The sequence below is a fragment of the Campylobacter sp. RM9331 genome (assembly GCF_020137685.1).
Lineage (GTDB): Bacteria > Campylobacterota > Campylobacteria > Campylobacterales > Campylobacteraceae > Campylobacter_E.
Genome location: NZ_JACGBA010000015.1, coordinates 1 through 51,456, shown reverse-complemented (window position 1 = coordinate 51,456; position 51,456 = coordinate 1). Strand labels below are relative to the sequence as shown.

At 26.9% G+C, this 51,456-nt stretch carries 50 protein-coding genes and 1 tRNA gene; 24 read left to right on the top strand and 27 right to left on the bottom strand.

Features of this window, described 5'->3' with window-relative positions; genetic code table 11:
- The 3 genes from exbB to AVBRAN9331_RS06800 all read left to right on the top strand — a co-directional run.
- The coding region (exbB, locus tag AVBRAN9331_RS06810) for a TonB-system energizer ExbB (protein ID WP_336612668.1) at positions 1-291 on the top strand (291 nt) is incomplete at its 5' end.
- Positions 278-652, top strand: a complete 375-nt coding sequence (gene exbD, locus AVBRAN9331_RS06805; protein WP_442862271.1) for a TonB system transport protein ExbD — start codon at positions 278-280, stop codon at positions 650-652. The genes exbB and exbD, both read left to right, overlap by 14 nt.
- Positions 621-1,316 carry a TonB family protein gene (locus tag AVBRAN9331_RS06800; RefSeq protein ID WP_214120197.1) on the top strand — a complete coding sequence of 232 codons (696 nt, stop codon included), beginning with the start codon at positions 621-623 and terminating at the stop codon, positions 1,314-1,316. Before exbD ends, AVBRAN9331_RS06800 begins: the two co-directional genes overlap by 32 nt.
- Before the next feature lie 24 nt (positions 1,317-1,340).
- Here the strand turns inward: AVBRAN9331_RS06800 and AVBRAN9331_RS06795 are convergent, their stop codons facing one another.
- The 3 genes from AVBRAN9331_RS06795 to AVBRAN9331_RS06785 are packed head-to-tail and all read right to left on the bottom strand — an operon-like array spanning position 1,341 to position 4,166.
- Positions 1,341-3,695, bottom strand: coding sequence for a TonB-dependent receptor plug domain-containing protein (locus AVBRAN9331_RS06795; protein WP_336612667.1), 2,355 nt, complete (start codon positions 3,693-3,695; stop codon positions 1,341-1,343).
- The gene (locus AVBRAN9331_RS06790; protein ID WP_214117355.1) at positions 3,673-3,912 is read right to left on the bottom strand and encodes a hypothetical protein; all 240 of its coding nucleotides are present in this window, start codon (positions 3,910-3,912) and stop codon (positions 3,673-3,675) included. The genes AVBRAN9331_RS06795 and AVBRAN9331_RS06790 overlap by 23 nt, the downstream gene beginning before the upstream one ends.
- Positions 3,909-4,166 carry a heavy-metal-associated domain-containing protein gene (locus tag AVBRAN9331_RS06785; protein WP_214117354.1) on the bottom strand — a complete coding sequence of 86 codons (258 nt, stop codon included), beginning with the start codon at positions 4,164-4,166 and terminating at the stop codon, positions 3,909-3,911. The genes AVBRAN9331_RS06790 and AVBRAN9331_RS06785 overlap by 4 nt, the downstream gene beginning before the upstream one ends.
- 170 nt (positions 4,167-4,336) lie before the next feature.
- Between AVBRAN9331_RS06785 and AVBRAN9331_RS06780 the strand changes: the two genes are divergently transcribed.
- Complete coding sequence (locus AVBRAN9331_RS06780; RefSeq protein ID WP_336607941.1) at positions 4,337-6,760, top strand: hypothetical protein; 2,424 nt, start codon at positions 4,337-4,339, stop codon at positions 6,758-6,760.
- A gap of 23 nt (positions 6,761-6,783) precedes the next feature.
- Here AVBRAN9331_RS06780 and thiD read toward each other — a convergent pair whose 3' ends face one another.
- Positions 6,784-7,566, bottom strand: coding sequence for a bifunctional hydroxymethylpyrimidine kinase/phosphomethylpyrimidine kinase (gene thiD, locus AVBRAN9331_RS06775; protein ID WP_336612666.1), 783 nt, complete (start codon positions 7,564-7,566; stop codon positions 6,784-6,786).
- Positions 7,567-7,663: 97 nt separating this feature from the next.
- Here thiD and mraY point away from each other — a divergent pair, with 97 nt between their 5' ends.
- The 11 genes from mraY (at position 7,664) to AVBRAN9331_RS06720 (ending at position 18,867) form a co-directional block, all read left to right on the top strand.
- Entirely contained in the window at positions 7,664-8,710 is a 1,047-nt protein-coding gene (gene mraY / locus AVBRAN9331_RS06770) for a phospho-N-acetylmuramoyl-pentapeptide-transferase (protein WP_214117351.1), read from the top strand.
- Between the two features lie 5 nt (positions 8,711-8,715).
- Positions 8,716-9,903, top strand: a complete 1,188-nt coding sequence (gene murD, locus AVBRAN9331_RS06765; protein WP_336607097.1) for a UDP-N-acetylmuramoyl-L-alanine--D-glutamate ligase — start codon at positions 8,716-8,718, stop codon at positions 9,901-9,903.
- Entirely contained in the window at positions 9,896-10,282 is a 387-nt protein-coding gene (locus AVBRAN9331_RS06760) for a hypothetical protein (protein WP_214120202.1), read from the top strand. Before murD ends, AVBRAN9331_RS06760 begins: the two co-directional genes overlap by 8 nt.
- A 46-nt stretch (positions 10,283-10,328) precedes the next feature.
- Positions 10,329-10,404 (top strand) — tRNA-Phe (locus AVBRAN9331_RS06755).
- Between the two features lie 102 nt (positions 10,405-10,506).
- Complete coding sequence (gene rsmA, locus AVBRAN9331_RS06750; protein ID WP_214117348.1) at positions 10,507-11,274, top strand: 16S rRNA (adenine(1518)-N(6)/adenine(1519)-N(6))-dimethyltransferase RsmA; 768 nt, start codon at positions 10,507-10,509, stop codon at positions 11,272-11,274.
- On the top strand, positions 11,264-13,168 hold the full coding sequence (locus AVBRAN9331_RS06745; protein WP_250325130.1) for a ribonuclease J: 1,905 nt from the start codon (positions 11,264-11,266) through the stop codon (positions 13,166-13,168). Before rsmA ends, AVBRAN9331_RS06745 begins: the two co-directional genes overlap by 11 nt.
- Positions 13,169-13,177: 9 nt before the next feature.
- A complete protein-coding gene (locus tag AVBRAN9331_RS06740; RefSeq protein WP_214117346.1) occupies positions 13,178-14,101 on the top strand; it encodes a KpsF/GutQ family sugar-phosphate isomerase in 924 nt (307 codons plus the stop codon).
- Positions 14,101-14,865 carry a pseudouridine synthase gene (locus AVBRAN9331_RS06735; protein ID WP_336612665.1) on the top strand — a complete coding sequence of 255 codons (765 nt, stop codon included), beginning with the start codon at positions 14,101-14,103 and terminating at the stop codon, positions 14,863-14,865. The genes AVBRAN9331_RS06740 and AVBRAN9331_RS06735 overlap by 1 nt, the downstream gene beginning before the upstream one ends.
- Positions 14,865-16,031: an amidohydrolase gene (locus tag AVBRAN9331_RS06730; RefSeq protein ID WP_336612664.1), complete on the top strand. Its 1,167-nt coding sequence runs from the start codon at positions 14,865-14,867 to the stop codon at positions 16,029-16,031. Before AVBRAN9331_RS06735 ends, AVBRAN9331_RS06730 begins: the two co-directional genes overlap by 1 nt.
- Before the next feature lie 77 nt (positions 16,032-16,108).
- Positions 16,109-16,711 carry a hydrogenase-4 component G gene (locus AVBRAN9331_RS06725; RefSeq protein ID WP_214117343.1) on the top strand — a complete coding sequence of 201 codons (603 nt, stop codon included), beginning with the start codon at positions 16,109-16,111 and terminating at the stop codon, positions 16,709-16,711.
- A 788-nt stretch (positions 16,712-17,499) separates the two neighbouring features.
- Positions 17,500-18,867: an MFS transporter gene (locus tag AVBRAN9331_RS06720; RefSeq protein ID WP_214117342.1), complete on the top strand. Its 1,368-nt coding sequence runs from the start codon at positions 17,500-17,502 to the stop codon at positions 18,865-18,867.
- Here AVBRAN9331_RS06720 and AVBRAN9331_RS06715 read toward each other — a convergent pair.
- From AVBRAN9331_RS06715 to glmU, 7 genes are read right to left on the bottom strand one after another with little or no spacing between them, the layout of a single operon-like run.
- Positions 18,864-19,694 carry a 1-aminocyclopropane-1-carboxylate deaminase gene (locus AVBRAN9331_RS06715; protein ID WP_336612663.1) on the bottom strand — a complete coding sequence of 277 codons (831 nt, stop codon included), beginning with the start codon at positions 19,692-19,694 and terminating at the stop codon, positions 18,864-18,866. The genes AVBRAN9331_RS06720 and AVBRAN9331_RS06715 overlap by 4 nt on opposite strands.
- Positions 19,695-20,702 carry an LptF/LptG family permease gene (locus tag AVBRAN9331_RS06710; RefSeq protein ID WP_336612662.1) on the bottom strand — a complete coding sequence of 336 codons (1,008 nt, stop codon included), beginning with the start codon at positions 20,700-20,702 and terminating at the stop codon, positions 19,695-19,697.
- Entirely contained in the window at positions 20,699-21,469 is a 771-nt protein-coding gene (locus AVBRAN9331_RS06705; protein WP_214149818.1) for a prepilin peptidase, read from the bottom strand. Before AVBRAN9331_RS06705 ends, AVBRAN9331_RS06710 begins: the two co-directional genes overlap by 4 nt.
- Entirely contained in the window at positions 21,459-22,130 is a 672-nt protein-coding gene (uppS, locus tag AVBRAN9331_RS06700) for a polyprenyl diphosphate synthase (RefSeq protein WP_239802983.1), read from the bottom strand. Before uppS ends, AVBRAN9331_RS06705 begins: the two co-directional genes overlap by 11 nt.
- A complete protein-coding gene (locus AVBRAN9331_RS06695) occupies positions 22,127-22,702 on the bottom strand; it encodes a hypothetical protein (RefSeq protein ID WP_214117337.1) in 576 nt (191 codons plus the stop codon). Before AVBRAN9331_RS06695 ends, uppS begins: the two co-directional genes overlap by 4 nt.
- Positions 22,695-23,858: a bifunctional phosphopantothenoylcysteine decarboxylase/phosphopantothenate--cysteine ligase CoaBC gene (coaBC, locus tag AVBRAN9331_RS06690; protein WP_214120377.1), complete on the bottom strand. Its 1,164-nt coding sequence runs from the start codon at positions 23,856-23,858 to the stop codon at positions 22,695-22,697. Before coaBC ends, AVBRAN9331_RS06695 begins: the two co-directional genes overlap by 8 nt.
- The gene (glmU, locus tag AVBRAN9331_RS06685; RefSeq protein WP_214120376.1) at positions 23,858-25,144 is read right to left on the bottom strand and encodes a bifunctional UDP-N-acetylglucosamine diphosphorylase/glucosamine-1-phosphate N-acetyltransferase GlmU; all 1,287 of its coding nucleotides are present in this window, start codon (positions 25,142-25,144) and stop codon (positions 23,858-23,860) included. The genes coaBC and glmU overlap by 1 nt, the downstream gene beginning before the upstream one ends.
- 73 nt (positions 25,145-25,217) lie before the next feature.
- Here glmU and fliP point away from each other — a divergent pair, with 73 nt between their 5' ends.
- Genes fliP through AVBRAN9331_RS06665 form a run of 4 tightly spaced genes read left to right on the top strand, consistent with a single transcriptional unit; the run spans position 25,218 to position 30,975 of the window.
- Positions 25,218-25,952 (top strand): flagellar type III secretion system pore protein FliP, encoded by a 735-nt coding sequence (gene fliP / locus AVBRAN9331_RS06680; protein ID WP_214117334.1) that lies wholly within the window; start codon positions 25,218-25,220, stop codon positions 25,950-25,952.
- A gap of 8 nt (positions 25,953-25,960) precedes the next feature.
- Positions 25,961-27,217 carry a TolC family protein gene (locus AVBRAN9331_RS06675; RefSeq protein ID WP_336612661.1) on the top strand — a complete coding sequence of 419 codons (1,257 nt, stop codon included), beginning with the start codon at positions 25,961-25,963 and terminating at the stop codon, positions 27,215-27,217.
- Positions 27,218-27,225: 8 nt separating this feature from the next.
- Positions 27,226-27,957 (top strand): efflux RND transporter periplasmic adaptor subunit, encoded by a 732-nt coding sequence (locus AVBRAN9331_RS06670; protein ID WP_336612660.1) that lies wholly within the window; start codon positions 27,226-27,228, stop codon positions 27,955-27,957.
- Complete coding sequence (locus AVBRAN9331_RS06665; protein WP_336612659.1) at positions 27,958-30,975, top strand: efflux RND transporter permease subunit; 3,018 nt, start codon at positions 27,958-27,960, stop codon at positions 30,973-30,975.
- Between the two features lie 33 nt (positions 30,976-31,008).
- Here AVBRAN9331_RS06665 and AVBRAN9331_RS06660 read toward each other — a convergent pair whose 3' ends face one another.
- The 7 genes from AVBRAN9331_RS06660 to AVBRAN9331_RS06630 form a co-directional block, all read right to left on the bottom strand.
- Positions 31,009-31,680: a hypothetical protein gene (locus tag AVBRAN9331_RS06660; RefSeq protein ID WP_239802977.1), complete on the bottom strand. Its 672-nt coding sequence runs from the start codon at positions 31,678-31,680 to the stop codon at positions 31,009-31,011.
- 296 nt (positions 31,681-31,976) lie between these two features.
- Positions 31,977-33,065, bottom strand: a complete 1,089-nt coding sequence (locus AVBRAN9331_RS06655; RefSeq protein WP_214149812.1) for a DNA adenine methylase — start codon at positions 33,063-33,065, stop codon at positions 31,977-31,979.
- Positions 33,065-34,882 carry a molecular chaperone HtpG gene (gene htpG / locus AVBRAN9331_RS06650; protein WP_336612658.1) on the bottom strand — a complete coding sequence of 606 codons (1,818 nt, stop codon included), beginning with the start codon at positions 34,880-34,882 and terminating at the stop codon, positions 33,065-33,067. The genes AVBRAN9331_RS06655 and htpG overlap by 1 nt, the downstream gene beginning before the upstream one ends.
- Positions 34,883-34,890: 8 nt before the next feature.
- On the bottom strand, positions 34,891-35,256 hold the full coding sequence (gene crcB / locus AVBRAN9331_RS06645) for a fluoride efflux transporter CrcB (protein WP_214117327.1): 366 nt from the start codon (positions 35,254-35,256) through the stop codon (positions 34,891-34,893).
- Positions 35,253-35,936 carry a lysophospholipid acyltransferase family protein gene (locus AVBRAN9331_RS06640; RefSeq protein WP_214117326.1) on the bottom strand — a complete coding sequence of 228 codons (684 nt, stop codon included), beginning with the start codon at positions 35,934-35,936 and terminating at the stop codon, positions 35,253-35,255. Before AVBRAN9331_RS06640 ends, crcB begins: the two co-directional genes overlap by 4 nt.
- Positions 35,920-37,071: a hypothetical protein gene (locus AVBRAN9331_RS06635; protein WP_214117324.1), complete on the bottom strand. Its 1,152-nt coding sequence runs from the start codon at positions 37,069-37,071 to the stop codon at positions 35,920-35,922. Before AVBRAN9331_RS06635 ends, AVBRAN9331_RS06640 begins: the two co-directional genes overlap by 17 nt.
- Positions 37,071-38,366: a S41 family peptidase gene (locus AVBRAN9331_RS06630; protein ID WP_442862234.1), complete on the bottom strand. Its 1,296-nt coding sequence runs from the start codon at positions 38,364-38,366 to the stop codon at positions 37,071-37,073. Before AVBRAN9331_RS06630 ends, AVBRAN9331_RS06635 begins: the two co-directional genes overlap by 1 nt.
- Before the next feature lie 155 nt (positions 38,367-38,521).
- On the opposite strand from AVBRAN9331_RS06630, the gene AVBRAN9331_RS06625 reads away from it, so the two are divergent.
- The gene (locus tag AVBRAN9331_RS06625) at positions 38,522-41,089 is read left to right on the top strand and encodes an ATP-dependent Clp protease ATP-binding subunit (RefSeq protein ID WP_214120513.1); all 2,568 of its coding nucleotides are present in this window, start codon (positions 38,522-38,524) and stop codon (positions 41,087-41,089) included.
- Between the two features lie 11 nt (positions 41,090-41,100).
- On the opposite strand, the gene AVBRAN9331_RS06620 is transcribed toward AVBRAN9331_RS06625, so the two are convergent.
- From AVBRAN9331_RS06620 to AVBRAN9331_RS06600, 5 genes are read right to left on the bottom strand one after another with little or no spacing between them, the layout of a single operon-like run.
- The gene (locus AVBRAN9331_RS06620) at positions 41,101-42,174 is read right to left on the bottom strand and encodes an SLC13 family permease (protein WP_336612657.1); all 1,074 of its coding nucleotides are present in this window, start codon (positions 42,172-42,174) and stop codon (positions 41,101-41,103) included.
- Positions 42,175-42,207: 33 nt separating this feature from the next.
- The gene (locus AVBRAN9331_RS06615; protein ID WP_214120428.1) at positions 42,208-42,612 is read right to left on the bottom strand and encodes a hypothetical protein; all 405 of its coding nucleotides are present in this window, start codon (positions 42,610-42,612) and stop codon (positions 42,208-42,210) included.
- A gap of 46 nt (positions 42,613-42,658) precedes the next feature.
- Complete coding sequence (locus AVBRAN9331_RS06610; RefSeq protein WP_214117317.1) at positions 42,659-43,189, bottom strand: SCO family protein; 531 nt, start codon at positions 43,187-43,189, stop codon at positions 42,659-42,661.
- Position 43,190: 1 nt separating this feature from the next.
- Complete coding sequence (locus AVBRAN9331_RS06605; protein ID WP_214117315.1) at positions 43,191-43,625, bottom strand: hypothetical protein; 435 nt, start codon at positions 43,623-43,625, stop codon at positions 43,191-43,193.
- Entirely contained in the window at positions 43,625-44,050 is a 426-nt protein-coding gene (locus tag AVBRAN9331_RS06600) for a copper chaperone PCu(A)C (protein ID WP_214120431.1), read from the bottom strand. The genes AVBRAN9331_RS06605 and AVBRAN9331_RS06600 overlap by 1 nt, the downstream gene beginning before the upstream one ends.
- Before the next feature lie 144 nt (positions 44,051-44,194).
- Between AVBRAN9331_RS06600 and AVBRAN9331_RS06595 the strand changes: the two genes are divergently transcribed.
- Together AVBRAN9331_RS06595 and AVBRAN9331_RS06590 are read left to right on the top strand one after the other, a co-directional pair.
- Positions 44,195-45,157, top strand: a complete 963-nt coding sequence (locus AVBRAN9331_RS06595) for a L,D-transpeptidase family protein (RefSeq protein ID WP_214117312.1) — start codon at positions 44,195-44,197, stop codon at positions 45,155-45,157.
- Positions 45,157-46,146 (top strand): alanine racemase, encoded by a 990-nt coding sequence (locus AVBRAN9331_RS06590; protein ID WP_336612656.1) that lies wholly within the window; start codon positions 45,157-45,159, stop codon positions 46,144-46,146. The genes AVBRAN9331_RS06595 and AVBRAN9331_RS06590 overlap by 1 nt, the downstream gene beginning before the upstream one ends.
- Here the strand turns inward: AVBRAN9331_RS06590 and AVBRAN9331_RS06585 are convergent.
- Positions 46,143-47,174 carry an AI-2E family transporter gene (locus tag AVBRAN9331_RS06585; RefSeq protein WP_214149804.1) on the bottom strand — a complete coding sequence of 344 codons (1,032 nt, stop codon included), beginning with the start codon at positions 47,172-47,174 and terminating at the stop codon, positions 46,143-46,145. The two genes, AVBRAN9331_RS06590 and AVBRAN9331_RS06585, sit on opposite strands and share 4 nt — an antisense overlap.
- Entirely contained in the window at positions 47,171-47,590 is a 420-nt protein-coding gene (locus AVBRAN9331_RS06580) for an Hpt domain-containing protein (RefSeq protein ID WP_214117301.1), read from the bottom strand. Before AVBRAN9331_RS06580 ends, AVBRAN9331_RS06585 begins: the two co-directional genes overlap by 4 nt.
- A 68-nt stretch (positions 47,591-47,658) precedes the next feature.
- On the opposite strand from AVBRAN9331_RS06580, the gene ruvB reads away from it, so the two are divergent.
- Positions 47,659-48,669, top strand: coding sequence for a Holliday junction branch migration DNA helicase RuvB (gene ruvB, locus AVBRAN9331_RS06575; RefSeq protein WP_214117299.1), 1,011 nt, complete (start codon positions 47,659-47,661; stop codon positions 48,667-48,669).
- 22 nt (positions 48,670-48,691) lie between these two features.
- On the opposite strand, the gene AVBRAN9331_RS06570 is transcribed toward ruvB, so the two are convergent.
- Both AVBRAN9331_RS06570 and AVBRAN9331_RS06565 read right to left on the bottom strand, forming a co-directional pair.
- A complete protein-coding gene (locus AVBRAN9331_RS06570; RefSeq protein ID WP_336612655.1) occupies positions 48,692-49,684 on the bottom strand; it encodes a pyridoxal phosphate-dependent aminotransferase in 993 nt (330 codons plus the stop codon).
- Positions 49,677-50,777: an aminoacetone oxidase family FAD-binding enzyme gene (locus AVBRAN9331_RS06565; RefSeq protein WP_336612669.1), complete on the bottom strand. Its 1,101-nt coding sequence runs from the start codon at positions 50,775-50,777 to the stop codon at positions 49,677-49,679. Before AVBRAN9331_RS06565 ends, AVBRAN9331_RS06570 begins: the two co-directional genes overlap by 8 nt.
- Before the next feature lie 76 nt (positions 50,778-50,853).
- On the opposite strand from AVBRAN9331_RS06565, the gene rdgB reads away from it, so the two are divergent.
- Complete coding sequence (gene rdgB, locus AVBRAN9331_RS06560) at positions 50,854-51,447, top strand: RdgB/HAM1 family non-canonical purine NTP pyrophosphatase (RefSeq protein ID WP_336612654.1); 594 nt, start codon at positions 50,854-50,856, stop codon at positions 51,445-51,447.
- Positions 51,448-51,456 lie beyond the last annotated feature (9 nt).

The window sequence follows — 51,456 nt, the reverse complement described above, 5'->3', positions numbered from 1 at the left end:
GAATTAGAAATAGCACTTAGCAAAAATCTCACCTGTCTTTACATCGTTTATCAAAACGCTCCTTATATAGGTTTGCTTGGCACGGTAATAGGCATAATGATTACATTTTATGATATGGCAAATGCAGCTACTATGGACGCAAAAAGTATTATGCTAGGGCTTTCACTAGCACTAAAAGCAACAGCACTTGGACTTGTTGTAGCAATCCCAACTCTTATGATATACAACGCATTTATTAGAAAAGTTGATGTTGTATTATCAAGGTTTAAGGAAAATAATGAGAGTAAATAAAGAAGGCTTAAATCTAGTTCCATTTATTGATATTATGCTAGTTTTACTTTGCATTGTTTTAAGTGTTAGCACCTTTATAGCAGAAGAAAAAATCGCTATAAACTTACCAAAATCAGAAAATAGCGTAAGCATTGATGATAAGCAAAAAGTATTTATAAGTATTAATGAAACTGGCGAGATATTTTATAATGAGAGTTTGCTTAGCGTAGATGAATTAAAGGCAAAATTATCAAGTATTAGTAAAGATGAAATTGTAATTTTACGCTCTGATGAGAACGCTAGTTATAAACATTTTGTAAAAATAGTGGATATTTTAAAAGAGTTAAAGCATGAAAATTTTGCTATTGCAACAGAAAAATAAAATCGCATTTTTCATCTCCTTTTTAGTTCATGCGGTTTTGTTGGCGTGTTTTTTTAGAATTGATGTAAAGACAAGTGAGATTAAAAATGACAAAGCTTTAGCAGTGCTTTTTTATGCTCCTAGCATACCTCAAAATGCTGTTAAAGAAGAAATAATTGAAGAAGTAAAAGAAATAAAAGAAGAAATAATCAAAGAAGAGATAAAAGAAGAAAAATTTGCTTTAAAACCTAAAAAAAAGCACCATAAAAAACCAAAACCAAAGCAAGAAGTAAAAGAAATCAAAAAAACTCAAGATGAGCCAATCACACCTAAAAACGAACCTTTAGCAAGCAAGATAAATGAAGCTAAACCAACTACTACAATTAGTAATAATACTCCTGCAGGTGGGAATAATCAAGATGAATTAATCTCTCATATTCAATCAGTTTTAAATAAAACTGCTAAGAGCAATTATCCTATGAGTTCAAGAAAAAGGCGTGAGCAAGGAGTAGTGGTTGTAGGATTTACCTATGATTATGGTAAGGCAAAAAATATAAAAATACTTAAGCCATCAAAATATGAAAATCTAAATAAAGCAGGGATTAAAAGCGTTGAGATAGCGAAATTTAAGCGTTATGAAAGAGTTTTAGATATTAGTGTGCCGCTTAAGTTTAGCTTACATTAAAAATTAGTGCTTAATTGCACTAATTTAAAAATTATAATTTAGATTAAAAGTATATAGCCTTGAATTAGCGTATTTATAACATAATTCGTTATTGCAATTAAATACGCTGATTTTATTTTTGCTATTTAAAATATTTAAGATATTAAAACCTATTTTTAATTTAGTATTTTTAATATTTTTAGTATAACCAAATCCTAAATTCCAATTCAAATATGACTTAAGTTTAGTATCGCTAAATATTTGCATATTTAAATTCTTATCGTATTGTGAGTATAAATCATTTTTCGCTGAATGATAAGTGATTTCATTAATCAAGTTAAAATTATCATAAAATAAATTATGAGTAAAATTAGCTATAAAAGGCTCATAAACAAATGGCAATTCGCTTGATTTTATAGTTTTACCATTATAGATTATGTTTTTACCAGTTGTGCTTAAATAATTAGTCGCACTACCTTTTTTATGTAAATAGCTAAGATTTAAATCAAAATAATTTTTAGTATTAAATATACTAATTTCATTGCTAGATAAATTAAGACTTATAATATCATTAGCTGTTTTTTTGCCATTATAATAAACTTTATAATTATTATCAGTATCTTTTATATTTTCTAAGCCTAATTCTTCTTGATTTGCTGAATAAATTTCATTATAAGTTTTGCGTTTAATGTATTTTAATAGCATTTTAAAATATTTAAATTCTGCGTTGTAATATAGGCTAAACTCATTAGCATAAGGGCTTTTTAATCCCATAAAAACTCTATCTTTTTGCCATTTTGTATCTTGTATCCAAGGGCTATTATAATCAACTCTTGAATACTCTTCATATCCACTAAAATAATCATCATATAAAATATAAGCTAAAAGCCCTTTATCATAATATTTATTAAATCCAAATCCTAAAAATTGATTATCATTTAAATAATACTCAAGTCCTGTTCTAGGGGCTATATTAAATCTTTTGCTAAGGCTATCATAATCATTTCTAAGACCTAATCTAAATCTAAAATTATGATATTTAATATCGCTTTGTATAAATTGAGCGTAGTTATTTATTGATTTTTTAGCTTTTGCAAAATGTGTTTCATAATATGAAAAATATTGATTATTTATGCAACTAATATCATTTTCTTTACAAGCTAGAATATCAATTGGTTTTTCATATCTTGTATAAGGATTAATTCTATTTATTTTGCCTTGATTTTTACTAAGTTCAAAACCAAAATTAAAGCTATATTCTAAATCATTATTTTTAAATTCATTAGTTTTAGCGTCTAATTTATATTGATATGATTTTTCAGTTTGTAAGGTATCTCCTAGCCCACCATAACTTTGCTTTATACCTGAAGGTAAGATGAATTGATACTGAACTTTTTTATCATAAATTCTTGAAGAATTTGATTTTAAAAATGATAAATGCTGATTAAGATTTATATTTTTTAATTCACTTTCAAGATTAAAAGCTAGGCTAAATCCACCATAATTTACTTTCATATTAGAATCAATTACGCCTTCTTGAAATTGATTTATTAAATAAGGATTATAAATAAAAGTTGAGCTAAGAATATGGTTATCATAATCTTTTTGAGTTTTTAGCAAAATTAAGTTATTTGTATCGCTAATTTTATTTATTGTATATATATCTTTTTGCTTTATTTTTGTATTTGAATAATTACTACTTGCAAAAAATAAAATTCCAAAAGTATCATTTAAATATGAGCTAAAATTAGCACTGAAATATCTTTTATAATAATTACTAAAATCTTGATAACCATATCCACTAGAATATTTTTGCCTTATTTTATCATCTATAAAAATATTATCTTGAAAGCTATATCCAAGACTAAATCCACCACTTGGGTTTTTTGATGGGCTTTTGATTTTTGCATCAATTACTCCACCTAAAAATCCACCATAACTAGCACTTACAAAACTATCATAAATGCTTAAATTATCTATAATTTCGCTATCTATATTAAGCGAATATGAACCAAGAGATGGGTTATACCAGACATTTTTATATAGCGTTTTTGACATAGCTGGTTGAATGGTGCTTGTTATGTTTATTCCATCTATAAACATTTGATTTTGATAGGTTTTAGCACCATTGATTGAAAAATCATCTGGCTTTAAAGAATTTGAATTATCGCTATCTTTAGTAGTAATTCTTATATTTGTATGATTTTTAATAAGTTCATCTAAAGTGTGATTTTGTTTTATTTGAGTATTAAGATAGGCTTTATTGTAAATAGTGTTAGAAAATTCTAAATAATCAATATTTTGCACTGCATTAATATTGATTTCATCTAAGGTATTTGCATAAATATATGTAGCTAAAAATATGCTTAGCCTAATTTTATTTTTGCAAAATTGCTTCATAGCCATCTTTTGCTAAACATTTTAAAAGTGATTTTTCATCATAAGTTTTATCACTTATTTTTAGAGTTTTAGAATTTAAATCTACTTTATAATTTTTGCTAACTTTACTAGCACAAAAACTAATAAAATCAACACAAACTTCACAAGCCATATCTTTTATAAAATAAACATTTGCATTAAGATTAAGTGCTAAAAGCATTATAAAAAATGCCTTCATTGTTGCACTGCTTTATAGCCGATTTCGTTGATTTTTTCTACTATTGCTTTAATATCTACATCTTTAGCAAAAGTAATAACTAAATCTTTAGAATTAAAATCAGCCTTGTAATCTTTAACTTCAGCAATACTTTTAGACGCTTCTATTATTTTTTTAGCACAACCATTGCAACCCATATTTTTTACATTTAATAAATAACTTACATCAGCAAAAGCTAAACTTGATAAAATTGACACAAATAATAATTTTTTCATACATTCTCCTTAAAAAATATTAATTATAAAAATCATTTCTTAAGAATAATTGAAAATAATTATAAATATTATATAAAAAATTAAATTAGAATTTAAAATATTATTTTGATATTTTAATATTAGCTAATTTTTAAATATAATTAAAAATTATTTTTATATAAAGGTTTATATTGTTTAAAAAATATTTGTTATTTTTATTTAGTTTAACTTTTTTAAATGCTTTAATTATCAATGAAAATGAAGTGATTTCAAATCAGATAATTACAAATGAAGATATAGATAATGAAGGCGTCATAAATAGTGATAAAAATCAATTTTCTGGTGTTTTTAATAATAATTTTGGTGCTACTTTAAGTGGTAATTTTTCTACTTTTAATGAGGTGTATAATGGTGGATTTTTTGAAGGCTCATTTCATAATATTCAAATGTTTGTTAATAATGGATATTTCTTAAGCACCAATACTACTACAAATCAAGAGTTTTTTAATCTATATGATGGAATGATAGAAGCTAATCATAATAATTTTTTTAATATGCAAAATTATGGCTTAATTTATGGAGATGATAATATTTTTTATGATTTTATTAACTTTCAAGAAGGCTGGATTTTTGGAGATAACAATACTTTTAATGGAGATGTTTTAAATGATACTGATGGGCTTATATCTGGAAATAATTTATCATTTAAATCAATTTTAGAAAATAATTCATATATTTTTATAGATAATAAAGCTAGCTTTAATGAAGTGATTAATAATGCTGTTATGGATGTAAATAATGCAGAATTTATTGGCGAAGTAATCAATAATGATACTATCAATGGGGATTTTTTAGAATTTAAAAATAATCTAAAAAATAATCAAAATAGCACTATTTCTGGAGAGAATTTAACTTTTGCAAATACTTATAATGATGGTATGATTTTAGGTGATATTACTACTTTTAATAAAGAATTAGATAATGATATTAATGGCTGGGTTATAGGAAATGATATTACCTTTAATGATAGGGTTATTAATAATGGCGATTTAGTAGGAAGCAATTTTAAGTTTAAAAATCAATTAGAAAATACTTTAAATGTAGATAGTATTTATTCTAGTTTTGAAAAGATAAATAATAGTGGATTTTTTACAAGTTATAAATCTACTTTTAATAATACCATTACTCAAAGCGATAATGCGTATTTTTATGCTAACGCATCTGCTATTAATGCTGATATTTTAGGTGGGGATATTGAGATTGCTTATAGTAATTTAGCTAATGAAGAATTAAAAGTAAAAAATGCGAAAATCAATAATTCTACAATTAATTCAAAAAATATGATTTTTGATAATTTGATTTTAAATTCTTCATCAATTTATGGTGGTTTTAGAGCTAAAACACTAGAAGCTAATAATAATAATTTTGTTCTTTATTTTAATGATGGTTTTAGTGGGGCTATTGTCGTTGATGAAGAGATAAAAGGCGTAAATAATGATATAAAAATTGTAAATTATCAAAATAATTTAGGATTTTTTCCTTTACTTTTAGCAAGGAGTAGTAAGGATTTAAGTAAAGATTTTGCTGTATATACTATAAAAGGCTTTAGTGTTTTTGGTTTTGATAAAGAAGTAATAGTAAAAAAAGAGCAAAATGGAGCTTTTTTGCTTGGGATAGGGGATTTTAACTCTTTAAATATTAGCGATATTAATGAATTATTTGATGATAAATATAAAAAGAATTTAGAAAATAATGCAATAAATAAAATTACAGCAAAAAATCCCGATATTGCAAAAATTGGTGTGGATAAAAAGCTAATTAATAATATAAAAAATAAATTCTATAAAGAAGACTTATTAAATTATTCTATTTCAAGATTAAATTTTGATAGCAAAAGGTTTGATTATTTAGATTATGAGTATTTAAGTGGGGATATAAATGATATAAATTATTGGCTAAATCTAATAAAAATAAATAAATCTAATGAATATAATTATTTTTATAATAATTTAGGATTGTTTTTATATAGCTTAAATAATGAAAGCAAAAATCATAAAATCTATGGCGGCGGATTTTATGCTAATTTTAATTTTGATAATTTTTATATAAATACTGATTTTAAATACAATGAGCACGAAGTTGCGATAAATCTTGATGATTTAGGGATTATAAATAAAGATTATTTTAGCGTTAATTCAAAAGTAGAATTTGGATTAAGTTATGAAAATTATTTTGTATATAAGCCAAATATTGCTTTTGTTTTTGAATACTTACCAAAGACAAAATATAAAAATGAATATATAAAAGCTTTATTTAAAAGGCAAAATAATTGCTTTTTAAAATTAGGTTTTGCTTTAGAATACCTTAACAATGATTTTGCATTTTCGCTAAATAGTAATTATTTTAAAAGCTTAAGCAAGGATAAATTGCTTATTATAAGTGATGGATATTCTAAAGAAAATCTATATTTTAAAAATCTTAATAGTTTTGAGCTTGGAATACAAACTAAGTATTTATTAAATGATAGTTTAAGTTTGGATATTGATTTAAGTAAGCAGTTTTTTAAAGAATTTAATTCTTATTTTTTTAAGATTGGTTTTGGATATAAGTTTTAGGCAAAATTATATATTTTGCCTTTTTATAAATTAAACATATGATTTAATGGGCCTCTGCCACTTCCTAGATTTGGAGCAAATTCCATTGCATTTTGTGTATATAATTTAGCATCTTTTACAGCTTGTAGTTTAGAAAGTCCATTAGCTAAATTAGCAGCTATAGAAGCACTTAAAGTACATCCTGCGCCGTGATCGTTTGTGGTGTTTAAAGCTTTTCCGTAAAGCTCGTAAAAGTCTTTTCCATCATAAAAATAATCTATCGCTAAATCAAAATATTTTCCACCTTTAGCAATTACGCTTTTAGCACCTAAGTCTATTAATTTTTTAGCAGCATCTTTTAGTTTTTCTTTAGAATTAATCTCAAATCCACATAAAAGTTCAGCTTCTAATTTATTAGGCGTTAAAATATCAGCGAATTTGATAAACTCATTTACATAAAGCTTAAAATCTTCATCTCCTATTAATCTAAAACCACTTTTAGCAAACATAACAGGGTCAATTACTATATTTTTAGGTTGATATTCTTTAAATTTTTCAATAGTTAATCTTATTAAATTAGCATCCCCCATTAATCCTGTTTTTAGTGCTTTTGGTGGAATATCTTTAAATACTGCATCAAATTGAGCCGATACAATATCTTCATTCATAACACAAGCACCATAAACTCCTTGAGTATTTACAGCATATACTCCTAAAACTACTGCCATTCCAAAAGTTTTATGCATAGTAAAGGTTTTTAAATCAGCTTCAAGTCCGCTACCACCACTGCAATCACTTCCTGCAATTGTTAGAACTGGATTTAACATATAAACTCCTTATATTGGTTAAAAGAGAAATAATACTCTAAAAATTTATAATTTTATTATAATATTTGCCTTTTTTATAAATTTATTAGGAACAAAAATGTTTAACCTTGATATAAACTTATTTTCTTACATTAGCGTTAGGGCTTTTTTAGCGTTTTTATTATCGTTTATTATTACATTAATTATTATGCCACTTTTTATTTCTTGGGCAAAGAGTGTAGGGGCTAATCAGCCAATTTTAAGTGATGCACCACTAAATCATCAAAAAAAATCTAATACTCCTACAATGGGTGGGGTTGTTTTTATTTGTGCTGCTTTATTATCTAGTCTTGTTTTTACTACATTTAATGTTTATAGTTTTAGTGCGATTTTGTGTATTGTTTGTTTTGGTGCTATTGGAATAATTGATGATTTAGGCAAGGTATTAAAAAAGGCAAATAAAGCTGGGTTAAAACCACGCTCTAAAATGATTTTAATGTTAATTGCATCTTTAATAACAATATTACCTATTATGATATATGGGAATTTTAGCACAGAACTTTTTGTCCCATTTTATAAATATCCTATAATTGATATGAAGTATTTTGCTTTATTATTTTGGGTATTGGTGTTAATTTCTAGCTCAAATGCTATTAATCTAACTGATGGACTTGATGGGCTTGCTTGTGTGCCTAGTGTGTTTTCACTATTTACATTATCAGTGTTTTTATATCTTAGCTCAAATGCTGTTTATGCTAATTATTTATTGTTACCTAGAGTAAGCGGGAGTGAAGAATGTGTTGTGATTGCACTTGCATTAATTGGTGCTTTACTAGGATTTTTATGGTATAACTGCCATCCAGCACAAGTATTTATGGGAGATAGCGGCTCTCTTACATTAGGAGCTATTGTTGGATATTTAGCGATAATTTCAAAAAATGAGATTTTATTAATTTTAATAGGTTTTGTTTTTGTTCTTGAGACTATTAGCGTTATTTTACAAGTTGGAAGTTTTAAAATATTTCATAAAAGGATTTTCAAAATGGCTCCAATTCATCATCATTTTGAGCAAATTGGTTGGAGTGAAAATAAAATCATAGTTAGGTTTTGGCTAATTGCATTTATTTGCAATGTTTTAGCGTTAATTACTATTAAATTAAGGTGAGTTTTATGTTATCAATGTTTGGATATGGAAATGTTGCTAAGGCGATTACAAGCACTTATAAAAAGGGTGAATGGTATATATATGATGATAAATTTAGCGTTTGTAGTGAAGATGAATTTGGTAATAAGCTTTTACCTACAAGCTATTTTAATCCTGATAAAAGTAGCATAGAAGTAGTTAGTCCTGGAATTGCACCTAATCATATTTTATGTAAAAGTGCTAAGAATTTAACAAGTGAGATTGATTTTTATAACGAAGCTTTAGGGCTTAGTATTTGGGTTAGTGGGACTAATGGTAAGACTACTACAACGGAAATGATTTCTTATTTGCTTAATATTGAAGCAGGAGCAAATATAGGAAAACCAATTGCATTAATGAATCTTAAAGCACCTTTAGTTGTCCTTGAGATGAGCTCTTTTGCCCTTCATTATACTAAGGTTGCAAGACCTGAACTTTATGTATTATTACCTATTTGTGATGATCATATTTCTTGGCATGGAAGCTTTAATAATTATGAAAAAGCAAAACTTGATTTAATTTTTAGAATGAATAAAACAGCAAGTATTATTGTGCCTAAAAAATATGAAGAGTATTTAAAGAGTGCAAATTGTATTAAATATTTTTATGAGAATTCTAGTGATTTAGCTAAGCTTTTTGATATTGATTTAGCTAGATTAAATTACAATGAGCCGTTTTTATTAGATGCGTGTTTAGCGTTGGCTGCTTGTAAGATTATTAGTGGCAAAATTGAATATGAAAAAATATCTAAGTTTAAAATTGGTCGTCATAGGGTTGAGATTTTTAAAGATAGTAAAGATAGAATTTGGATTGATGATAGCAAGGCTACTAATATTTCAGCTGCACTTGCTGCTATTAATAGTTTTAAAGAGCCTTTACATTTAATTGCTGGTGGAGATGCTAAAGGTCAAGATTTAAATGAGTTTTTCTCAAAATTAGACAAAAATACAAAGCTTTATTTAATAGGTAAGAGCGATTTTAGTGATATTGCTAAAAAGCACGGATTAAACCCAATTAGAACCAATCTAAAAGAAGCTGTAAGTATGATTTATAAAGATTTAACAACTAAAGAAATAGCATTATTAAGTCCTGCGTGTGCTAGTTTAGATGAGTTTAGTTCTTATGCTGAGCGTGGGGATTTGTTTATAAAATATATGAAAGATTTAGATGTTTAGCTTTTTAAGACTTGCAAAAAGTGCTTTAATTACAAGTGAGTATAGTGTGAAAAATAATAAATTACTTTATAAAAATAAAGAATTTATAATCCAAGATGAATTAAAAAATTACGAAAATACTTATTTTGTAGTTGCTATTGATAGAGTGATTTTATTTAAAAATCAAAATGAAAATAATTTTGATAAGGCTAAAAAAAGACAAATAAAAGCGATAAGTATTAGTTGTTTAGTAATGATTTTATGTTTAATAATTTTATTTTTTCAAGAATTTGAAATAGGTATTTCATTTTTAAGTATTGCTAGTATTGTAGTTTTTATACTTTCAATACTTAATTATTCGTTTTTAAAACAACAAATTTTCGCATTAGAAAAAATTTAAGCATAATTTAAGAATTATCATATATAATAACGGCTTTTACTTCGGTGGTTGGATAGCTCAGTCGGTAGAGCAGCAGACTGAAAATCTGCGTGTCGGCAGTTCGATTCTGCCTCTAACCACCATTTTAAATTTCCCACTTTTTATTATTTTTTGTTTGAGAATTTGAAATAGGAATTTAAGAATAATTTTTCTATACATTAAATATTTTTTCATATACTCCCCAAATGATTAAGGCAAAAAAGAAATTCGGACAAAATTTTTTAAAAGATGAGTTAGTAAAACAGCAGATCATCCAAGCGATACCCAAAGATTTAAAAGCAAAATTAATTGAAATTGGGCCTGGCTTAGGTGATTTAACTGCTCCAATACTTAAAAGCGGTTTTAAATTAACAAGTTTTGAAATAGATGATAGTTTAATTCCTATTTTAAACGAGCGTTTTAATAAAGAGATTTTAAGTGGAGATTTTACGCTAATAAATGCTGATGTTATGAATGTAAAAATTAGCGATGAGCCTTATTTTATATGTGCTAATTTGCCGTATTATATTAGTTCGCAAATTATTATAAATGCTTTATTTGATGATAACTGCATAGGTATGCTTGTGATGATTCAAAAAGAATTAGCAGATAGATTTTTTGGGATTGATTATTGTGCTTTAAGTGTTATTACGGATTTACTTTGTGATAAAGTTAATGTTTGTGAAGTGCCACCTAGTGCATTCACTCCTATGCCAAAAGTAAATTCTAGTGTAATTAAGCTTATTAAAAAGCCTAGTTTGTTGGATAAAAAAGATTTAAAAGCTTTTAATTCTTTTATCAAGATAGCCTTTAATCAACCAAGAAAAAAAATGCTTAGTTCATTTTCAAATAAAACAAAGGTAAAACAAGCATTAGATAAGCTAGAAATTGATGAAAACAAAAGAGCTCATGAAATATCTGTTAAATCATTCTTAGAACTTTTTAAATTACTAAAGGATGAAAATGAATATTGAAGATTTAGAAAAAACAAAAGTAGCAAGAAGTTATGAAAACGCTGAAAACGAAGATGAACTTTTAGAAGAATTAGAAGAAGAAATTGACGATAAAAAAGCTAAAAAGAAAAAAAAGCGTAAGAAAAAAATCTTACCAGCTTCTTTAAAAGGTGATTTAGATTGGCAAAAAGCCTTAGCTGAATCAATGAAAGAAAACGAAAAAGCTCAAGAAAAAAGGCTATATCCTTGGATAAATTACAAAGGTAATGCAAGTGTTAAATTTACTCCATTAGGCGGACTTGGTGCTATTGGTGGAAATATGAGCGTAATTGAGTATGAAGATGAAGCTATTATCATTGATGTTGGAATGAGCTTTCCTGATGCTGATACTTTAGGTGTTGATATTGTAGTTCCTGATTTTTCTTATGTTAGAAAGATAAAAGATAAAGTAAAAGCTGTTCTTATCACTCACGCTCACGAAGATCATATTGGTGCAATGCCTTATTTTTATAAAGAATTTGATTTTCCGATTTATGCTACGCCGCTTCCACTTGGAATGATTTCAAATAAATTTAGCGAACACGGGCTTAAAGATAAATGCAAATTATTTAGACCAATTACAAAAAGACAAATTTATGAAATTGGCTCTTTTAAAGTTGAGTTTATGCATATAACTCATAGTATTATAGATAGCTGTGCATTAGCTATAAATACTCCTGCTGGAACTATTATTCATACGGGAGATTTTAAGATTGACCATACTCCAATAGATGGTTATGCTAGTGATTTACATCGTTTAGCTTATTATGGCGAAAAAGGTGTTTTATGTTTATTTAGCGATAGTACTAATAGTTACCGCGAAGGTGTAACTAAGAGCGAAAGCACCGTTGGTGGGACTTTTGATTTGATTTATTCAAGATGCAAAGGTCGTGTGATTATGAGTACATTTAGCTCAAACATTCACAGAATCCATCAAGCAATCACACACGCACTTGTATATAATAGAAAAGTTTGTATTATAGGTCGTTCTATGGAAAGAAACTTATTTACAGCAATTGAACTTGGATATTTAAAATTTGATAAAAAGATTTTTATAAGTGCTGATGAGCTTGATAAATATCCTGATGAAGAGATATTAATAGTAACTACAGGCTCACAAGGTGAGAGTATGAGTGCATTATATAGAATGGCTACAAGCGAACACAAACATGTAAAAATTAAGCCTAATGATCAAGTAATTATAAGTGCTAAAGCAATTCCTGGTAATGAAGCAAGTGTATCAGGTGTAATTGATTTATTAATGCGTCATGGAGCAAGTGTTGCTTATCAAGAATTTAGTGAAATTCATGTAAGCGGTCATGCAGCAAGTGAAGAGCAAAAGCTAATCTTAAGACTTGTAAAACCTAAATATTTCTTGCCTGTGCATGGAGAGTATTCTCATATTAGTAAGCACAAAGCTAGTGCAATTGCTTGTGGTGTGAATGAAAAAAATATATATTTATTAAATAACGGCGATCAAATGGAGATTAGCTGGAATAAATTAAGAAGATTAAAAACCGTTAAAACAGGTAAAACTTATATAGATAATCAAGTAGATAGAGAAGTGCATGATGATTTATTAAATACTAGAAAAAATCTTGCAGAGCATGGAATAGTGCAGCTTAATCTTCATATTAATATGGGTGCAAGGACGCTAAATCACGCACATATAATCAATTTTGGTTTAGTATCAAATAAACTAGCTCAAGATTTTGCAACTGATGTTAGCAATTATATTAAATTATTTATAGCTGATGCAAAAGATACTTTATTAAAGGATAAAAAGGCATTTGAACCTGCACTAAGAAATGCACTTAAGAAGTATTTTTTCAAAAAATATAAAAAATATCCGTATTTATTATTAAATATTCATTAAGGATAAAATATGCTAGAAATTGCAAAAAACATTCTAAAGCGAGAAGCCTTCGCTTTAGAAGAAGCGTCAAATTCTTTAGATGAGAGTTTTTGTGAAGTTGCTAAGATAATTAGCGAATGCAAAGGGAATTTAATCATTGTTGGAGTTGGTAAAAGTGGTATTGTTGGACGCAAAATTGCAGCTTCGTTTGCTAGTTGTGGGGTAAGGTCATTTTTTATTCATGCTAGTGAGTTAATGCACGGAGATTTAGGAAATATTTGTAAAGATGATGTGGTGATTTTAATTTCTTTTAGTGGTAAAAGCGAAGAAGTGTTAAAAATATTACCATTTTTAAATGATAGAAACGCTACTTTAATTAGCATTTCTCAAAGCAATTCTCCATTAGCGAATGCTTGTAGTTTCAATATTGCTACAAATTGTAATGAAGCAATCACAAATCTACCAGCACCTACTAGCTCAACTACTCTAACTCTAGCTTTAGCTGATGCGCTTTTAGCTTGTGTTATTAATTTAAAAGATTTTAGCGTTAGTGATTTTGGTATAAATCATCCAGGTGGAGCATTAGGTAAAAAGTATTATGTAAAAGTTAGTGATTTAATGCATAAAAACAATCTACCGATAATAAGCAAAAATGCTAGTTTAAAAGACGCTATTATTTGTATGAGTAAGGCAAGTTTTGGTTGTGCTTTATTAGTTGATAATGAAAAATTAGTTGGTTTTTTAAGTGATGGGGATTTAAGAAGAGCTATGGCTAAGGATGATTTTTCTTTAGAGCAATTAGCCTTAGAATATGCTAGTAAAAATCCTAAAACCATAGAAAAATCAGTTTTAGCACATAAGGCGTTTTCTTATATGAAAGAAAACAAAATATCAATTTTAGTAGTTCTTGAGAATGAAAAAATAATAGGATTATTACAATTATTGGATGAGTGATGAGACTTAATAAATTTATAGCACACAATAGCAAGTATTCAAGAAAAGAAGCTGATAAATTAATAAAAGAAGGCTTAGTAAAGATTAATAACAAAGTTTGCTTAGAAGACTGGAGTGAAGTTGAAGCTAGTGATAAAGTTTTTGTAAAAGGTAAAAGAATTTATAAAAAAAGTGAATTTAGCGTCATCGTATATCATAAAGATAAAGGCGAATTAGTAAGCCATAAAGATGAGCGTGGAAGAGCCTTGATATATGATAATTTGCCAAGAGATTTTAGACATTTTAATCCTGTTGGAAGATTAGATTTTTCATCAACGGGCATACTTTTATTAGTAGATAGTCCTGTAATAGCTGATTTTTTAATGCAAAGTAACTTAGAGCGTGAATATTACTTAAAAATTAAAGGAACTATCACAAAAGAAGTAATCAATGCTATGGAAAATGGACTTGAGATTGTAAATAGCTTAAAAGGAGCACACCCAAAAAGCAAAATCACAAATCTTAGTCTAAAGCCTTTTTTAGAATATGAGATTTTTGGAAGTAGTGGTGGATATACAAAACTAAGAGTTATTATTGATGAAGGTAAAAATAGAGAATTAAGACGCTTTTTTGCTGAATTTGATTTAGAAGTAGTGGAGCTTAAAAGGGTTGCTTTTGGTAGGGTTGATTTGGGTGTATTAAAGCCTAAAAAATATAGATTTTTAACCAATAGCGAATACGAAGATTTAAGAAGCTTTTTAAAAGAAAACAAGGTGTATTATTAATGAAAGAATTAAATAATTTACATAAAGAATTTATAGAGTTAAGACATAGCATACACGCAAATCCAGAGCTAGGATTTAATGAGTTTGATACCGCAAAATTAGTTGCAAATAAACTAAAAGAATTTGGTTATGAAGTTTATGAAGGCATAGGAAAAACAGGTGTTGTAGGAGTATTAAAGAAAGGAAATTCTACTAAAAGCATAGGTCTTAGAGCTGATATGGATGCACTTAGTATAGAAGAATGCACAGGACTTGATTATGCTAGTAAGAATGGCTGTATGCACGCTTGCGGACACGATGGGCATACGGCAGGATTATTAATGGCTGCTAAGTATTTAGCAAGTGCTAATTTTAATGGAACTCTTAATTTATTTTTTCAACCTGCTGAAGAATGTTGTGATAATGAAATGTTAAGCGGTGCTATGAGAATGATAAAAGATGGAGTTTTAGAACGCTTTAAGGTTGATTATATTTATGGAATTCATAATATGCCAATTTCACAGATGAAAGGCTATGAAAATAAGAAATTCTTTATGAAAAAAGGCGTAATGATGGCAGGTGTAAGTGCTTATAAAGTAGATTTTATAGGCTTAGGCGGACACGCATCGGCTCCACACTTATGCAAAGACCCAATAAGCGTTGCAAATAATTTTGTAAATGCTTTATATACTTTTAAATCTTTAGAATTAAAAGATAGTGTTGTAAATGTTACAGGCTTTCTAGCAGGGACTACAAAAGCATTTAATATAATCCCAAATGAAGCTAGTGTTATGATAAATGTAAGAGGTCTTAGCAATCAAGAGCTTGAATTTATTGATACAAGAATTAAAGAATTAGCAACAAACTTAGCAAATGCTTTTAATATAAAAGCCATAGTAAAAAGAGCTGAAAATATAAAAGCTACTATCAATAACGATGAAGCACACGAGTTAGCAAGACTTGCTGCTATTGAGAGTTTTGGTGAAGATGAATGTGAGTTTGAACACCCGCATTTAATGGGTAGCGAAGACTTTTCTGCATTTTTAGATGAGGTTAAAGGAACATATGCTTTTATAAATAATGGAGATAGTGCAAATCTTCATCATCCAGAATATAATTTCAACGATGAAGTATTGCTACTAGCTAGTAAGTATTTTGCAAATTTAGTATTAAATTATTTAAAATAAATTTATTTTTATTAAAAAATTAAATAAATTTATTATTTAGCCGATATAAAAAAGACTATATTTAAAAGGAGAAGATTATGAATGTAGGTTCTGTTAGTAATTCAGGTTTTACGAGTGGCTTACCAAAAAGCGTAAAAACTCAAGATGATGCAAGAAATGCTATAAAAGATAATTTAAAAAATATAGGCATTGACTTAGGAGATAGGGATTTAAGCAGTATTAGTGGTAAGGATATTACAAATGCTTATATAGCACAAAGTATGCAAATTAGCTTTTCTCAATTTAATACTCAAGGAAGCATATTTAGTTTTTCAAAAAATGAAATGCAACTTAATACTTTTCTTGGAACTTTAGGTAAATTAGGTGATGGTTTTGAGAATTTACAAAACTTAACTCCTGCAAAAGCTAAAGAATTAATTAGTGAAGATGGCTATTGGGGTAGTAAGCAAACTGGCGATAGAATAGCTGGTTTTGTTCTAGCTGGTGCTGGAGATGATATTGAAAAGCTAAAAGCAGGTCGTGAAGGAATTATGCGTGGTTTTAAAGACGCCGATAAGACTTTAGGTGGTTTTAGCAAAGGATATGCTGATATTGCAAATGCTACAATTGAACGCGCCGTAAAAGCTATAGATGATAAAATAGCTGAATTAGGCGGCAATGTAGTAGATATAAAAGCTTAATTAAATGCCTATTTTTAGGCATTTAATACTTATAAATATAATTAATTTTAAAATCTTAAAAACAAATATTCTTATATTAAAACAATTTAAAATAAAATTTTCATACTAATTAGATAATTTAATCAATTAATTTTAGCTTTTATAATAAAGTAAAATCATTATATTTTGCACTTATAATTTATACATCATAAAACATTAATTACAAAGTAAAATAATTAAAATATATATTATGAAAATAATTTATTTTTATAAGATTTTGCTATGTATTGATTAAACATTTTATAATTTTTCTCTCTTAAGTAATTCTTTAATACTAGGCTTTATGCTATTAAATCCATTGATATAATTTTTATAAATAAATTCCATAATCTTTAAAATTTTGGTTATTCATAATATATAATAAACTTTTCTTTAAACCATCAATGTATTACATAAAACTCTTTGTATCCAACAATAATATGTAATATAGTAGATAAAAAATGTTTTACTCTATTACATAAAGCTCTTTGTATCCAACAATAATATGTAATATAGTAGATAAAAAATGTTCTACTCTATTACATAAAAAATAAAAAATGTTCTACTCTATTACATATTTTTATGTTATCAATACTTGCATATTATAAAAATATTATTGTGTTAAAAACTATAGCTATGCTTTCAGGTTTATCGCTATATATTCATTAATATCGTAAAAATAAAAATTATTCTTTATATAGCTCAATAATTAATATTATTTTAAAATAAATTGAAATAAAATCTCTAAAAATTTTTTAAAAGGATTAAAGATGATTTCTTTTTTAAGACCTGTCAAAAAGGATAGGGTGATTAAAGATGATGAGTTGCTAAGCACTTATTATAAGTATAGAAAACTTTCATTAAGTGGCGTGTTTGTTGGTTATATGGGATATTATTTAGTAAGAAATAATATTACCCTATCTACTCCATTAATTAAGACTGATTTAGCAGTAAATAATTCTGATATAGGTTTAATTACTGGTTCTATGCTAATTGCTTATGGTATTAGTAAAGGCGTTATGAGTGCTTTAAGTGATAAGGCTGACCCAAAAAGATATATGGCTTTAGGTCTTATTTTATGTGCGTTAATTAATGTATTATTAGGCTTTTGTAATGCCTTATATGCTTATGTAGGTGCTGTTATTGCACTTGGAGTTTTTCAAGGAATGGGCGTTGGACCTAGTTTTATTACTCTAGCTAATTGGTATCCTAAAAAGGAAAGAGGAATTTATACTGCTATTTGGAATATAAGCCATAATATTGGAGGGGGTTTGGTAGCTCCAATTATTTCTAAATCTGTTTTAATATTATCTCCTGTATTAGGGATTGCTGCGGCTGATTTTAATGCTACTTATTGGAAAGTAAATCACTTTTATGTCCCAGCAATTTTAGCCTTGTTAATTAGTGTTTATGTTTTATACGCTGTTAAGGGTAATCCTAAAAATGAAGGGTTAAAAGAATTAAACGAGATTAATAAATTAAGAGGTTATGAAGAAGATATTAAAAACTCAGCTTCAACTACTGATTTAAGTAGTAAAGAAATATTTGTTAAATATGTTCTAAAAAATCCTAATGCTTGGTATGTTGCTTGGATGGATACTTTTGTTTATATGATTAGATTTGGGTTGATAAATTGGCTTCCTATTTATCTTTTATCTGTAAAAGGCTTTAGTAAAGAGCAAATGCATACAGCGTTTTTATTCTTTGAATGGGCTGCAATTCCATCAACAATGTTAGCAGGAATTATATCTGATAGATTATTTAAAGGATATAGAATGCCACCTGCAATTCTTGCTGTTTGTATAATATTTTTTATGATTATTGGATATTTTACGAGCGATAATATTTACTACACTATATTTTTTGCAGCAGCAGCTGGGTGTTTAGTATATGTGCCACAATTTTTAGCAAGTGTTCAAACTATGGAAGTTGTTCCTGCTTTTGCTGTAGGTTCTTGCGTTGGTCTTCGTGGGTTTATGAGCTATGTCGTAGGAGCTTCTTTAGGAACTATGCTTTTAGGTGCTATGGTTGATGCTTTTGGTTGGAATGCAGGTTTATATATGCTTTTATTTGCTTGTATTATGTGTATTGTGTTTTCTTTACTTTGCCACTTTGGTGCTAAGAATAAGAAATTTTAATTTATGAGATTATATTTTTTATTATAACGAAGTTCTAAATTCTTAGAACCAATTAATCCGCCTTGATGAATATATAAGATATTTTCTTTTAGTTCATCAAGGTTTTCATAAATTGCTTTTAGACAAACGCTATCATAAAGCAAATCAAACTCAATATTGCTAATATTTTTTGTTAATATAAATAGCTCTTCATAAAGATTTGCAAAATGATATTTTCTAGCAGTTTTTAATAATTTTAGCTTGGAATTTGGATTAAGTTTGTTTATTTGTTTTACAAAATATTCATTAGCATTTACGCAAGATGCTGTAAAAACTCTAGCATTTGAGAGTGTGCTTAGATATTTTTCAAGATAAATCGCACTTGTATAAGTCCCACTTGCTAATACTACATCACAATCTAATTCATTTACAATTTTTGCTATTTCTTTTGCCATTTTATAAAAGCCAAATCTAGCATAATCTTCACAAACACCTTCGCTAATTAAAAAGCTATTATTATCATTTTTATGCAAAGTTTTTGCAAATTCTTTAGGATTATTCGCATAATAAATCACAGCGTTATTTTCTAATGCACTTTTTAAATTCCCACTAATTTCGCATCTTCTAGCACATACAAAAGAAAAATTATAATTATTATTTTTAGTCCAGAGTGCTAGTGCTTGCATAGCATTTGATTGACTTGAGCCATAGCAGATTATGTGTTTATAAGGGAGTTTTAAGTCTTTAAATATATCTAATTTTCTTGCTTTATTGCCGTTAATTTCGCCTAATAAATCATCTCTTAAAATAATCATATTTTTATTAAAAATCTTAAGAGTTGAAAACATTTAATACCTTGATAAAATCTTTTTCCTAAAGCAAATCTTAGAAATTATTAGCGAAGTGAAAAATACAAAAGTAATAGTATAAAAATGATAATTTAAAAACAACATCATAGGAACTAGATAAATTATCAAAAACACAAGCATAGCTAAATACTCGTGGCTTTTTTCATACCTTGAGCTAATAATACTAAATGCTAGTGCGTAATGAACACTTGCAATAGGAAGTAGGCTAAGTAGGACATAGATTACTAATTCTTTTGATTTTGAAGGGGTTTTATAATCTTTCCAATAGTCTTTAAATGATTGAATATTGGTAATTTTTGAATTAATTAAGGTGCTAAAGCTAAGGTTTTTAATCTTTGCAATTTCTGTATTTTGCTTGAAATTATATAGCATTACATTGTCTAAATTAAATGTGATTTTATTATCTTCGTTTAGGATTGTTCCTTGATTGGCTAATAATATTTGTTCGTTTTTAGAATTTGTTTTTGGCAAATATAAAACAATATTTTTATAAATTCCATTCTCTAATTCATCTGCAAAATATATATAATCTCCTAATTTTTGACCAAAATTAGCATTTTTAAGATTAATTTTAGAAAAGGCTTTTTTATAATCAATAAAATTATCATATAAAGAAAAGCTAAGTGGCATTAAAACTATGCTAATTACTAATAAAACCAAACTTACTATAAAGGCTAAAAAGCTAATAAAATTAGCTATTTTTCTAGGGTTTAATCCTAGAGAAAAAAGCATAATTATTTCGTTTTCTTTAGATAATCTTAGAATACACATAAAACAGGTAATAAAAAAGCTAATAGGAGTAGTAAAAATGATGAGTTTTACACTCATAAGAGAATATAATTTAAATAATTCATATAAGCTTAATTCTATATAAGAAGTAATTTTTGCTATTTGAAATAAGACAATGATAGAGCTTACTAAAAATAGCGTTAAAAATATTGATAAAAAAGAGCCTATGAATTGTCTAAATAAATATTTTTTAATCATTGCACATAATCTAAACAAAATTGCCCAACGCTAGGGAAAAACCATACTAAAGCAAGTCCTATGCTTAAAAATGGTATAAAAGGAACTTGTATGTTTTCCTTGCCTTTTATTCTTAGATACATAAAAACAGGTAAACTCACAACAGCTCCTAAAAATATAGCCACAAAACCAAGTTTAATTCCTAATAATGCTCCAATTAATGCCATTATTTCAATATCAGCTTCGCCCATTACTTGAATACATTCATCATCGCTTTTTGCTTTTGCATTCATTATGCTCTCTATTAAAGATTTTAGCAAATACGCACCACCTGCAAAGATTAAAGCATCTTTAAAACTACTTATTGAATGAGTATAAATTAGAGCAAAAATCAAAGTTAGCATTAAAGTAAAGCTAGGCACAGCAAGGTAGCGAACATCAATAATGCAAAGTGCAAATAATAAGCTAAATGATAATGCTAAGCAAATAGAATAAGCAAGATTTTCTAAACTACTAATATCTATGCAATATAAAAATATAAAGCCAACAATTAGCTCAATTAATGGATACTGAATGCTTATTTTACTTTTACAAAACCCACATTTACCACCTAAAACTAGCCAAGAAATAATAGGGATATTGTGATAGAATTTCAATTTGTTATTACAGCTTCCACAAGAACTTGGCGGATAAAAAACACTTTTTCTCTCAGGTAGTCTTAAAATCAATACATTTAAAAACGAGCCAAAAACAAGCCCAAATATAAAAACTAAAATACTAAACTCCACCGAAATTCCTTTTACAAATTCTATAATTTTTAATAATTTCTTTTAATTCATCTTCTTTAAAATCAGGAAACAAAGTAGGGGTAAAAACAAACTCTGCATAAGCACATTGCCAAAGTAAGAAATTTGAAATCCTAAAATGTCCGCCAGTTCTAATCAATAAATCAACATTGTTTTTAATATCTAAATATTTATTAAAATTATTTTCATCTATTTCTTCATCACTTGCTTTTAATTTTTTAAAAGCTCTTAAAATCTCATCTTTTCCGCCGTAATTTATGCCTAGATTAAAAATAATTCTTGAGTAATTTTTAGTTTTTTCTTCAAACTCATTAATTAAATTCTTAGTATCCAAATCAAGAACACTAATATCTCCAAAGCTTTTAAATCTAATTTCGTTTTTTATAAAATTGTTTAATTCACTAGATAAGTATTCTTTAAGTAGTTTGAAAATAAACTCAATTTCTTCTTTAGGTCTTTTCCAATTTTCGGTAGAAAATGCAAACAAACTAAGCTCTAAAACGCCTTCTTCAATACAAGCTTTTACCAATCTTTCAATAGTTTTTGCACCTGCTTTATGCCCGAAACTTCTTAATAAACCTTGATTTTTAGCCCATCTACCATTACCATCCATAATGATTGCTAAATGATTTAACTCGTTCATAAATTTCCTTTATAACTAAGGCTAAAAAAATCATCTTTATAAGTAGTTAATTCTACATTTTGCGAATATTCAAAGCAGATTTTTTGAACCTTAGAAAAGCTAGTTAATATTTTATTATCATTTAAAAAAAGGCTTAATTTAGCAAAAACATCATAATAAATTGCTAATTCATTTTTTTTCTTTCTATATTCAATTAATATAGGTTTTCCTTCAAGCAAACAAGGTAAATATAAAATATCTTCATTCAAAGCAAAAAGCATTGTTTTATAGCATTCATAATCTGATTTTTGATTTGTTTGGATTAATGAATTAATTAGCGTGTATTTAAAATCATCTCTAAAAGCGATTTTTAATAACTCAAAACAATCATAATCAATATAGGCAAAAACCTTATCAGCTTGAAGATTTTTAAAGACTAAACTATCATAAATTTCAGCTAAATAATAAGTGTTTGGCTCTAAATTAATGTTTGATTTTGTGGTTAATTCTTTTTTACCAATTAATAATTTGTAGCGATTAAACATTAATTTATCAATTACTTTAAACTTAATTGGCAAAACATCATTAAACATCAGCTTTTACTCTATCAAAAATAATTTTTGCTAAGTTTTCTTTAGTATCAAAATACCCTTCACTAATGCCTGAATAATCACAGAAAAATATCTCGTTTTTACTTGAGCCAAATTGAGTATGTTCTCCTAAAATATTAAGACATAATAAGCTTAAACCTTTATTTACTAAAGCTTTTTTTGCATTATCATAGGCAGTCTTTTCATCACACTCTAGCTTAAAGCCGATTTTTTTACCCGAAAAATTAAAAGTAGCTAATAAATCATCATTAGGTCTTATTTTGATATTAAATTCTTCATCGAATTCATCTCTTTTTATTTTTCTTTCTTGTTTGATAGGGATAAAATCACTAACTGCAGCACACATAAATAAATAATCAAATTCTTTATAATCTTGCATTAAGGTTTTTAATTCAGCACTTGTATCGTAGCTTAATTGTGTGAAATTTTCATTTTTAATCTCATCACATCTAGCCTTTAAATACACCACATTTGCACCCCTTAAATAAGCTTGTTTAGCTAGTGCATCTGACATAGTTCCACTTGAATAATTTCCTATATTTCTTACTAAATCAATGCTCTCACGAGTGCCGCCGCCTGTTATTAAAATATTTTTTCCCATATAGAATTTATCTTTATAAATTTCTCTTAAAGTTGCTAGAAAAATATCTTTTGTATTAGCTAAAGCTCCTATGCCAAATTCTTTACAAGCTAAGGTTTTGCTAATTGGCTTTACTATTTTTACACCTAAACTCTTTAAATATTCTAAGCTTTTTTGAGTTTGACTTGCTAAATACATATTAGTATTTGCTGCAGGTGCTATTATTAGTGGTTTGTTTGAAGCAATTAAGGTGCTTAAAAATACATTATCACAAACTCCATTAGCTAGTTTATTTATTGAATTAACACTAGCAGGAGCAAATACAACAGCATCACAATCTTTTGAAAACATTATGTGATTTTTATCATTTTCCCAGCTTTCATTCTCACTTGTTAAAACGCTTTCACATAATGCTTCATAAGCTAATTTATTTACGAATTTCAAAGCCCCATCACTTAATAAAGCTTTTACTTTAATTCCTTCTTCTTTAAACATAGAAATTAATTCAAAGCTTTTATAAAAGCTAATACTTCCACTAACACATAATAATACTTTCATTAAAAATCCTTAAAATTATTAAAAATCACGCCTTTATTACGCTCTATAAATAAATCTTTTGCTTTTAATTTAGCAGCGTCTTTATTGCTAATCGTGCTACCTGCTGCAATTAAAGTATCGCTAGGTATTGTAATTGGTGCTATTAGGTTTGAGTTTGAGCCTATGAAGACATTTTTACCGATTTTGCTTAGGTGTTTGTTTTTGCCATCGTAATTGCAAATTATCACACCACAGCCAATATTTACACCGCTACTAATCTCACAATCTCCTAAATAAGCTAAATGCCCAGCTTTTACATCTTCTAATTTTGCATTTTTGCATTCTACGAAATTACCGATTTTACTATCTTTAATAACGCATTTTGGACGAATTCTAGCCATTGGTCCTATGCTTGAATTAATTATCTCACTATTTTCTATAACGCTATTTGCTAAGATTTTTGAGCTTTTTATAATAGAATTTGCCTTAATCACAACTCCGCTTTCAATCTCACAATCATTGCTAATTTGTGTATCAAGCTCTATGAAAATACTATCTTTATTATGCATAATAACGCCATTTATAAGCAATTCATCTTTTATTCTTTTTTGCATAATTTGCTCGGCTTGTTCTAAATCTAATTTATTATTAATGCCTAAAAACTCAATCTCATCAAAGGTGCATTCGCTAACGCTTATTTTATCATCTATAGCCATTTTGATAATATCAGTTAGATAATATTCTTTTTGAGCGTTGTTGTTGTTTAGCTTAGGAATGTAAGTTTTTAATATATCTTTACTGATTTTATAAATTCCAGCATTACACAAAGTGCATTTTAATTCTTCATTGTTTGCATCTTTTGTTTCTACAATTTTACTTATTTTATCGTTTTCTTTAATCACTCTTCCGTAAGAATTAGCACTATATTTATTAAAAGTGCTTAAAACTATTTTAGAATTTGTATTAGCTATAATTTTTAGACTATTTTGTGTGATTAAAGGCATATCAGCATTTAAAATCAACGCTTCTTCGTATTTTGGCTCATAATTTATTAAAGCCCCGCCTGTGCCTTTATGATTTTGCATATCTTGATATATATATTTTAAATTAGAATAATCTTTTAAATGCTCTTTTATAGCGTCTGCTTGATGGTGTAAAATCAAAGTTATATCATCACTAAGTTGCAAAGCATTTTCAATAATAATTTTAATTAAAGATTTCCCACAAATTGTATGCAAAGGTTTTGCTAAATTACTATTCATTCTAGTGCCAAAACCAGCTGCTAGTATTACTATGCTTAATTTCATATTTTTCCTTTAGATTTTAAGAAAATGTTAGCAAGTTTTGGATAACATTTTTAAAAACTATTTAAGGAAATTAGTGAAAAAACTATTGCTTTTATTATTGTTTTCAGTGTTTATTTATGCTGATACTCCACTTAGCGTTCCTACATTAAATCTAAATCTAAGCGCACCAGAAACGCCTAGCCAATTAGTAACTACTTTAAATGTAGTCATAGTTTTAACTATATTAGCTTTAGCTCCTAGTATTATATTTGTATGCACTTCGTTTTTAAGATTAGTTATAGTGTTTTCGTTTATGAGACAAGCTATGGGAACACAAGCAATGCCGCCTAATACAATTTTAATATCTTTAGCACTTGTGATAACTTTTTTTATAATGCAACCAGCTGCTAATAAATCTTATGAAACAGGAATTAAGCCTTATTTGGAAGAAAAAATAGGCTATGAAGAAGCATTTGCATTAAGTGTTAAGCCGTTTAAAGAATTTATGCTTAAAAATACTAGAGAAAAGGATTTAGCACTATTTTATCGCTTAAGAAATATTGATAATCCTAAGAGTATTGATGATGTAGATTTAGTAACTTTAGTTCCTGCTTTTATGATTAGTGAATTAAAAACTGCATTTGAGATAGGATTTTTGCTATACTTACCTTTTTTAGTAATTGATATGGTTGTATCATCGGTATTAATGGCTATGGGTATGATGATGTTGCCGCCGGTTATGATATCTTTACCATTTAAAATTCTAATTTTTGTCTTAGTTGATGGTTGGAATTTATTAATTGGTAATTTGGTTAAAAGTTTTACATAGGAAAAAATATGAAAAAATTATCTTTAATTTTATTAAGTCTTAGTTTGCTGAATGCAACTAGCTTAAAAACTATGCTAGAAAGTATTGAGAATAATGAGCAATTAAAAGCTAAAAATTATGAAACTTTAAGCAAAGAAGAAAGTGCAAAAAGCGTAAAATACAAATACTATCCTAGTGCTACTTTACAAGTTGGATTTGTTAGTTTTGATTATGATAGATATATAATAAATCCAAATAATTTAACAAATGTGAGTTTAGCAATAGATGCTTTAATTTATGATGGTAAAAGAAATTCTAATATAAATCTTGCGAAAAAAAATCACGAATTAAGTCAAATTGAATTAGAAAAGGCTAAAAATGAATTGGAATTTAATTTAGTAAGTTTATATTATTCTTATTTAGCTTTAATGGAGAATATTGAATATAAAGAGCAGAATTTAAAATATTTAAATGCAAGTTTAGATAGACTAAAAAGTCTTAATAAAGTAGGTTTAAGACCTAATGATGAATTAGAAATCTTTAATGCAAAAGTTGAATTAAATAAAAGTGAATTAAGTTCTTTATATTATCAAAAAGATGAGATATTAAGTAATATTTATTTGATAACTAATAATAATTTTATTCCTACAAAAGGCAGTGCTATTATTTATGAAGATAGTGCTAATAAATCTTATGATATTAAAATAAATTCTTTAAAAGAAGAGATGAGCGAGCTTAATAAGGATTTATCATTAGCACCATTTAAACCTACTATTTTTGTAAAAAATATTGTGGGATTTTCAAAAAATAATTTCAATTATTCTTTATATGCTCCGTTTGATATGATAGTAAAAGAAAGAGTAAAAGAAAAAATGTTTTCAAATATATTTATGCTAGGTTTATCTTGGAATGTTTTTTCTTTTGGAGCTGATAAAAAAGCTTATGAGAGTGCAAAACTTAGTAATTTAGCTGCTAAAGAAATGAATATATATAGCAAAAAATCAGTTAGTGAAAAGGCAAAGCTATTAATTCAAAAAATTGCATTTATACAAGAAGAAATAAATGCTAATGAAAAGCTTTTAAATGCTAGCAAAATTGCTTATGAGAGTATTGCTAAAAAATATGAAGCTGGACTTGTTGGATATGTTGAATATTTAAATTCTTTAGAAACTATGCAAGGAGCTTTGGCGAAGCTTAGCTTAAGTAAAGCTAAATTTGAAATATCTAAGGCAGAATTATTACTTGCTAAAGGTATCATTATTAAAGATTTTGTAATTGATTTATAGGAGAAATATTGAAAAAATTAGTAATTTTATTGATTAGTATTAATTTATTTGCTGATTCTATTTATGCGAGTTTTGATGTGGTTGCTCAAAAAAGTGCTAAATTATCATTGCAATCTTTTGGTATTGTAAATAAAATAAATGTAGATGTAGGTAAAAGCGTGAAAAAAGGTGATATTTTATTAGAACTTGATAGTTCAATTGAGCAAGTTGGATTAGAAGAATCAAATGTTCAACAAAAATTAGCAAATGAAGCTTTAACTTTAGCAATTAGCACTCTTAAAAGATACGAGCAAGTAAAATCAGTATTGAATGAACAAATTTTAGATGAAATTAATTTTAAAAAAAGCGAAGCAGAACAAAGACTAAAATCAGCAAGAATGTCTAGTAAAAAATATGAAACTTTAATAAATCAAAAAAAGTTAAAAGCTCCTTTTGATGGAGTAATTACAGCAAAATATATTGAAGTTGGAGAAGGCGTAGCAAGTCCTAATCAACCTTTATTGATTTTAGATAGTTACCCTGAAGTTAAATTACTTTTAAGTTTTGATGAAAAGTATTCTGATAAGGTTAAAGTAGGTAATACTTATGAATATAGTATAAATGGTTTAAATATGAAGGGTGTAATTAGTAAGGTATATCCAAATATAGATATAAAAACTAGAAAAATTTATGCAGAAGTCTTAGCAAATGATATACAAATTGGTTCATTTGGAGATGGTTATATTATTACGGATAAATAAATGTTAAAAATTGCAATTAATAGACCTGTTACTATTTTGATGACTTTTTTAGGGTTATTGATTTTTGGTGTTATATCAATTTTTACAATGCCAATTAATTTATATCCTAATGTTGATATTCCACTTGTTAAAATCACTACATTTGCAAATGCTGATTTAAGCTATGTAGAATCTCAAATTACTAAAAAGTTAGAAAATCAAATTTCAGGTGTTAGCCAGATAAAAAGAATTAGTTCAAAAAGTTTTAATAATCTAAGCGTAATAGTCGTAGAATTTGAACTAGGTAAAGATTTAGAAATAGCAGTAAATGATATTCGTGAAAAAATATCAAAAATGAAATTAGAATACCCACCAAGTGTTGAAAAAGTCTCATCAGATGCAGGTGCAGTTATGAGTATTTTTATCTCATCTAAAGATTTAAACGATAAAGATTTAATGCAGTTGATTGAAGATGATTTAGAAGGCGACTTTCAGCGTATAAAAGGCGTTGGAGAAGTTAAAATGGTAGGGTATTTAAAAAACAATGTAAAAATTGATTTAAATATAGATGAATTAAACAAATACCATATTAACTCTTTAGATGTGGCAAAACTGATAAAAATGCAGAATTTTAAAACCTTTTTAGGAAGTATTGAAAATGAAGCTAAAAATATTACTATTAAAGGTTATTTTGATTCAAATAGTGTAGAAGAATTAGAACAATTAAGAATAGCTCCAGGAGTATTTTTAAAAGATGTAGCAGATATTAGTATAGGCTATACTTCAAAAGATAGTTATGCTTATTTTAATGGAGATAATGGAGTTTTAATAGAGCTTAAAAAAATCACAGGTCAAAATAGTTTAGAAGTTGCTAAAAATATTAAACAAGCTTTAATAGGTATTCAAGATTATCATAAAAATATAGATTTTAGTGTTGTGTATGATAAATCAGAAAATATTACAAAACACATATATCAAGTTGTATTTGATATGTGTTTAGGGGTGATTTTAACAATTTTAATAGTATTTTTATTTTTAAGAAATATTAGTGCTACTATTATTGCTAGCATAGCAATTCCTACTTCAATTATTTCTAGCTTTTTTTTAATAGATTTATTTGGATACGATTTAAATCGTTTGACATTAATAGCACTTACTTTATCTATTGGTATATTCGTAGATGATGCTATAGTTGTAATTGAGAATATTAGTAAAAAGATTAAAACAGAAAAAAATGCTTTATATGCAAGCTATGAAGGTATTAAGGATATTGCTTTTTCTGTATTTAGTATCAGTATAGTTTTATTATGCGTGTTTATTCCGATTTCGTTTATGAATAGTATTTCTGGTTTGTTTTTTAATACATTAGGAATGAGCGTTGCTTTTGGGGTAATTATTTCGTTTTTAGTTTGTGTATTTTTAGTCCCAACCATCAGTGCTAGATTTTTAAATGTTAAAGAGAGTAAGTTTCACGATAATACAGAAAAGTATTTTACTAGACTAGAACAATGGTATGAAAATACTCTTGATACTATATTAGAATACAAAAAGATTTTTATAGGTATTATTTTTATTTTATGTGCTTTATCTTTTTCTTTAGCACCTAAAATAGGACTTGATTTCTTACCTATGGAAGATGATAGCGAACTTCAAGTTCAAATAGAATCTAAAAAAGATGTATCAATAGATATTATGGAAACTAAATCTTTAGAAGTTTTAAAACAAATTAAAGAAAATAAAAATGTAGATTATGCTTATTTATTAGTAGGCTACGATGATGCAAAAGATAGAAAAAAATCTAAAATATATGTTAAGTTAAAACCATTAGATGAAAGAACTGAAAGACAAAAAGAAGTTGTTTCTAATCTAAGAGATAGTTTGAGTTTAAAAGAATTTAAAATCAAAGTTTTAGAAATACCTAAATTTGAAGGTGCAGGTATTGATGAGCCGGTTCAGTTTGTATTATTAGGTGATGATTTCCCTTCTTTAGTAAGTGCTAGTAGAAGAGCAAAAAATATTTTAAGCGAATTAAAAGGCGTTGTTGATATTAGCGATGATATTGATGCTTATGCAGATGTTTTAGCTATTTATATAGATAAAGAAAAAGCAAGAAAATTAAATGTAAATACTCAAGAATTAGCAGGGATAATTCAAACTTCTTTTGCTCACGCTAATGTTGGGGTTTTAGATGGTTTAAAAGATAGTAAAGATATATTTATTCAACTTGAAAAAGTATCTAAAGAAGATATGAAATCACTTGAAAAAATACAAATAAGAACTATGGATAATAATGTAATTAGTTTATTAAATGTAGTAAATATCAAACTAATTAAGGATAGTAGTAGTATCAATAGACTTAATAAAACTCGTTCTGTAAAAATTACTGCAGGAGTTGATAGGGTTTCTTTAGATGAGGTAAAAACAAAACTAGAAACTAATATGAGTAAAATTATGCAAAATACTGGATTAAGATATACATTTACTGGTTTTATTGACCTTTTAGAAGAAACGATTATTGGTTTTATTATGGTTATGATTTTGTCGTTTTTATTAATTTATTTAGTATTAGCAGCTCTTTACGAAAGCTTTATTGTTCCATTTGTAATAATGATTACAATGCCACTTGCGTTTGCAGGAGCTTGTATTGGTCTTTATTTGACAGGCAATACATTTTCTTTATTTGTTTTGGTTGCTCTTATTTTGTTATTTGGAATGGTTGGCAAAAACGCAATTTTATTAATTGATGTTGCAAATAAATTATGTGATAGTGGAGTAGGGGTTAAAGAAGCTCTTAAAATAGCTGGCAAAAGTAGAATTAGAGCGATATTAATGACTACGATTGCTATGATTTTTGCAATGCTACCTTTAGCTATTTCACACGGAGCTGGTTATGAGAGCAATTCTCCTATGGCAGTTGCAGTAATTAGTGGTCTTATTAGTTCAACCATATTAACACTTTTTGCTATTCCTGCAATTTATGAAGTATGCTATAAATTAGATAGAAAGTTAAAAAGAATTTATAAAAGAGATTTAATTTAAGGTTTTTTATCTTTTGGATAAAAAACCTAAGTTTTAAAATGAATAGCCTAATCCTATTCCAAAATTAACGCCTTTACCTACTAAATTATTATCATAGCCTACTTTTACTTGAGTATAAAACCCATTAAGTTGTCTTGAAATACTATAACCTAATGATATATCTCCTGATAGGACTGATTTTTCTTTTATATTATTGTTTGTGTAGTGCTTAGCAAATAATCTCATTCCAAGTATTAAATTGCTGTCCAAATACGATTTAGCAGCAATTCCTAGCGTTAATAGATTTGATTTTAAATTCTTATTAAAATTAGCGTTTTTTATAATATCACTACTTAAATTATATTTAGCCTTTTCATATCCTACACCGCCTAATAAAGAAAGCGATATATTGTAAATATCATTATAAAATCCATATCCACCTAAAGCTGTGAAATTATATAAATCAATATCAGTTTTGCTTCCTTGATTGCCTATAAAAAACCTTGAATATATATTAAAATGGCTAAAATCTATTCCACCTACAAAATCATTATCATAATTATCCATTTTGTATAAATATACACTTGCGTTTAAGGTGCTAGATAAATCATTGTCAAAAATATTATTTTTATCTTTAATACTTGCACCTAGAGTGTTAAATTCTATAAAAGTTTGAGATATTAATAAATTGCTACAACAAAGTAAAGAAAAAATGATTTTTTTCATAAAAACTCCTTAAATAATTTATACAAATAATATTTGCATAGGTAATTATATTTTAAATATTATATCTATGGATAATATAAATAATAATTTTTATTAATTAGTATTTTTATCAAACAATAATAATAAAGCTTTTGATTTTATAAAAATATATTTTGAAAGTGTGTTTTTAAATTCTTTTAATAAAAATATAAATATTTATGATAATTTTAAGTGTTTATTATAAGTAGTATATTTTGTAGATAAAAACAAGGCTTTAGGTAGTTTTTATGATTAAGCATATTAAATCATATATTATTTTATATTTTTTTAAGGATATATAAAATCTCTTTTACATGGATTTTACGATTGTTTAGATTTCTACTTGCTCTAAAGGTATTATATTTTTGCTCTAATATATTTAAGCTACCAAATTTTAAAAGAGTATTTTTAAATTCATCTTCACTTATTATGCCTTCGTTGTTATATGAGATTAAAATTATTTTTGCTTTTAGATTGTTTATTAGTTCAAAAAAGCTTTCGCTAGCTGTTTTTTTAGAATTATAAACGCTTTTATTCCAATCCTTTGTAATACCTGAAACCTTAGAAATATCTTGTGGTTTAATATAATTTGTAATTAGATTTAGCATAAAATAATTTGAGCCATAAGGGTGTTGATTGTAAGGTGGGTCAATATAGCATAAATCACAATCAAGCTCATTTGCTAAAACATTTGCGTCTTGCCAAAACACATTAAAAGGCACATTATGGTTTGAAAAAATAGGCATTGCTAATTCAATATTAGCAATGATTCTACTAAGAGCATTTTTGCCACTTCCGCCCCATTCTCCTATGCCGTTTTTATTTTTGTAAAAGCCTTTAAAAACACCACTTGTATTTACTTTTACACTAGCTTCATATAAAAGTGGTGCTAAAAAGTATTTTTTATATTTGTGATTTTCTAGCAATAATCTTGCTGTATCAATATAACTAGCATTATAATTTGTATAAAAAGCTCTATCATTTTGAGTGATATTTAGCTCATCTTTAGGAGAGTAAAGCTCTCTTATAAAGCCGTTTTCATTAAAATTATTAATGATTTGCTCTTTTAGTTTTTTATGCTCTATTTCAAGCTCTTTATAAAAATTATTATCAATATTTGATAAATAGCATTCGTTGATTGCTTTACTATAACTTTCTAAATCATTTGCTATTAAATAGTTTGAGTGTTGTTTTAAAAATCTTGCGACAATGCCACTACCACTAAACAAATCAACCGAGCTTAATTTATCTTTTTTAAGCTCGGTTTTTGCATATTTTACGCCTTTTTCAATAAAGCCTAATAATGAGCGTTTATTGCCTAAATAAGTAATTATTTGTTCGCTTAAATAGGCTTTGTTTTCTTGCATTAAAACGCTTTTTTAGCTAGATTTATAACAGCTTCGTTAAACTCACTAACTTTAGCAAATTCTAAGCCTTGAGCAAGTGCTGCGGTGCCATAAGCTATAAATGCTAGATTTTTAAGGCTATCTTCGTTATTTTCGTTTATTAGTTTTGCTACTAATTCGTGTTTTGCATTTAATTGTAAAACGCCTTTAGCATTCATTTTTTCTCCGTTAAATTGAGCCATCATTTTAGCCATCATATATTCTTGGTCTTTAGTATCATAAACTAAGCTTGATAATGAGCTTTCTAAAGAATTAGATAAAACTACTTCTTTTACATCATTTTCTAATATTTTGCTTAGTTTTTCACAAAAGCCTTTTTGCTCTTCGTTTAATTCATCTTTTTTGATTTCATCAACTTCGTTTATAGCTTTTAAATCAAAATCTTTATATTTATGAACCATAGGAATTACGATTGGGTCAATCTTGTCGCTTAAAAGCAATACATTTATGCCATTTTTTTTGTAGCTTTCAAGTAAAGGTGAGTGTTTTAATAATTCTTTATTTTCACCGATTAGATAATAAATAGTTTTGTTTTCGCCTAAATTAGCACAATATTCATCAAGTGTGATTTGACTATCGTTTTGACTATTATCAAATTTGCATAATGCTAAAATTTCATCTTTGTTCGCACTTGGGTCAAATAATGCTTCTTTTAATACAGCACCAAATAATTTATAAAACTCATCATATTTATTAGCGTCATTTTTTTGTAATTTTTCTAATTCACCTAAAATCTTTTTAGTGCTGATTTCTTTGATTTTTCTTAAAATTACATTTTCTTGTAGTATCTCACGGCTTACATTTAAAGGTAAATCCTCAACATCAAGCACACCTTTAACAAATCTTAAGTAACTTGGTAAAATCTCTTCTTTTTCGCTAATTAATACTCTTTTTACATAAAGTTTTATACCTTTTTCATAATCTACTCTATATAAATCGTGTGGAGCATTTGCAGGGATAAAAAATAAGCTTGAATATTCTAAAGAACCGCCCTCGCTTTTAGTATGAACATATAAAATCGGCTCTTTGCTATCATAACTTATGCCTTCATAGAATTTTAAATAATCTTCTTTTTTAAGGCTTGTTTTGTTTTCTCTCCATAAAGCTTTTGCTTTATTGATTTGCTCGAATTTTAATTCAGTTTTAGCGTTTTCTCCTTCGCCAACACTTATCTCTTTTTCTAAGAAAATCGGATAAGAAATATGATTTGAATACTTGCTAACTAGGTTTTCAATAGTGTGAGTGTTTAAAAACTCATCATCTTTTAAATGTAGAACTATTTTTGTGCCAAAACTATCTTTATTTGTTTTAGTGATTTCATAACCATTTGTATCAGAACTCCACAAAAACGAATCATTGCTTAAGGCTTTTTTAGTATAAACTTCAATTTTATTTGCAACCATAAATGCTGAATAAAATCCAACACCAAATTGACCTATCAAATCGCTATTTTTCTTAGCATCTTCGCTTAAATTTTCTAAGAATTTCTTAGTTCCACTTGAAGCAATTGTGCCTAAATTATTATTTAAATCAGCTTCGTCCATACCTATGCCGTTATCTTCTATGATTAATAATTTAGCGTCTTTATTAATGCTAATTTTAATACTAGGATTAAAGCTAATTCCTTTATAAGCTTCATCGCTAAGGCTTAAGAAATTTAGCTTATCTATAGCGTCGCTTGAGTTTGATATAAGCTCTCTTAAAAATATTTCTTTATTTGAGTAAAGTGAATGAATCATTAAATTAAGTAATTGATTTACTTCGGTTTTAAATTCCATATTTTCTCCTATTTAAAAAAATTTAAAGCAATATAAGTTGCTATTAGTCCAAATACTACATTTAAAATAATATTTGCACTAAAGGCAACGAAGCCTAATGATTTTAATAATGTTATGCTCTCATAAGTAATTGATGAAAAAGTAGTAAAAGCACCCAAAAATCCTACTACTATTAATAATCTTATTTCGTTTAAACTCTCGTAATTTTTAGCTAGTGCATAAAATAATCCTATCAAAAAACAGCCTATCAAATTAACGATTAATGTCCCAGCTATAAAGAATTTAAAATCAAAATTACGATTTATAAAAGTGCTTAAAATATATCTTAAAACAGCACCAATGGCTCCACCTAAAGCAACCATAAAAATATTCACTCATTAGCCTTGAAATATTCATTAATTGCTTCTTGCATTAAGTCTTTTGCATTGTCTAATTCATTAGCTTTTAGTGGTTGTAAAGGTATTATTGTAAGTTTTTTACCTAAGTGAATTGTTATTCTTTTACTATCTAAAATCTCTTTTGAACCAATAATTACAACAGGTTGAACTAAAACATCTAACTTAGTAGCTAGCATTGAAGCGCCTTTTTTAAATCTTAATAACTCATAGCCATCACTTCTAGTTCCTTCAGGAAACATAGATATGTTTCTATTATTATTTAATCTATCGTTTGCTTCATTTATAACTCTTACAAAATCTCTTGCGTTTTCTCTATCTATTGAAATCATTTTAGGTAATTTTATGATATTTCCAAAGAAAAATAATTCTTCAATCTGTTTTTTTGCAATCCAAGCTAAATCGTATGGATATATATCTTCAAGTGCGATAATATCTAGCATTGAGCGATGATTTAGGATAATCATTCTTGCATTAGGATTAAAATCGCCTTTTATTTCTATTTTATAACAGCACAATTTACGGATAAATTTTGCCCAAGTTTTTCTAATAACCCAATTTTTTTTAGGGAAAATAAACATTAAAACAATTACAAAAGCAATGCTGATTGCTATGATTATTGCTAGAAAAATACTTAAGATTTTATTCAATATCTTCATTTTTTACCCAACCACTTGTATTTTCATCAAGTGCTATTTTTACAAAATTGTCTTTTTTGGTTATGATTTTTACTTCTTTTATGTCAGTATTTTTATAAAAAATAGTTGAATTATTAGTTGGTAAAATTCTAACACTTGCACCTGATTTTAATTTAGCACTACTAAAATTCCCACCATCAATAAAGCTAAAAGCCACAAAAACTATAGCAAGTGCTATTAAAGAAAAAAACCTTTTAAAAATTACTACAATTATGAGACAAATTACAGCTAAGATTAAGCTTCCAATTTGTAAATAAAAATTAATTTCTTTTGTTATTGGATTTAAGTCTGTTTGAGTGCTTATTTCTTCAGATTCTACTATGATTTTATTAGAATATTCTATGAATTTATTTTCTAATGGGTCATAATATGAAAAAGAGAAATTTTTCATATTATTAGGAAAAATTAAAGCAATTGAGCATTTTGCATTTTCATAGTCTTTTCCGACATTTGTAATGCTTTGCGATTTTGCAGTTTTTAAAGAAAAATTATTAAAATTAGTGTTATTTGCTTTTGCGTCCATTCCACATATAACGCTAGTTTCATCATATTCAGTGCATTTTAAATTCGTAATTTTTAAATCACTTGCAACCAACTCTACATAATCTTTATTAAATTTTAATTCTTCAATTTTTAAATTATCTAGGCTGATTTTAGCATTTCCTACTTCTTGAGTATTTCTAAATAACTTAGCATCAATTGAGTTTAGTTTAGCATTTGCTGTATTTGCTTGAAAATAAACACGAGTAGTATAAATTCCATTTTCGCTATTAAATTTAATATCTTTATTTAATTGTTGCATATCAATACTTTTTTCAAAATTAATTTGCGGAGTAAAATTTGTTTTGTAATTAGAATTAATTGTTATATCTATATAAAAAACTTCTTTAGTTTTTACAGAATTTTTTGAAAAATTAGCATTAATAGCAAGTTCTACTTTATCATTAAATTCTTCTTTAATATCGCTAGTAAAACTATTTGCATCTTCATTATTTTGATTAAGGTTTGTATAAACTTGAGCGTCCATTACACTTAATTCTTTTGATGGAGCTGCAAATAAAATACTAGCAAATATCAAAAAGATTATTTTTTTCATTAATTTCCTTTAATTACTAAGATTTTTAAAGCGTCAATTGCTGATTTTAATTGAGAATCTTCATTGATTTGCTCTTGAGTTAGCGTATTTTTATCGGTTTTGTTTTCTTTTTTACCATCAATTTTTTCTAATTCATTTTCTAGGTGTTTTTTAAGTTCACTTTCTTTTATACTAAAGCCACTATCTTCAGTATTTACCTTACCAGGATACACAATAATATCAGGAGTAACTCCTACTGCTTGAATTGTTCTTCCACTTGGTAGGTAGTATTTTGCGATTGTTAGTTTTATACCTTCTTTATCATTGATTTCTCTAATCATTTGAACACTTCCTTTACCAAAAGTCTTCTCACCAACAATAATCGCTCTTTTTCTATCTTGCATAGCTCCACTTACGATTTCGCTTGCACTTGCACTTCCACCATTTACAATTATACTAATAGGTATTTTTGTATTTATCGCAGCACCTTTAATCGCTAAAGTATCTATTTTAGCACTTTCATCTCTTCCTTTTTGAGATACTAAAATACCTTTATCAATAAATAAATTCAATAAATCTGTAGCTTGATTTAATAAACCACCTGGATTGTTTCTTAAATCAATTACTATCCCTTTAATATCCTTATTAATAGCTAATGCGTCTTTTACTTTACTTACAACATTTCTATCAAAACTTGTAATTCTAATGTATAAAAAGTCTGTATTTTCTATTTTTTTAGTATAAACGCTTTCAACTTTTATAATATCTCTTGTTATCGTAAAATCTAGTGGCTTTTTCTCGCCTTTTCTATATATTGTAATATTAATCTTAGTATTTGGTTTGCCACGCATTTTAGAAACTGCGTCATCAAGATTCATTCCTATCGTGCTTTCATTTTCAATTTTTAAAATAACATCGCCTGATTTTATACCAATTTTATCAGCAGGTGTTCCTTCAATTGGTGCAATAACGGTTATTGCATTATCTTTAATTGATAAAGTCATTCCAAGACCGCCAAATTCTCCGTTTGTGCTTTCTTGTAAAGATTTGAAATTCTTTTCATTTAAAAATGCTGAATGTGCGTCAAGATTACTCAATAATCCTTCTAAAGATTTATCCACAAGTTGCTCTATACTGATTTCATCAACATAATTTGCTTCAATCATTCTAAAAGTTTTAATAAGCTTTGAGAATGCTTGTCTTTCAGCTTCTTCATCAGTTTTTGCAAACAACGAAATTCCAAGTGCAACACACAAAAATATCTTTTTATTAAAATTCACGATAGCTCCAATAAGATTTAAGATTAAAGCTGTGATTTTAACGCAATTTTTTAAATACAAGTAAGCAATTATGTGTATTTTTAAATAAAAAACTTAGCACTTAATATATTTAAGTGATAAATTTAATTTTATACTTGACAATAATAGACTAAAGTAATATAATGCGAACCATATCAATTAAAGGAGATAATATGAATATTCAAGATAAATTAACAAATCAATTTAATGAAACTTTAAGTCAAGCAGTAAGCTTATGTGTATTTAATAAAAATCCAAATATAGAACCATTTCATATTTTATGGGCTATTGCTAATGATTCGAGTTCTATTCTTAATCAAGTATTTAATAAATTATCAATAGATAAAACCGCAATTTCACTAATGTTAAAAAGTAAGGCTGATAATTTAGTAAAAAGCGATGGAGTAAATGCTAATAATGTAAAACCTAGCAATGCGCTTTTAACTTCACTTGAAAAGGCTATTGGATTTGCTTTAAGTAAAGGTGATAGCTACTTAAGCACTGATATGTGGATAATTAGTGAGTGTGATAAGGGTGGAATTTGTGAGTTATTAAAAGATTATTTAGATTTACTTGTATTAAAAAGCGAATTAAATGCTTTAAGAGGTGATAGAAAAATTAGCGAAAAAGAGCAAGATGATATAAGTAATAAAGAATTAGAAAAATACACCACAAATCTAGTTGAATTAGCAAAATCAGGCAAACTTGACCCAATTACAGGAAGAGATAATGAATTAGAAAGGCTTATGCAAATCTTAATTAGAAAAAGCAAAAATAATCCTATTTTATTAGGTGAGCCAGGAGTTGGTAAAACAGCTATAGTAGAAGCTCTAGCTCAAGCAATTGCTAATAAACAAGTGCCAAGCTCTTTAGCTAATAAACAAATATTAAGTCTTGATTTAGCAGCACTTGTTGCAGGAGCAAAATACCGCGGAGAATTTGAAGAAAGACTTAAAAATATAATTGAAAGTGTAAAAGCAAATCCTAATATCATAATTTTTATTGATGAAATTCATACAATATTAGGTGCAGGTGCAAGTGAAGGAAGTATGGATGCTGCTAATATACTTAAACCTGCTTTAAGTAGGGGCGAGTTTAAAACCATTGGTGCAACCACTTTAAAAGAATATAAAAAATATTTTGAAAAAGATGCTGCAATGCAAAGAAGATTTCAAAGCATAATTGTGAATGAACCAAGCGTAAATGATGCAATAGCAATGCTTAGGGGTCTTAAAGAAAGATTAAGCGCTCATCATAATGTAAGTATTAATGATAAAGCTTTAGTAGCTGCTGTTAAGCTTAGTAATCGTTATATTCAAGGAAGATTTTTACCTGATAAAGCAATAGATTTAATAGATGAAGCTGCAGCTGAACTTAAAATGCAAATTGAAAGTGAGCCAAGTGCTTTAAGAAATGTAAAAAATAATATCGTTAGATTAAGAGTTGAAAAAGAAGCTTTATTAATGGAAGGTGAAGAAAAAAATAAAGAAAGATTAAAAGAAATTGAAAATGAATTAAGTGAATTTAGCGAAGAAGAAAGAAAATTAAGAATGAAATTTGAAAACGAGCAAAGAGTATTTGCCGAAATTTCAAAGAAAATGAACGAGATTAATAATTTGCAAAATGAAGCAAATATTGCAAAAAATAAAGGAGATTATCAAAAAGCAGGAGAGATTGAATACGGAAAAATCCCACAAGTTAAAAACGAGCTTGAGAATGCTAAGGCAAATTGGCAAGAGTTAAAACAAAGCGGAACTTTACTTAAAAACGAAGTTGATGATGAGCAAGTAGCATTAATTTTAGCAAAAATGACAGGAATAAAGGTTAGTAAATTACTAAGCAATGAGAGTGAAAAATACTTAAATCTTGAAAATAATTTACAAACTCGTGTGGTAGGACAAGATAAAGCTATAAAAGCTCTAGCTCGTGCAGTAAGGGCAAATAAAGCAGGGCTTAGTGATACTAATCGTCCTATAGGAAGCTTTTTATTCTTAGGGCCTACAGGAGTTGGTAAAACTGAATTAGCAAAAGCAATTGCAAAAGAGCTTTTTGATGATGAAAAGGCTTTAATTCGTTTTGATATGAATGAATACGCTGAAAGTTATAGAGTAAGCAATTTAATAGGTTCTGCGGTTGGTTATGTAGGAAGTGATGAAGGCGGACAATTAACAGAAGCTGTTAAAAATAGACCTTATTCGGTGTTACTTTTTGATGAGATAGAAAAGGCTCATCCTGAGATATTTAATATATTTTTAAATATGTTAGATGAAGGAGCTTTGAGTGATAATAAAGGCTTTAGGGTTGATTTTAAAAACACTTTAATAATATTTACAAGTAATATTGGAGCAGCTAAATTTGTAGATATTAAAAATGAAAAAGAAAGAAATGAATTAATAAATAAAGAATTATTAAAATACTTTAAACCTGAATTTGTAAATAGGCTTGATGAAATAGTAGGATTTAATGCTTTAAATAAAGATTTATGCTTACAAATTGTTGATATTTTACTTAAAAATACTAGCAATAAATTAGCTGAACTTGGAATTGGCTTTAGTATTAGTGAGAATGCAAGATTAGAAATTTTAAATCTAGGATATAGTGATGAATATGGTGCTAGAGCCTTAAAAAGAACTATATATCAAGAAATTGATTCAAGACTTAGTGAGCTTATTTTACAAGGGAATTTGAAATCTTTTGTAGAAGTTGATTTTGATAAGGAATTTATTTTTAATACGAAATAATTTTATCCCGATTAAATTCGGGATAATTCTTTAAAAACTACTAAAATTATTAAAAATACAATATTTATCCAAGTAAAATTGATTATGTATTTAAAAGCTTTATTTTTATAAGAATTAATGTAGTATTTATAAGAAATTAAACTCGCCATAGAAGCTATTAAAGTCCCTAATGAGCCAATATTTACCCCTAATAATAATTCTTTATAATCATTTGTAAAACTAGCCAAAAACACACAAGCAGGAACATTGCTAATAATCCAAGATAAAAATATACTTAGATAAAAAATATCAAATTCTTTAATACTTATAAAATAACTTATATTTTTTACAAATATAAAAAGATTTATAAAAATTATAATAAGAGAAAAATCAGCTTTAAAAATTGCGTTTTTATTGCTAATAAATAAGCTTATAAAAACTACAAAAAAGCCTAAAAATATATTTAAAATATCACTAACACATAAAATTGATATGAAAAATAATGCTAGGTTTTGGATAAATAATTTTTGATTTATTTGAGTTTTTATAAGATTTTTTAGTTTTATGTTTTTGTTTTTAATGTTTATGGTAAAAATAAATAATAATATTAAAGATATAAAGCAGTAAATATAAGTGCTTTTAAAAAAGCTTAAAAAATCTAAATGAAAATATGTGAATATAAATAAATTTTGTGGATTTCCAAATGGTGTTAGCATTGAGCCAAGATTTGCTGCTATTGTTTGTAATATTATGATTTGCATAGTAAATTTTTTCGCTTTTAATTCTTTTAATAAATAAATACTAAAAGGCACAAAACAAAGCAACGCTACATCATTAGTAACTAACATAGAGCTAAAAAAACATATTAGTATTAGTAAAATTGCTATGGTTTTTAATTTGGTAATTTTGTTTAATACATAAAAGGCAAGTAGCTTAAATGCTCCTATTAATTCTAAGGATTTATTAACAGCTATAAACATAGAAAGTAGGGCAAGTGTCTTAAAACTTATAAAATCATATAAAGAATTTAAATAAGTAAAATCAATACCTTTAAAAATAATTAAAACAACAAAACTAATTAATGAAAGAATAAATGTAAATAGCATAAGTTTAATTCATTCCGAAAAACGGAATGAATATTAATAATCGTCTTTTTCGCTTACTTGATATTCAAGCTCTTCAATTCTATCTTCTAAACCATAAATAATCTCTTTTAATTTTTCAAGTTCCATAAAGATTTTATCGCTTGAGTTTTTATCACGATTATTGTTGAATTGTTTCATAATACCAAGTTCAGCTTTTAATTTTTCAATTTCATTTTGTAATTCTTCAACTTTACTTACTTCGTTAGACAATGTAGTTTCCTTTGATTTAGATTTAACAGCTTTATCTTCAACTACTTCTTTTTCTACTTTTTCAGCTTTTGTTGCAGTTGGTTTTTTTGCTACTTCTTTAGAAGTTTCTTTTTTACTTACTTCTTTTTTAGCAGTAGTTTTTTTAGCTGTTTGCTTTGTTTCTTTTTCGCTAGTTTTTTTAGTAGCCATTATTTCTCCTTTATATATTTAAAAACCGAATTGTAAAAGTAAATAGTTAATTATTACCTAAAAATTCGCTAATTTTTTTCTTAACATTCGCATTTGTTAAATTGCTTATTTCTCCTTTGAAATTACCATCTTTATCAATTATATAAAAACTTGAGCTATGGGCTACGGTGTATTCAGCAGCACTATCTTGATAAATATACTCATATTTTACCCCATAGTTTTTTGAAATTCTTTTAAGCTCATCTTCGCTAGGCACAAGTCCTAGTGAGTTTTTATAAAAATATTGCACATATTCATTTATATCATTTGCCGTATCTCTTTTAGGGTCAAGACTAATAAATAATATTTTTATATCATTTCTATTTAATTCATTCAAAGCTTTAGTGGCAATAGCTAAAGAAGTAGGGCATATATCAGCACACAATGTGTAGCCAAAGTAAATTAATAAATTATCTCCTTTAAAATCTTTAAGGGTATAAGTTTTATCACCTGCTCCTTTTAAATTAAAATCATATTTATTATTAAAACAAGCAGTTAAGATTAATCCTAAAAAAATAAAAATAATTAGCTTTTTCATACTATCTCCTAACATCAAAATCTATAGATAAATCAAGGCTTTTATTATCATTAAATAATTCTAATCTATATCTCATAGTATTTTCAGTACAAGCACTAAAAACAATATCTGCAATATAAGCATTATCAATCTTTTCAAATTCTCCTACAATATCTCCCATATACATATTAAGCCCATAAAGTCTTGCATTTAATTTGGGAAAATCTTCTAAATTTTTAATAATTACTTTTGTTTCTTCTAAGGTTTTTAGCGGTTTTGGACTTAAATCAAATATGATTTTTTTACCATTATAATCTACTTCACACTCGCTTACATTTAAATCGCAACTAAGTGGAGTTAATGTAGTGATTAACTCCCTTTTTTTAGAATTTGGATAAAAATAAAACAAACTTGCAAAAATAGCAATTATTACTAATAAAAATATTAATTTTTTCATTAATGAGCGTGAATTATTGATTTTGCTGGAATGTCTTTTAATTCAACTTTTTCGCCATTACTAAAGCTTAGTTCTAAATTAAGTTTAGTATCTTCTTTAATGCTATCTTTAATATCCATTAGCATAATATGATAGCTTTTTGGTTTTAGTTCTAAAGTATCATTTGCCTTGATTGTTGCGTCTTGTATTCTAATCATTTTCATCATACCATCTTCGTGAATATGAGTGTGGATTTCTGTATTTTTTGCAAAATCACATTTAGCATCAACTAACTTTATATCTTCATTTGAGTTGTTTTTAATACTCATAAAAATAGCTGAATTTTTTGCATTTGGTGGGGTAATTTTAACATAAGGCTCACTTATTTCTATGTTGTTTGCAAATAAACTTGCACCTAAACTTAACGCTAATAATATCTTTTTCATTGAATTCTCCTTTTTAATAAAAACGATAAGGATTATAAATAAATTTTTCTTAATGAAAGCAATAATCAAAAAAACATTTTTGGTATTAACTTAGCTTTAAAATTACTTTTTATAATTAGTCCTTAACTTTTATAGGAGCTAATAGTGAAAAAAATCATAATTTTATTATTATCAATTTATTTATATTCAGACAATTTATTACAAATTTATTTAAAAGATGGCATAGGTGCAGTTGAAAATAAGCTTGAAGCTGGACTTAGTGATGTTAAGTTTTGGCAAACTCAATTGCAAGGACTTGATTTAAAATATGGATACTATAGCGATGATGCTATGGTGGTAGTAGTTGATAAAGATAAACAAAAATTAGTTTTATTTGAAGAAAAAAACAACAAATTAACACCTAAATTCGAGCAAAGTGTAATAACAGGTCTTATGGGTAATAAAGAAAGAGAAGGGGACTTAAAAACCCCTATTGGAGCTTATCAGGTTTTAAACAAAATGGTTCCACCTGATAATTATTATGGACCTTATGCTTTTGTTTTAAACTATCCTAATTTATATGATAAAGTTCGTAAAAAAACAGGCTCTGGAATTTGGATTCATGGTTTTCCACTTGAAGGCGATGTAAGATATGATGCTTATAAGACTAAGGGTTGTGTTGTAATGACTAATGATGTTTTGTTAGATTTTAATGGCATTGTAAATAATAAAAAAATATATGTATTAATTAATGAAAAAGGCGTTGTTAGCACAAATGCTGATGAAATTGCTTTAATATTGGCTAATTTATTTGATTGGAAAAATGCTTGGACTAACAATGATTATAAAACATATCTTAGTTATTATAGTGATGAGTTTATTAAATATGATGGCACGAAAATATCTGCTTTTAAGGAGCAAAAAAAGGCAATTTTTAGTAGAAAGCAGGATAAAACAATACAATTTAAAGATATAAATATAATTCCTTATCCTAATTTAGAGCAAAGGAAAATATTTAAGATTACTTTTTATGAAAATTATGCTACTTCAAGTTATACTTTTAATGGCGAAAAAGTTTTATATATTGAATTAGTAAATGGAAAAATGTCAATCTTAACGGAGCAATAATGGCATTTATCACAATTAATAAAGCAAATTATTTTCATAATTTAAATGAGTGCTTAAAAAAAGTTAGTAGCATTGATAAATTAATCATTATTTTAAAGGACAATGCTTACGGGCACGATATTAATATAATTAGTGATTTGGCTTTAGAATTTGGTATTAAAAATGTCGCAGTAAAAAACATAAATGAAGCTAGTATTATTCAAAATAAATTTAAAAATATATTAATACTATCTCAAATTCCAAAGCATTATAAAGCTTGCGATAATTATATTTTAGCGATTAATGATTTGAGTTATTTTGATTATTTAAATAATGAAGATAAAGTCGCTTTAAAACTTGATACTAATATGCATAGAAGTGGAATATGTGAAAACAATTTAGAATTAGCTCTAAAAATTATTAAAGAAAAAAAGCTGAAATTAGTATCAGCTTTCACTCATTATTCAAGTCCAAATAATATTAAAAATCAAAAACCACTTTATATAAAAATGTGCGAGTTTATAAAGAATAATTATTCTGATGAAGTGTTTTTTCACTCTGCAAATTCTAGCACTTTATTTTTAGATAAAAATGAATACGATAAGGCCGCTAGAGTAGGCTTAGCACAGTTTGGATATTGCGATGTAAAGGCTAATTTAAAGCCGGTTTTAAGTCTTTGGGCTGAAAAAATTAGCTCAAGAATTATTAGTGCTGGAGATAGTATTGGATATGATGAGATTTTTGTATCTAATAAGGATTTAAAAGTTGCTAATTATGATTTAGGATATGGAGATGGGCTTTTATATTATAAAGGTTTAAAAGAATTTAAATTAGCAAATAACGAACAAGTTTTAGGCAAAATCTCAATGGATAGCTTTAGCATTGAAGATACTAATAAAGAAAATATCTGCGTATTTAACGATGCTTTAAAATACGCAAATTATTTTAATACTAATGTTTATGAAGCTTTAGTTAGATTAAATCCAAGCATTAAAAAAATAATAATTTAATGCTTTTCTATAATTAACACATAAAGTTTTACAACTGATAAAAATAAAGCCAAAATAGCAGGCCCTAATATAACTCCCCAAAAGCCAAATGTAGAAATACCAGCAATCATTGCAAAAAATATCAAAAGCTCATTTACATTTGCTGGTGTTTTTAACAATTTTTCATTAATCCATCTAATTATTAATGGTTTTACAAAAGTATCTGCAATAATAGAAATCATAATAATTGAATAAAGCGCAATTATTATAGCATTTGCTGTATTGCCGTGAGAGTATTCATATAAACTAACAGGAACCCAAAGTAAAGCACCTCCTATTAATGGAATTAGCGAAGATATTGCATATAAAATACCCATTAAAAGTCCGTTATATCCAAAATACATTAAAAATACTGCAAATAATAAACCTTCAAAAACAGCAGTAATAATTACAGAATAAAACACAACGCTCATTACATTAGATACTTCGCCTAATACATTTTCAAATTCACTTTTTTTAAGCGGCATAAGTTTTCTAAAAAATCCTACAAGTTCTACTCCATAATAATTTGCGAAGAAATAAAATATTATTATTAATATAAGTTCAGTAAAGAATTTAACACCTGATTTTGTAAAATTTGAAGCATAATTTAATATGTTTTTACCTACATTATTTAAATCTATTTCATTTAAAGCTTCTTTTACTTTTGGCTCTATGTAGTCTAAATTGCTTGGTAAATTAAATTCTGCTGATTTTAATTTTGTAATTGTTGTTTGAATTTGAGCTATATCTAAGTCTTTAATTGAACTTGCTAAAGAAAAGCTAGTGTATGCAAGTGGAGCAAAAAATAATAAAGACATCATAGTTGTTAAAACTATTGGAGCTACATATTTTCTTTTTGTTTTTACGAATATTTTATGATGAAGATTTGCAGTAGCAACTGCCATTAAAACAGCAATTGCAATAGTTAATAAAAAAGGTTTAAATAAATAAAGCAAACAACATAAAACCAATAAAACAATAGCTGTTATAAAATATTTAGCATTCATTTATTTAGCCTTTGTGGTAGGTGAATAATTTTTGGATTTAACGCCGATAGATAAGGATTATTATCGTTAAAATCTCTTTTGTATATCATAAATTGGTCAGTTACAAAAAGTAGCCAATCTACTAATTCATCGCTAGCAGGACCTCTCATATCTCTAGCTTCATCTAAGACATCTTCAACAATTTTACAAATATTTACGAATTGATTAATTTTTAAAAAACCACTAGCGCTTTTCATATTATGAAACATTCTAAAAAGCTCATTTACTTTATTTTTATATTTATCTTCATCTTCAAGTGCGATAATAACAGGCTCTAAAGAATCGCAAAAAATATTAAAATGGGTCATAAAATCATCAACGATATCAAAATCAAATTCTAATTCTAATTGCCCTAAAAGTCCTAAATTTTTATTCATGTAATCACTCGTTTTTATATTTTGCTAAGATTATACAAATTATTTACAAACATTATTTAAGGTAAAAAATGGAAAGAATAGTTGAAATTGAACAATTTAAAGATGATAGCAAATATGAAATTAGCCTAAGACCAAGCACTTTTGATGAATATGTAGGTCAAAACAAAACTAAAGAGAATTTAAAAGTATTTATAAAATCAGCAAAGTTAAGAAATGCTCCGCTTGATCATACTTTATTTTTTGGCCCTGCAGGTCTTGGAAAAACTACTTTAGCAAATATAATTGCAAATGAAATGGGAGTAAATATCAAAACCACAGCAGCTCCTATGATAGAAAAAAGCGGAGATTTAGCTGCAATTCTTACAAATCTTGAAGATGGAGATATATTATTTATTGATGAAATTCATCGCTTAAGCCCTGCTATTGAAGAAGTTTTATATCCAGCGATGGAGGACTTTCGTCTTGATATTATAATAGGAAGTGGCCCTGCAGCTCAAACCGTTAAAATTGATTTAGCTAAGTTTTGCTTAATTGCTGCTACTACTAAAAGCGGTGGAATTTCAACTCCGCTTAGGGATAGATTTGGGATTAATTGTAGGCTAGAGTTTTATACCCCTGATGAACTTGCCTTAATTATTAGCAAAGCTGCTTTAAAACTTGATATTACCTGTGATAACGACGCTAGTAAAGAAATAGCTAAAAGATGCAGAAGCACCCCAAGAATTGCCCTTAGACTTCTTAAAAGAGTTAGGGATTTTGCCATAGTAAATAATGAAACAAAAATCACTTTAAAAAGAGCTAAATTAGCGCTTGAGAGTTTAGGCGTAAATGAATTAGGTCTTGATGAGTGTGATTTAAATTATCTTGAGTTTTTATGCAAGGCTAAAAAAGCAGTGGGCTTAAATACTATTGCAGCAGCTTTAAGTGAAGATGAAAGAACTATTGAAGATGTAATCGAGCCTTATTTAATAGCAAATAATTACATAGAAAAAAGTGCAAAAGGAAGGGTAGCAACCACTAAAGCTTATTCGCTTTTAAAATTAAGTGGTTATACACCTTCTTTATTTGATATAAATTAAGAATTAAATTCTTAATTTATTTTTACACTAAATCTTTTTCTTTTGCTAATTTTAAGGCTTTAAAAAATACATTTAATTCTTCAATATTTCCTACGCTAATTCTGTTAAATAAAGGGTAATTATGTATTTTTCTACCTACTTTAACCCCGTTTTCTAGCATAAAATTATGATAATTTTCACTTTTTATTTTATGTAAAATAAAATTAGCATTAGATTTAAAATAAAAAATATCCAATTCATTTAAAACCTGCTCTAATTTAGCCTTATTTTCTAAAGTCATAGCTCTTGTTTTACTTACAAATTCTTCATCTTTTAAAGCATTTATAGCACAAAATAAAGCATAAGCATTGATATTGTCTATTAAAATAAACTCATCAATAAAAGAAAACAATTCATTTTCAGCAATAGCATATCCTATTCTAAGTCCTGCTAGAGCATAGATTTTAGAAAAGGTTCTAGTAATTATTATATTTTTTTGACATTTTTTAATACTTACAAAATTAGCATTGTATTCAGCATAAGCTTCATCTAAAATCATATAAGTATTATCCTTACAAATTGAGCATAAATACTCTAAATCATTTTGGCTAAGCTCTTTTGCACTTGGGTTGTTTGGATTGGTAATGTAAATTAAATTATATGAGTTTTTTAATGGTTTTATATCATTTACATTTAGGATAAAATCATCTTTTAAATAAATATAAGTAATTTTTATTTTTAAAGCTTTTGCAATGCTTAAAACTAAATCAAATGTTGGCATAGGAACTATTAAATTAAGCTCTTTATTTTCGCTTTTTGCTCTTGCATTTAAAGCACAAATTGTTCTATAAATAATATCGCTTGAGCCACAACCTAAGCTTATGTTATGTGATTTTACATTATGCTTTTTGGCTAGTTCTTCTTTTAGCAAATACTCGCTATCGCAAGGGTATTTACACATTAAATCATAATCATTCATAATGCTTTTAAAATCGTGCTTTATTAAGGTATTTTCATTATTTGATAAATCAATCATCTTTTAACTCCTTGTTTAAATAATTTGCCAATTTTTTTGCACTAGCAAATGCAAAATGTATATTAAATCCGCCTAAAATCCCCGCTACATTTAAACATTCACCTATGAAAAATAAACCTTTATTTCCTAAGCTTTCATAATGCTCATTTAGGCTTTTTAGACTAACTCCACCTTTACAAACTTCTGCTTTATTAAAGCCTAGATTTCCTGCTGGTGCGAACTCATAATTATATAATTTATTTATAATCTCTTTTTCTTCTAAATTATATTTATTCATTGCTTTATCGCTTAAATTATTTGCATTTAAGTATTCTTTAATAAAAGCTTTAGGTAAAGATAAATGCGTGCTAGCTTGCTTTAAACTGCTAAAATCTATTTTAAAATCATTTAGAAAATTAATTTTGATTTTGCCTTTAGTCCAAAACAATGAAGCACTCAAAACCACAGGGCCGCTAATACTTTTATGGGTAAATAACATAGAGCCTTTAAAAATATCATTAATGCAAACTTCAATGCTAATTCCACTAAGATTTTTCATAAAAAACTCATCTTTTTGTAAAGTAAGTGGCACTAAAGCAGGTAAAAACTCGCTAAATCCTATTTGAAATTCTTTTGCAATTTTTAATGCAATATCGCTTACTCCTAAAGTAGCAAAAGAAATTCCACCGGTAGCAATTACTACATTTTTAGCTAAAAACTCGCCTTTATTTGTGGTGATTTTATAAGAATTATTTGCCTTTTCTAAGCCTAAAACTTTAGTATTTAGCATAATTTTTGATTTATTTTGACTTAATAATCTATCAAGGATTAATGAAGAATTAGGAGCAAAAAACTGCTTATTTCTAATTTTATTAAACTTAATTCCTTTAAAAAAATTAAGATTATCTTGATAGCTAAACTCATCTAAACTTTGCTTTAATTTATCATAATCATCGCATAAATACGATTTAATATTGATATTTTCATTTGTTACATTGCATTTGCCACCACCACTTATTAAAAGTTTTTTAGCAACGGCGTTATTTTGCTCTAAAATTAAAGCATTTTTTTTCAAATTAGCAGCCAAAAATAATCCCGCTGCTCCAGCTCCAATAATTATTAAATCTTTAATGGTTTGTCCTTTTGGTATTTTTATTACTTATAATACTAAAAATTATAAAGGATAGATAATGAAAATAATAATTGCGAGTTCAAATAGTGGTAAATTAAAAGAATTTAAAGAATTATTAACAAATTGCGAGCTTTATTTAGCAAGTGATTTTGTGAGTGATTTTAATCCTATTGAAAATGGAAATAGCTTTAAACAAAATGCAAAAATTAAAGCAAAAGCATTGTGGGATAAATTAAGCGAAGAAGATAAGAAAAATTATGCAGTATTAGCTGATGATAGTGGTCTTTGCGTTGAGGCTTTAGATAATGCTCCAGGCATTTTTTCTGCTAGATACGCAAATGATTTTAGTGATGAAAAAGATGCTAAAAATAGAGAAAAATTACGCCTTGAATTAACTAAAGTTGGAGTTGATTTTAGTAAGGCTAGTTTTGTTTGCGTTTTATGCTTAATTACTAATTCAAAGATAGAATTTGCAAAAGGCGTTTGTGATGGAACGATTAGTAAAATAGAAAGCGGTAATAATGGTTTTGGCTATGATAATATGTTTATTCCTTTAGGATTAAGTAAGACTTTTGCAGAGCTTAGTCAAGATGAAAAAAATAAAATTAGCCACAGATTTAAGGCTTTAGAAGAATTAAAAAAGATTTTTTAATAAATTATA

Coding starts and splice junctions, on each gene's coding strand:
- AVBRAN9331_RS06785 (WP_214117354.1), bottom strand. CDS start 4,166: ATGAAAAAATTATTATTTGTGTCAATTTTATCAAGTTTAGCTTTTGCT.
- AVBRAN9331_RS06790 (WP_214117355.1), bottom strand. CDS start 3,912: ATGAAGGCATTTTTTATAATGCTTTTAGCACTTAATCTTAATGCAAAT.
- AVBRAN9331_RS06620 (WP_336612657.1), bottom strand. CDS start 42,174: ATGCTATTTACATTTATTCTTTCATTAATTAGTTTTGTTGTTTTAATT.
- AVBRAN9331_RS06585 (WP_214149804.1), bottom strand. CDS start 47,174: ATGAATGCTAAATATTTTATAACAGCTATTGTTTTATTGGTTTTATGT.
- AVBRAN9331_RS06570 (WP_336612655.1), bottom strand. CDS start 49,684: ATGATTGATTTATCAAATAATGAAAATACCTTAATAAAGCACGATTTT.
- AVBRAN9331_RS06800 (WP_214120197.1), top strand. CDS start 621: ATGAAAATTTTGCTATTGCAACAGAAAAATAAAATCGCATTTTTCATC.
- rdgB (WP_336612654.1), top strand. CDS start 50,854: ATGAAAATAATAATTGCGAGTTCAAATAGTGGTAAATTAAAAGAATTT.
- rsmA (WP_214117348.1), top strand. CDS start 10,507: ATGATTAAGGCAAAAAAGAAATTCGGACAAAATTTTTTAAAAGATGAG.
- AVBRAN9331_RS06735 (WP_336612665.1), top strand. CDS start 14,101: ATGAGACTTAATAAATTTATAGCACACAATAGCAAGTATTCAAGAAAA.
- AVBRAN9331_RS06615 (WP_214120428.1), bottom strand. CDS start 42,612: ATGGCTACTAAAAAAACTAGCGAAAAAGAAACAAAGCAAACAGCTAAA.
- thiD (WP_336612666.1), bottom strand. CDS start 7,566: ATGTTAAATCCAGTTCTAACAATTGCAGGAAGTGATTGCAGTGGTGGT.
- AVBRAN9331_RS06675 (WP_336612661.1), top strand. CDS start 25,961: ATGAAAAAATTATCTTTAATTTTATTAAGTCTTAGTTTGCTGAATGCA.
- AVBRAN9331_RS06625 (WP_214120513.1), top strand. CDS start 38,522: ATGAATATTCAAGATAAATTAACAAATCAATTTAATGAAACTTTAAGT.
- AVBRAN9331_RS06695 (WP_214117337.1), bottom strand. CDS start 22,702: ATGTTTAATGATGTTTTGCCAATTAAGTTTAAAGTAATTGATAAATTA.
- AVBRAN9331_RS06730 (WP_336612664.1), top strand. CDS start 14,865: ATGAAAGAATTAAATAATTTACATAAAGAATTTATAGAGTTAAGACAT.
- glmU (WP_214120376.1), bottom strand. CDS start 25,144: ATGAAATTAAGCATAGTAATACTAGCAGCTGGTTTTGGCACTAGAATG.
- htpG (WP_336612658.1), bottom strand. CDS start 34,882: ATGGAATTTAAAACCGAAGTAAATCAATTACTTAATTTAATGATTCAT.
- AVBRAN9331_RS06740 (WP_214117346.1), top strand. CDS start 13,178: ATGCTAGAAATTGCAAAAAACATTCTAAAGCGAGAAGCCTTCGCTTTA.
- AVBRAN9331_RS06745 (WP_250325130.1), top strand. CDS start 11,264: ATGAATATTGAAGATTTAGAAAAAACAAAAGTAGCAAGAAGTTATGAA.
- AVBRAN9331_RS06640 (WP_214117326.1), bottom strand. CDS start 35,936: ATGAAGATATTGAATAAAATCTTAAGTATTTTTCTAGCAATAATCATA.
- coaBC (WP_214120377.1), bottom strand. CDS start 23,858: ATGAAAGTATTATTATGTGTTAGTGGAAGTATTAGCTTTTATAAAAGC.
- AVBRAN9331_RS06720 (WP_214117342.1), top strand. CDS start 17,500: ATGATTTCTTTTTTAAGACCTGTCAAAAAGGATAGGGTGATTAAAGAT.
- AVBRAN9331_RS06710 (WP_336612662.1), bottom strand. CDS start 20,702: ATGATTAAAAAATATTTATTTAGACAATTCATAGGCTCTTTTTTATCA.
- AVBRAN9331_RS06660 (WP_239802977.1), bottom strand. CDS start 31,680: ATGAAAAAAATCATTTTTTCTTTACTTTGTTGTAGCAATTTATTAATA.
- AVBRAN9331_RS06760 (WP_214120202.1), top strand. CDS start 9,896: ATGTTTAGCTTTTTAAGACTTGCAAAAAGTGCTTTAATTACAAGTGAG.
- AVBRAN9331_RS06725 (WP_214117343.1), top strand. CDS start 16,109: ATGAATGTAGGTTCTGTTAGTAATTCAGGTTTTACGAGTGGCTTACCA.
- AVBRAN9331_RS06605 (WP_214117315.1), bottom strand. CDS start 43,625: ATGAAAAAATTAATATTTTTATTAGTAATAATTGCTATTTTTGCAAGT.
- mraY (WP_214117351.1), top strand. CDS start 7,664: ATGTTTAACCTTGATATAAACTTATTTTCTTACATTAGCGTTAGGGCT.
- ruvB (WP_214117299.1), top strand. CDS start 47,659: ATGGAAAGAATAGTTGAAATTGAACAATTTAAAGATGATAGCAAATAT.
- AVBRAN9331_RS06655 (WP_214149812.1), bottom strand. CDS start 33,065: ATGCAAGAAAACAAAGCCTATTTAAGCGAACAAATAATTACTTATTTA.
- AVBRAN9331_RS06795 (WP_336612667.1), bottom strand. CDS start 3,695: ATGAAGCAATTTTGCAAAAATAAAATTAGGCTAAGCATATTTTTAGCT.
- AVBRAN9331_RS06715 (WP_336612663.1), bottom strand. CDS start 19,694: ATGTTTTCAACTCTTAAGATTTTTAATAAAAATATGATTATTTTAAGA.
- AVBRAN9331_RS06610 (WP_214117317.1), bottom strand. CDS start 43,189: ATGAAAAAGCTAATTATTTTTATTTTTTTAGGATTAATCTTAACTGCT.
- exbD (WP_442862271.1), top strand. CDS start 278: ATGAGAGTAAATAAAGAAGGCTTAAATCTAGTTCCATTTATTGATATT.
- uppS (WP_239802983.1), bottom strand. CDS start 22,130: ATGAACGAGTTAAATCATTTAGCAATCATTATGGATGGTAATGGTAGA.
- AVBRAN9331_RS06590 (WP_336612656.1), top strand. CDS start 45,157: ATGGCATTTATCACAATTAATAAAGCAAATTATTTTCATAATTTAAAT.
- AVBRAN9331_RS06635 (WP_214117324.1), bottom strand. CDS start 37,071: ATGAAAAAAATAATCTTTTTGATATTTGCTAGTATTTTATTTGCAGCT.
- AVBRAN9331_RS06600 (WP_214120431.1), bottom strand. CDS start 44,050: ATGAAAAAGATATTATTAGCGTTAAGTTTAGGTGCAAGTTTATTTGCA.
- AVBRAN9331_RS06580 (WP_214117301.1), bottom strand. CDS start 47,590: ATGAATAAAAATTTAGGACTTTTAGGGCAATTAGAATTAGAATTTGAT.
- murD (WP_336607097.1), top strand. CDS start 8,716: ATGTTATCAATGTTTGGATATGGAAATGTTGCTAAGGCGATTACAAGC.
- AVBRAN9331_RS06665 (WP_336612659.1), top strand. CDS start 27,958: ATGTTAAAAATTGCAATTAATAGACCTGTTACTATTTTGATGACTTTT.